We start from the raw sequence: 55,202 nt of genomic DNA, 5'->3' as shown, positions 1-55,202 counted from the left end.
CATCTTTAATCGAAAACACATTTTTCTCCCTGAGATGGACCATCAATGCATCGATATCCAACCTCGTCCTGCCAAGTGCCTTCTCCATGATTTTACCTTGTTTAATGACAATGATCGGTTCCCCTTCAAGAAGTTTTCTTGCACTTTTCGATTTAATATCCAAGTAACCAAATATCAAAGTCAACACAAGCCATCCGCTTAAGGCAAGCAGTCCGTTACGGATACTAAAATTTGCTGAAGTGATAATTGATCCGCCTATCGTCCCCATTGTAATAGCAGAAACAAAGTTGAAAAACGTCATCTGGCTGATTTCTTTTCGACCGGAAATTCTTGCTACTATGAACAAGGCAGCAAAGGCAATTATCACCCTTAATATAAGTTCAACAGCATCCATGTCCCTGCCTCCTTTAGGTTAGTATCTGCAATTAAGGGGGAATTATGTTTTCCCTTTTTAGTGGAGAAGCTGGTTTGCAGGTCTTAGGGTGCTTGAGAGGAAACGCCGCATTCTGTAATTGAATTAAGGTAATAATAGGGGGTTAGACTGGAAACACAGGGATATAAAAAAAGATTGAGGCTATAGCATAGTGATTAAGCAATAAACACCCGGTTATAAAAGGAAAACAAGTGTATAGCATGGTGATTAAACGAAAAACGAAAATCCAAGTTATCACCTGATGATTAAACGAGAAATCCCCCATTCTAAAATAAACCTTATACTATAACGGGATGGTTACGCCTTAAAGCTGCGTTACAATCCCCCTGACTCAAAAAATCCCCGCTGCAACCGCAGCGGGGCCTCTCGCCTATTTCACCTGTGTCTTATTAAGCATTTCCACCACTCCAGGGACAATCCCCTCTGCTTCTTCCCGGTTCGGATAATAAATCGTGAACCTCAGCAGCTTGCCATCAACCTCTTTAACGACAAGGTTTCTTTGGTGCTTAGCATCGTGAGCGTGAAGGAAGAAATGCGCGTTTTTATAGAACGGAAGGGAATTCTTTGTTGAGAGTTCCGACACCTTGCCAAGAGACTTTAACTGTTCCACTGAATTCTTTTTCACTGTATTGATATCACCCTTCCAGTCCAGCACTTCAACTCTTGCAAAGTAACCTGCATCTTTAGTGTTCTGAAGGATGAATCTTCTTGGTTCTTCTGCCGTGAAAATATATCCTTTTGATGGTGTCAGCACCAGCCTCACTTTTTCCGCATCATAAGAAGTCTCAACGTTTTGAACTTTATTCACCTTCAACACTTGTCCGGCCAGTATCAGATTACTCGTCAAGCCGTTTCTCTTCTTCAGCTCATCCACTGTCATTCCATACTTACGGCTGATGCTCCAGAGAGTATCCCCTGCCTGTACAAGTACGACATTAGGTATTTCGAGTTTCTGGCCGGTATAAATTTTATCAGTTTTGAGGTTATTCACATGTTTCAGTTGTCCGACTGTACTGTCATGTTTTTTGGCCAGGCTCCATAAAGTGTCGCCTTTTTTCACAGTGATTATGTTCTTCACCTCAAGCTGACCGCCGGCTAAAATAAGATTGGACGACAGGCCGTTGCGTTCCTTCAGTTCATCTACCGTCATTCCGTATCTTTGTGAAAGCCCCCAAAGGGTATCTCCCTTTTGGATAAGGTGAAAACCAGCTGCGCCGGCACTTGAAACACTGACTGAAGCAAAGGCTAAAGCAAGGATGACGGATTTAAAATACTTTTTTCTCATAGAAATGACCCCCATAATGTTCTCTCTTGATGTAATGCCTGAATTTTCCTTTTACACCTCATTAGACGGCTGGAAAAACAGGAAGTTACATTAAGATGAGCCCATTTTGAAGGTCTTAAACAATCAGGAAGTATGCCCCGAATATAAGGGAGATCACAATCACAAAGACAGCCAAAGCCACGATGGTGGCCCTGGAAGTGCGAAATGATTGATTATTGATTGCATCTATTTTTCTCATATAGCTGATGAGCGCCATGACAATCGTCAAAATGCCAAGGCCGACTGATGATAAGCCGATAATGTTCGCGAGAGCGTCACCAATGGGCGACAGGCTGGCTTGCATTGTGAAATGGAGATTGGTGACAAGGAAGCCGACACCGATAATCGCTATGGCTGTACGGATCCAAGCCAGGAATGTCCTTTCACTTGCCAGGTGCTGCTGAATGTATTTACTGTCAGTTGTTCCTTCGTTCTGCAGGCTGTCATTTTCTCTCTTTTTCATACCCAATCACCTCAGGATACTAAAACTGTCATATTAATTGATATTCTTAAGCAGTAAGATGACTCCTGCTAGGAGCCAGACAAGTATACCTGGTCATATGGGAGGAATGAACTTCCTCCATGACCGGGTATCTTTTGGCTGGTATCCTCAGGTGCCGCTGCTGCAATGTACAGTTCGTTCTTTTTTCATTTTATCACCTTCATTATACACGGAGCACTTTGAACTCCCCGCCGCCAAACAGTGTTTTGACGTAGTCAATTTTGGATTCATCAAAATAAACCTTATCTTTTTCATGTACGAGAAATTGAATGCCGTCAATTTCCGTTACTTCATCATTTTCTAAAGCTGACTCCTCCAGAGTCAGACGCAGTTTTGGGCCTCCTCAGCCAATGCCCATCGAAAGACGGATAAAGGGTTTTCTGCCTTCGCTGATTTCTTCTTTCACTTGAGCCTTGATGACATCGACTGCCGGTTGAGTTACCTTGACCATGAAATTCCCTCCTTCAATGATCTAAAGAGGCAAATCAAGCTGAAGCCTGGTTTGCCTCTATTATTATATTTTACCCTGTAATAACAATGCTCACACGTATGGAGAATTATAAGATATCCATCCAGATTTTAATGGCTGTACCCAGGATCAAGAAGGCCAGAATATATTGCAAGATCTTTGTATTGACCTTTTTACCTGCCATCGCCCCTAGTGGTGATGCAATCAAGCTGGCAACAACCATGATTAAAGCAGGGACGAAATCCACCTGTCCTGTCGTGATTTTCCCGACTGTGGCACCGATTGATGAAATGAAAGTGATGGCGAGTGATGAAGCAATCGTCATACGGGTCGGGATCTTCAATACGACCAGCATGATGGGCACAAGCAGGAATGCTCCTGCAGCACCGACAATTCCTGCACCAACACCGACGATCAATGCCAATGAAGCAGCGAGCCATTTATTGAAGGTCACTTGATCAAGCGGAATATCATCGATTCCCTTTTTGGGAATGAACATCATCACAGCTGCAATCAATGCGAGTATACCGTATACCAAGTTGATGCCGCCTTCTGACATCATTTTGGATCCATAGCCCCCGACGAAACTTCCGATAAGGATTGCTCCGCCCATGTATACAATCAAGGCCTTGTTCAAATATCCGCCTTTACGGTACGCCCAGACGCCCCCTATTGTAGCGAAGAATACCTGAACGGCACTGATGCCGGAAACTTCATGGGCGCTGAATGCAGCAAGCCCAAACAATGGCGGGATGTATAAAAGCATTGGGTACTTGATGATGGAACCTCCGATTCCAAGCATCCCTGATATATAAGATCCTATAAATCCGATTAGAAAGATGACTACTAAAAAACCAATGTCCATTTCTTATTCCCTCCTTATAAAAATATAAGTGCCCTGATCAGCGGCGTATGGACTGGACCTGCTCCGTATGAGATAAAGGAAACACAACGAACGTAGTGAGTTGATGTTGACTTATCGCAAGGAGGGGCAGGGAAGTACGGTAGCCGCTAGGGCACTGCAGCTAGACACCTTTTAACTTAATTCATATCATCATTTTTAAAGGGAACCATATTCAGGTCCCCTAGTATTCTTTAGCCTTTTTTGATCCAGAACTTGAAGACATCATTTTCTTCTTCATGCTGTACAAGTTCATGGCCGCCTGATTTTGCCCAGGCTGTCAGATCATTTTTAGCGCCTTTGTCAGTGGCATGCACTTCAAGGACGTCCCCTGATTGCAAGTCATTCATTGCCTTTTTCGTTTTTACGATCGGCATTGGGCAAGCCAAGCCTTTTGCATCTAATACTTTTGCTGATTCCATAATAATAGCCTCCTGAATATTAGGTTTTTTGTGGTTGAGCCGTATTCGTCTTATCTCACTGCACAGCGGTTTGGTCCGATTTCCATTTCACGCTGCTCATCATTATCAGGTGTGATTTTACCCATATTAGTTTTGCGGATTTCCTGATATGCATTTGGCTGAGGAGGAAGGTTTTCGGTAACAAGTGATCTGAATTCCGCCTCGTCCGCAATATTCAAGCCATGGTTTTGTGCATATAGCGTACCAAGTTTCTCTGATACACTTCCGTCTTCGTTCAGTTCATCAATAATCATGAAATGTGCCGGCAGGACGATTAAATCATTTGAAAGTTCTTTATACCGTGTGTATAGCGTTTCCCGCAGATCACCTACCCAATCTTCAGCTAGTCCTGCAAGGTCGGGCCTTCCGATTGAATCGATGAAAAGGATATCACCAGTCATCAGGTATTGTTCGTCAACCACAAACGATGTGGATCCAATTGTGTGTCCTGGTGAGTACAATGCATGAATGTTGATTTTGGTGTTGCCGATCGTTACTTCATTGCCGTCTTCCAATGCTGCGTATTCAAATGTAACCTCTTCAGCATCTTTCGGAGGCAGCCAATAAGCTGCGCCTGTTTTCTCAGCAATGATGCGTCCTCCGGAAATGTGGTCGGCATGGAGATGAGTATCAAATACATGAGTGATCTTAGCGTTCAGGCTGTCGGCAAAATCAGTATAAACCTCAGCCATTCTTGTTGAATCGATGATCGCTGCTTCGCCGTTGGAAACGACCATGTATGACAGGCAGCCTTTGCCGATACGAACGAATTGGTAAAGTTCGCCGCCATCTTTCAAGTCGCCTACTTTGACGGGCTCAAGGTGTTCACTCCATGCTTTCATGCCGCCTTCAAGATAGGATACATCCAAGCCTTCGTCGGAAAGCATTTCTGCTACCATCACTGAAGACCCTTCTTTGGCACATACAACCAGAATATCCTTGTCTTTTGGAAGTTCATCCAAGATTTCTTCTACTCCGTCCAACAGGTCGAAGTAAGGAACATTCTGATAGTCGAACTTATGTCCTTCAATCTTCCAATCTTGGAATGCGTCTTCATTACGTACATCAAGGATGAATAGTTCTTCGTTATTGAATACTTTTTTCGTTACTTCTTTTGCGTTCATAGCTTTAACAGTCATTTTCTAAGTTACCCCCTAAGGTATTATTTTTCGTAAAAAAATTTGGTTGTTAAATAGTTGGTTTCCGCTTCAGGCTGCACGACTCCGCGGGGCGGGCGGTGAGCCTCCTCAGCTTCGCTTGCGGGGTCTCACCTGTCCCGCTGCTCCCGCAGGAGGTCATGCAACCTGAAGCGGAAACCAATCGGAAATTAAAAGAACCAACTATCACAATTATGGGAAAAATTCAATGAACCAGATTGTGTTGGGTTGAAAATATCGTAAATCTCTAAAGTATTAGTTAGTATTCGATTCAGACGCACCGTTCCACTGGCTCATGCCAGGGATGACATTGATGACGTTGTTGAATCCATTTTCGGCAAGTTTTTGTGCAGCGAGGTCGCTTCTGCTTCCTGTGCGGCATACCACATAGATTTCGTCTTCTTTGTTCAGTTCATCCATGCGTGAGTCCAATTCACCTAATGGAATGGAAACTGCATTCGGAATGTGATTGAATACATATTCAGCTGATTCACGGACATCCAGGACAACAATACTTTCTTCCAATTTAGCTGCAAGCTGATCGTTGTCTGCTGTATGCGGATGCTTTTTCTCGATGGCTTCCTCTCCGGATGCTTTTCTCAAGTAATGCTTCAGGATATCTCCCTCTTCAATCGTCCCAAGGTATTGATGGCCGGATTTCTCAGCCCAGGCTTTGATATCTGCCTTTGATCCTTTATCTGTCGCTTCGACTTCAAGCACCTGTCCTGCTTCCAGGGTCGTGATGGCTTTCTTTGTTTTGACGATTGGCATTGGACACGCAAGGCCCTTTGCATCTAATGAATGATTTACAGTGATGTTTTCCATATTATTACCTCCATGTTTATACTCTATAGGGTATATTACTGTTTAAAAAAATTACTCTGTTTCGCCTTCCCAAGCAAGCATGCCGCCAGTCATGTTTGTTACGTTGAATCCTTGGCTTTCAAGGAACTGGCAAGCGCGGCCGCTTCTTCCGCCTGAACGGCAAACCATGATGTATTCCTTGGATTTATCCAGTTCATTCATGCGAAATTCAACTAATCCTAACGGGATATTTACTGCGCCGGGGATTTTCCCTTGAGCTACTTCATCCGTTTCCCGGACATCAATGATATTTGCAGATGTTCCTTCATTCACGATTAATTCAACTTCGTTTGGTGTAATTTCTTTCATCTTGTTCATCCTCCTTATGGTGAGCTCTTTTCCTTGAATGGGTTGCTGGGGAAAAGAGCATATAAATTGATGGTCACTTTTAAGTGCAGCTCCAGTGCCCTAGCGGCTAGCGTACTTCCCAGCTCCTCCTTCCGATAAGTCAATATCAACTCACTTTGTTCGTTGTGTTTACTTTATCTCATGGGGAACCGGTCCAGACCGTACGCCGCTGAACAGGGCACTTGCGCTTTTCTTAATTTATTTCCAGGAACTCACTCCGCCCTTGACGTTTGCAATTTTGCTGAACCCTTTTTTTCTTAATAGCTTAGCGGCTTTGTTGCTTCGCGTGCCGCTCTGGCAGATCAGCACAACTTCTTTGTCAGAAGTAAGTTCGCTGGTTCTTTGCGGTAGTTCATATAAAGGAATATTCTTGAATCCCTCAATCTTTCTCTTGTTAAACTCACCCTTTGTCCGGACATCGATGAACATTTTATCTCCATCATTCAGTTCGTTTTTCAGGTCAGCTGTAGTGATGTGCCTTACTCCTCTTGCAGGGGTAAGACGCATGATGATGATCAAAATTAAAATTCCGACAAGGATATACCTCAAGTATTCTTCCAAGTTAAATGGCCCCCTTACTAGATGAACAGATTCACGTTACCGTCTTCTGCATCAGCTAAATATGCCGCTACTCCGGCATATTCGATATTATCCAATAACTCATCTTTTTGCAAACCAAGAAGGTCCATTGTCATAGTACACGAAACCAGCTTTACATCTTGTTCCTGAGCCATTTCAATAAGTGCAGGCAAAGACATGGCATTGTGCTTCTTCATAACGCCCTTGATCATCTTAGGCCCCATTCCTGCAAAGTGCATTTTGGACAGCCCCATCTTATCTGCGCCTCTAGGCATCATCTTGCCGAACATCTTTTCCATGAAGCCTTTTTTCACTTCGATGTTCTCATCTTTACGAAGGGCATTCAATCCCCAGAAAGTGTGAAAGATTGTTACTTCATGGTCATACGCAGCTGCTCCATTCGCAATAATGTAGGCAGCCATTGCTTTATCATAGTCTCCGCTGAATAATACAATCGTTGTTTTTTTCTTCTCTGACATTTTTAGTATCCTCCTTATATGTTTACATGTACCCGCATGGGTATAAACATTTTTAAAAAAATTTACCCTTTTTTAATCCAAAATGTAAATACATCATTTTCTTCTTTATAGTCGATCAATTCATGTCCGCCTGATTTAGCCCAGGCAGTCAGGTCATTTTTAGCTCCTTTATCTGTAGCAAGGACTTCGAGTACTTGACCTGATTCCAATTCATTGATGGCTTTCTTTGTTTTAACGATCGGCATCGGACACGCCAACCCTTTTGCGTCTAATACTTTATCTGCGTTCATTTACTATTCCTCCTAAAGAATTCTTTTGTTTGTAATTACCCATAGGGGTATACTAACAGGTGAAAAAAAGGCTGTCAACCCTATAACTTTATCTGCTTTTAACTAGTAAATTGACAGCTTCTTTAATCATATCGTCTGTCTTCTCGCCCCGTTTTTCAGCTTCGAGGACACATTCCACCAGGTTCGAGCTGACGATGACGCCGACCGTCCGGTCCACAGCAGAACGTACAGCTGACAGCTGAGTAGTGACTTCCTTACAGTCTTTGCCTTCTTCCATCATCTTCAGGACGCCTCTCAACTGACCTTCCATCCGTTTCACACGGTTCTTGACCTGATCATTATATTCCATAACAATACCCCTTTCCGTTATTCTGTTTTGGTGGAGATTGTTGTTCAGTCAAAGTGAATCCTGCTACCTCGTACCCTTTTCGTTTTAGGATCCTGATGCTCATGTTCTTTTCAAGCTTAGTTGATGCGACAACATGAATCCGAATGCCGGAAAGTTCGTGCCAGTTCCGGTTCATATAGGCAACCGGCAGATTAAGTGCTTGAGGTATGGGATTGTGGGATGACTGGTTGTAATCTCTTACATCTAAAATCTGTATGGAATCTGTCTCAGCAGGAGCAGCATCGTACTGTTTAACTCCTGCAACAGGAATATATCTTTTATATAGTGCCGTCAACAATGAAGCAGCTATAATAATCAATAATAACATTACTTGACCACCCTATTCAATTTATAGCCATTGGCTTGCTCACAAAACCCATTATATACCCTATAGGGTATAAAGTCAACAGCCTTTTTAAACTTTTTTAGAATGCTGTTTGTTGCTGAGCCCACTATACCATCTGGGGTTTAGGGCGGCAATTGTTTTGCTTAAACGAAAGGATGAATCCGGCAGGGATCCATCCTTTCTCCTCCATGCTTATACGCTTTTTTTCATGCAGGCCATGAGCCTGTCTTCAATGTCTTGTGCGAATTCCTTCATCTTGTCATCATTCAGCATGGAAATAAGCGAAGTGGGTTTTGGCATTCCGATTTTGGTTTGTCCCTCATCTTGATACACGACCATTTTACATGGAAGGAAATAACCGGCCATCACATTTTCGTTTAGCACCCTTTGTGCTTCTTTAGGATTGCAGACTTCCAGCACCTTGAATTCTTTTTCAAAGTCCAGGCCCTTTTCATTGAGTTTATCCTTGATGTCAAATGTCCAGAGAACGCCAAACTGGTCTTCCTTTAAACTGCTTTCCAGGCTGGTAACGGCTTCTTCAATACTTTTATCAGTGGTAAGAGTGTAATCAAACATATAGATCTCCCTCTCTCTTAGTTTTTTTCTTTGTTAGTTAATATTGTTGTAATAAGATGTTGTGGGTTCATTTACTATTAAGAAAACACCACTCCAATTAAGAAACTGGAGAGGCTGGTTAATCAACATCCATTAATTCCAGTGTGAATCTGTTTTGTGTTTAGTAAGAAAAATGATACGTCTAGTTTACAACGGACATTTATTCCCTCCGATATGTTGACTGGAGCGGAAGGTGTTCGACCTCCTGCGGGACTAGCGGGACTCGTCTAGTTCCAGCGGCCAACGACTAGCGGATTTCAGGCTCCTTCCTTGCGATTAGTCATCATCGAATCGCTCTGCTCTCCGTGGTTCCTATATCTCATGCAGGAGCCCTCCAATCATCCGTACGTCGTTGAACGGCCGCTTCCACCTTTGGTAGGTGAGACCCCGGAAGCGAAGCTGAGGAGGCCAATCCAGCTTCAGCGCCTAGCCCCTCGGGGTCATAAGCCAATCCGTCAAGAAGGTTAAAGAACAAACTTCCCGCCGGCTCGACTTATGCCTGTCGGGGCTGATCAAGGCGCTTCCACTTTTTAATTCACCGCCCGCCCCGCGGAGTCGCACACCTGGAGTGGAAGTCAACTTTACCCTTTGTAAAAACAACCATACTCTTTAACAGAGTCTTTTTTCTACCTAACAGCACAACGGTTTGGACCGGTTTCCATTTCATTCTGTTTCTCTTCTGCTGGATTTTCTTTGCCCATATTCGTTTTCCGGATATCCTCATAAGAATTGGGCTGCGGAGGCAGGTTTTCCGTGACAGTTTTTTTGAACTCTTCTTCATTTTCGATATTCAATCCGTGGTTTTCTTTGTAAAGGGTACCCAATTTTGCAGATACACTGCCATCTTCATTCATTTCATCGATTCCCATATAGTGTGCGGGCAGCACGATTAATTCATCTGCCAGCTGTTTATATCGGTCGTAAAGGGTGGTCCGCAGGTCGCCTACCCAGTCCTCTGCCTTTCCTGCAAGGTCCGGACGCCCGATAGAATCGATGAATAGGATATCGCCTGTCAATAGATACTGATCATCTATTATATAGGAAGTGCTCCCGCTGGTATGCCCGGGGGAGTATAAAGCGGAAATTTTTGAGTAACCAATCTCATATTCATCTCCATCTTCCACCTTTTTGTAATGAAATTGCAAGTCTTCCGCATCCTTAGGAGGAAGGTAATACTCGGCATCCGTCCTGCCGGCCAATTCAGGGCCTCCGGAGATATGATCCGCATGAAGGTGGGTATCCAGAGCATGGGTCAATTTCACATTATTTTCTGCCAGCACCTCCCGATAGGGTTTTGTCAGCCTGGCAGCATCAATGACCGCCGCTTCTCCATTCGATTGGATCAGGTAAGATAAGCATCCTTTTCCGATACGAACAAATTGGTGCAGCGTACCGCCTTCCTTCAAATCGCCGATTTTAATTGGTTCAAGGTGTTCACTCCAGGCGCTCATACCGCCTTCCACTGAATAAACATTATTGTAGCCGGCATCTGAAATGGTTTCAGCTGCTTTTTTTGATGAGTTCCCTTTGGCGCATATTACATGGATGGCCTGATCTTTTGGCAGCTTGTCCAGAAAAGGATCCATCCCCTTCTCCTTAATTTCCGTAAACGGGATATTGATGATATCCACATTCCTCCCTTCGACCTTCCAGTCATCGAAGGCTTCTGTATTTCTAACGTCTACGATGAATACTTTTTTATTGCTTAAAACTTTACTTGTTAAGTCTTTTGCTGAAATGGTTTGTACAGCCATCTTTCACCCCTCCTTATGTCCTTGATATTCCCTTACCCCTATATGTATTTCTTACACTCAATTCAGTCGTTTAAATCATTCGAGGTTATTTTGTGTATTCTCCAGAAAACCATACAGAGTAGAAAAAGCGAAAGGCAATGACTGCCTTTCGCTTTTTCCTATTCTTTCATAATGATGACGATCTTACCGCGGGCATGGTGTGTCTCACTTATAGCATGGGCTTCTTGAAGTGCTTCTTCACTGAATTTCAGCGTTGTACCGATAACCGGTTTGAGGTTTCCAGCAGAATACGCATCCGAAAGCTTTTTCAATTGCTCCCCGTTAGGATCAAGCCATAGAAAACCTGCTTTCACTCCAAATTTTTTGGCTTCCTCTTCATCAGGAGGTGAAACGATGGAAACGAGCTTTCCGTTTTCTTTTAATACCTTATAACTGTTAGTTTGCACATCACCGCCGATGGAATCCAGTACAAAGTCGACTTCTTTGAGTACATCGCTGAACTCTTCTTTTTTATAGTTGATGACTCTGTCTGCACCTAGAGACTGTAAAAAATCAATGTTTTTGTCGCTTGCAGTGGTCACTACTTTTGCTCCAAGACTTTTGGCAATCTGGATGGCATAAATTCCAACTCCGCCTGCGCCGGCATGGATAAGGACTTTGTCACCTTGCTTTACTTCTCCAAATTCCACAACGCACTGCCAAGCGGTCAATCCTGCCAGCGGGATCGCTGCCGCTTCGGCGTAGCTCATTTTATCCGGCATTTTCGCAAGAAGGTTTGAATCTACAGCAGTGTATTCAGCATAAGTCCCTCTGTTTGTGGTCGCAGGGCGGGCAAAGACCCGGTCACCACTCTTAAACTCAGTGACATTCTTTCCTGTTTCTTTAATAATGCCCGCAGCATCCCAACCAAGAATGATAGGGAAATCAAATGGAAGCTTTTCCTGTAAGTGGCCTTCCCGCAGCTTCCAATCGATTGGGTTGATGGACGTTGCATGGACTTCCAACAAAACCTGCTCACTCCCAATTTCCGGAATATCCATGTCCGTTTCTTTCAGGACTTCCTTTCCGCCATATTGATTGATGACAATGGCTTTCATTCGTATCCCCTCCTTGAAAATTATCCTGTCTGTATAGGTTTCCTCGAAGGGTATAGGGATAAACATTGCAGGGAACTTTTAAATTTCTACTTTTTCAAGTAGCTGTTTTTGTCTCTTTTTCAGGCGTTTTCTTAGTTTTTCTACTGAGCCATCTTTGCTCTCCACTTTAAGGTGTCCGGTTTCTTCCAGCCAATCACGGAGATCGATGATGTCCCCGAATTTCTTTTGGATTCTCTTGTATGGTTTTGATTTGGACTTATAATCTTTAGAGTTCAATTTATCAAGATAGCTGTAAATGTAACGCAGTTTTTTAGCTTTTTTCCTGACTTCATGGAGAGCATCTATGCCTTTTGGTGTGGCCTTGCCTTTGTCACTTATCACTTCATGGTAGTTGCCGACACGCTTATGATAGTCTTCTTCATGTTTTTTGAGTTCTGACTGAATATCTAAAGTCAGGATGTAATCCTTTAATTCCTTTTTCAAAAATGAATGAAATAATGAGGAGAAATGATCATCTATAATGTCAGGGAGCTTCTTCTTCAGCTTTTCACGCTGTCTGTCCCTCTTTAGTTTTGCAGACTTTGAGAAAGCGGAATAGACACTTTCATTCGAACCGTTTTCTGTCTCTTTCTGGAACGCTTCGATGAAAACATCTTCCTCCCTTACCTTTCCCAGTGCATCATGTGCATTCTTCAACCTCCGATACAAAGGATGGTTTTTGGCAACCCCTATGAATTGAAGAAGTGTCCGCAGCCTCCTTCCTTTCGTCCTTGCTTTGTGAACATTCTCTGTGTCAATGGATTTTACCGCGCCGTCACAGAATGTTTTATATTCCCGGTACACTTTCATAAGGATTTCGGACCATTTTTTCACTACTGCCTCATTTCCCGTCTGGATGCAGTCATCACAGACGAGGGTGCTCTTTATCTTTAAGAGGTTATGGTTGCTTCCGCATATTAGACAAGAAGGTGCCGTTTTTTGCAAAATTCCAATTTCTCCTTCTGCATGCAGCCCTATCTCCATTCCCGCTTCCCAATTTAGTTGTTGAAGATAGTCTGACGGGATGGCCAGGCGGCTGCCATTATCAAGCCTGGCCTGAATACCCTGGCCTCCACTCTCTTTTCTTGAGAAGTAAAGAATCTGGTTTTCTTTATCTATTTTAAAAATAATATTTTCGTCTAAATTCATCGATTTTTGGGCCTCTTCCGGAATGACGACTCGTCCATTTTCATCCAAGATCCTGGTTACAGAGATGATTTTCATATCCGCACTCCCTTTCCAGTTTGTGATTAGATATTTTCCCTGAATGCTTTAGTGAAAAACAATGATGCCCGTGAATTTCTTCAGGTTTAGAACTGGCAAGGTGATATTGAAAACTCAGCATGGAAAATACCATCACAATCGACTACAACAGCGTTTTTGGTCGGTTATCATTCCAGATAGTTATGATACTGGCCACAATACTGAAGATGGTGCCCACTTAGGAGGAAAAATCGCAATCCGATGGTCCATTACTATAAAAATGGACCACATATTAGGGCAGTCACAATATATTGAACGGAAATCGGCATAATGGACCTTTAACATCTCCAAACAACCTCTTGGTTCATCAACTTACTGAAGGTATCCCGTAATAATGTACAGCTGCTTCAATAATTCAAGTCCTCAAACAAAAAAGCACTTCAGCCGGCAACCGGCTAAGTGCTTTTTATAAATTAATTTGGATCAACTTCATCATAGGAAAGTTGCGTTACCTGCGTGTAATCACCTTGTTCGATTTCCTTATCGGATGCCTCTTTATTCAGGCCTTCACCATCGTCCATTCCTGGTGCAATCGTAGCTTCCCCGGGCTGTTTCTTTTTATCAGTGGGCACTTGCAATCATCTCCTTATCTTCATACAATGTCCTGCCGCACTGTGAAGTATTCAGATCATGACTAAAAAGGGCTGTAAAAACCGATACACCCTCTTAACCCGTTTGCAAGTTCCCATCTTTGCTGGACCATTTTTCAAGATTGCTATAGATTTCTTCACTCAGAATTTTATAACCAGCCGCTGTTAAATGTATTCCATCATCACTTATGAATTCAAAAAGATCGCCTGCTTTTTTCAGGGCTGATCTCACATCGATTTTAAGAACATTATATTCTTCAGCCAATTTGTTCAAGTTGCGGTTGTATAATCCATGCCAATAATCTATGCCCCCAACTTCACTGATCCAGTGGCTGATGGCCGGGCTGTATCTTTCCGAAATATTCTTATAATAACGAACAGGGTCCAATGGCGGAAGGGTGGCTATAACAGGTGTGATATCATTTTGCTTAATATTTGAGATCATCGTTTTGAGGTTCTCCAAGTACTGGTTCATCGGCACAATCGCCTCATGTTTTCCCCAGGGGTTTTGGGCTACTTCATCCCACTTGAAATTACAGTCATTGCCGCCGATTTCAATGATGACATAGTTCGGCTTTTCTTCAATCACGTCTTTTGCAAGTCTTGACAACAGGAGCTGGGAATTGTCGTTAAACACTCCTTTATTTAGCACAGATACCTCTTGATTGCTTTCTGAAAATAATTGTTGAAGTATTTGCGGATAGTTATTTTTTATAATTCTCAAGCGTCCTTTTACAAAGGAAACCCCTCGGGTCAAGCTGTCACCGAAGCAGACTATTTTCACATTCGACACCTCTTATACTGGTAAAATAAGTTTTTATTATTTTACCATAAAAAACCTTCGGGAACTTCGCTATATGCTCACAGCATTGGAGTTTGAATAGCATTGTGAAAAATCAGCCGATGACCTTCAGGTGTTGTTTGTCATATGGGTGCAAATCACAATCAATTATAGACTGAAATGAGGCTGGGTCAAAAGCTTTTCAGTAACCAAAACAACCGAACTATTTTTAGAACTGCTAACACAGCATTCTAGAATAGTTCGGCTTTTTGAATTTAATTAGATCTAAAGTGAAATGAGCATTCGACTTTGGACGCTAATAAAATTGTTATGTCCCAGCCTCATTCTGATATTCTGTCTCATCTGAATTTGCTGTCTGGCGCGATCTCGTCTGCAAACTCGATCATTGCGGCTTGAAGTGTACTCATATTCCTGTTTTTCATCAGTCCGCCATAGGGAACTGACGAGGTGTTATTCATTCGTCTTCTATTCATCCCATAGGCAGCTGCACTCATCACAAGGCTGATGATAGAACTCCAGAACATCCTGCTGTTCCTCTTTTTCCTTCGTCCAAACATATTAAGAAGAGAAGATCTTTTACGATTGGTGAAAAGAGTAGACAACAAATTATCCAAGCGAAACACCTCTTCGTCCAGAATCTGAAAGCGCGTTGCACACCTTCAGATATTATTGTCTGCTTACACTTTTTGTAATATGACTGGAAAATTCTCTAGGTTAGACCTTAATATAAAAATTCGGCTTTTCCGAATAAGCCTTGTGATAATTAAACATTGAAAACAAGGTCTGCTTTCTTCCTTGGAGAGACTGCCTTTAGATAGAAATCCTCGGCTTTCCAATACCTGCTTTTGAATTTTTCGCGATTTCTCTGGGTTTCTTCGCTCTCTCTGAGAAACCTTTCTTCCTGGGGACAGTCCAGGAATACCATATAATCAAAAAAACTTCTCCATTCCTGCCTCTGCAGGAATACACCTTCCACGATGATTAGACACTCTTCTGGAAGCTGTATGGACCTGACATCATGAGAATCCGATCCAGGGTCATAGAAGCTGAGGGCGATTTCTTTTGACAGCAAAAGCTTTTCCAAAAGATTCTGTCTGATGTCATGCAGATCCCATTGAAGGAAGTAGTATTCAAACCATTCATCCCGGCCGGTATTATACCTTCTTTTTCTTTCGACGATATAATCATCAATATGGAAAACGGCGTGGGCTATCCCCTCTTCCTTTAAATGTTTGCATAAAGAATGGGTCAATGTTGTTTTTCCCGAGCGGCTCAGACCATCAATCCCCAAAATAAACCGGTTCCCTCTCTTCTTCCCTTTGACTAGTTTCAGCAAGGCATGTGAATGAACTTGCAACACTTTACCTCCTCCTGCTTAATGATATTTTAAAGATTATATCACAACAAAAACAGAATATTCCGTTTTTGTGAAAATTTCTGATATAATTTCCTGGATAAATATTCTTTCTAAATAGGAGAAAACCATTTGGAAAAATTTCTTGAGGGCAAGTCAGTATATTTAAGATAATTACATAAGGAAGACTATAACAAAATTTCAAAAGCTCTTTCTTATCCTGAACTCAGGAAAATGCCGGGTTTGCAAAAGTTCCCGACCCTGCAAAAGATTGAAAAGGCATATGAAGCATTTGCCATTGGCAGATGACCGTATCGAACCTGTCATTGTGCTGCCTGAAAACCATGAAGTGGTGGGAGATTTGGCACTGAATGAAATAGATCATCCTAATAGAAGGCTGTTTTCGCATATATTGTTGCTTTCGGAAAAATCCCAGGTGCCGGATTTTTCCCCTGTATTCAAAGGTTTTCTCTTGAAAAAGAACGAGCAGCTCCTTTCTTTCCTGCTCACCGGGGTATTTACGACGATATACCAGGATATTAGTTGAAATTTATAGTGAATAGCAACAAAGTTTACGAAAAGAGCCTAATAGAAATGCCAATATTCATATTGCCCTCCATCATCCTGATCATTTTGGTAAAGGGTATGGTACAGAGGCACTAAAATTGGTTCTCGAACATGGATTCATGACATTGAATTTACATAGAATAGGTTTAGGTGTTTATTCATACAATTCGAGAGCCAAAAGGTCCTACGAAAAACTTGGTTTCAAACAGGAAGGGATCATCCGTGGAGAAATGTTCTATGAAGGGAACTTTCATGACAACATTATAATGGGAGAATTAAGTGAAGAATTCAAAAAAGGTAATAAAAGATTTGGAGCAAAAGGATTAACCCTAATTATTTGCCATGCATTACCTGAATCGTTATCCTATAAAAAAGGCGGTGGAAAAATGGGTAATCCAGAAGAATTGACTGAAATCACGATCATTCAAAAGGACACACCAAACAAGATCAGGGAAGCATATATCGGCAAATTTGAAGATCCTGTTATGTTCGGTGTACATGGAGGAGTCAAGAAATTTTATGGTGTCGAACCTGAAGTTGAGTATCCATCGACACTTGACCATATTGTGGCTGCTGCAGGCGGCTGACTGGTCGGTACCCTTTCAGGCGCGCTGGAGGCGCGTAAAATTCCGACTTCACCCGATTTGGTGTCTGCCAACATCCAAGGAGTTATCGAAGCACCGGAGGGTGTTTTAAAAATCACCAAAATTAATTGCCGTTATAACTTAAAAGTTCCCCAGGGTAAAAAAGCTGCGGCTGAACGTGCCCTTTCTGTGTTTGAGAGAGGATGCCCTGTAGCCCAGACCCTCAAAGGGGCGATTGATTTTGATCACACGTGGGAAATTGAAGAATATTAATAGCTGTCTTCGCACATATTGTTGCTTTCGGAAAATCCCAGCTGCAGGATTTCCCGCTTGTATTCAAAGGTTCCACTCTAAAAAAAAACGACTCTTCAACAGGTTTTTGCGATGATTTACCAGGATGTTATTTGGCATTAGGATTAAACTGCAAGGAAGTTTACGAGTAGATCCTATTAAAAAGAGGCCAGGGGGTTCCCTGCCTCTTCCTTTATAGTATCAGATTAAAGATCGCGGCAATCTGTTCCTTGTTTTCTTCAATGCCGAATTTTTTGCAAAGTACGTGGTGGATTCTTTTAAACTCTTCTATAAGGATGCAAAGTGATTTTCTGATTGATTCCTCCTCAGGGCTGCAATGAGTTTTTTCCAGGAACACTTCCTGCCAAGCCTCCAGCCTGCTTCTGCTCCCACCGAGTTTTGCCCAGTAACCTGGATTATTAGGCTGCTTCCCGCTTTCCATGAACCACCCGCTTGTCAGGATAAATCGAAGTGAATCTATCGAGCTCATGGCGTAAAGAAATTCTCCTCTTTTCATTCCTCGGTATACCTCATGGGAATGCGCGAAGAACTTGCTTCTCCAAATTTCAAACTCATCAATGCTTGACGCATATTGAAGCTCATTGGACTTTCTCTGTAGCTCATGCAAAAAATGATCCTCATCGTGGATGATTTCAATTTCTTTCAGCCAAACTGAAGGTTTCAGATCCTTCTGTGTGTAATAGAAAGAATCGACTTTAATGAACTCCTTGAAATGGGCCACACTGTGGGAGGAGACAGGGGAATCTTCATAAAAAATAACTTCCCCCCAGTTATGCGCTCTATTCTTTTTATTAGACCGGTATAGTTCGAACACTTCACTCTTCACAACAATCCGCAGGTCGATATCGGAGTATAAGTCAGTGCTCCCTGTTCCGATCGAGCCTCCATAGAATAAGCCGGTTACATTTCTGTCATGTAACAGATCTCTTTCGATTTCCTCTTTTATCTGTTTGCGGCCCTTAGGCAGCTTAAGGTCCCTTTTTTCATGCTTTGAATTGAATCCCGCACATCCCAATCCTCTCCTCTACCACTATTTATTCTTCCAAAAGTTTAAATTCATCAATTATTCTTCGTGCAGTTTCATCAGCGCTCAAATTTGTATTGTTTATCCGTAAGTAGTTCTCCGTTTTGATTTCATTCTCAAAGGAGTTCAACCTCATTGTCTCCATGGTGCCTAGAAGATGGGCTTCAGACTGTTGGACATTTCGTTTGGTTGGTTTGTGGTCCAGCCGGTTAGGGGTCAGATTTCTCCTTAATCGTTCATTTAAATCGGCTTCTAGTTCCACAAAGTAAATGTCTGCTCCCTCCGCGTTGAAAATCGAACACATTTTTTCAACAAATGCCCAGTCTTCCTTCATATTAAAAGCCCAGACAAAGGTGGTAATCAATCCTTTCTGTCCTGTTTTTGCAAAAGATTTGAAAATCTCTTCTCGAAAGTGATGGGTAAGCCTCCACATTTCCGGAGTGAAATCGAACAATGGCTGCAAGAGATCGATCGTCATGTGGTTATGCAGTAATTTCATTCCGGTTTGTTTAGCCAGTGATTGGCCGACCGTCATTTTGCCGACTGCCTGCGGCCCGAATATCAGTATGAATTTCAAGATTGTATTCCCCCATCTGCTTCTGCGAGTTTCTATAGGTCATTTTGGGTTATTAAACCCTGGAAAGTGCTTCTTATCATAAGGCTGTTTTCGTATATATTGTTGCTTTTGGAAAAATCCCAGGTGCCGGATTTTTCCCCTGTATTTAAAGGTTTTACTCTCGACAAGAGAACGAGCAGCTCTTTTCTTTCCTGCTTACCCTGGATTTTTACATCGATTTACCAGGATATTAGTTGAAATTTATATTGAATTGCAACAAAGTCTACGAAAAGAGACTTTCATAAAAGCCCCTTTATATAGAACAAGAGAGGGTTTCATACCCCTCTCTACAAGTTTTCCAGAAATAACCTTATTACATCTGCCCCGCCAATCAAGGTGCCGACAGTGCTTCCGAGATTGGCCAGAACGACAATCAAAAGCACCCTGGTTACCTTGTTGTTCCAAAATCCTTTAACACTAAGAACATCTTCCGGAAGGGTTTCAAAGTCTTTTACACTCGGCCTGCGGAAGTATGCTTGTACAAATCCGGCAAACCATCCGGCGGCAAGGAGCGGGTTCAAGGATGTAATCGGTGCAGCCACAAATGCTGTAACTATAGCCAGCGGGTGGCCGAGGCCGATGGCTGCCCCTAAAGCAGAAAATGACCCATTCCAGAGTACCCAGCTGATGGTTTGCTGCCATCCGGCTGTAGGATTGCTGATAAACGTATAAGCAATGACAGCGAGGATCAGTACAGGTATCGCCCAGCCAATGATCTTTGGCGCTTTTGACTTTGGAGGACGCTGATTCAAACGGGCAAGGTCGTGCTCTTTGTAAATCTCCTCTTTAATGCCTGGTACGTGGGCCGCGCCTAAAACCGCAACTATTTTTTTTCCTGGCGCATCTTTTATTTTTTGTGATAAGTATTGATCACGTTCATCAATCAATGGTTTCTTAAGTCGCGGGAAATGCTCTGTGAAATCATTCAGCATCGCATCAAGCATATCCTGTGATTTTATCCGCTCCAGTTCTTCTTCAGAGATGGTTTCATTACTGAAAATGCTGTAAATGATCTGCATCATTAACTTTGCTTTTCCAATGAATCCTACCTGATTCCAAATCCGGGCAAAGGTGATTTGAATATTCCGGTCAGCCAGCACAAGATCAGCGCCTGCTTCTTTTGCTGATTGGATTCCCTGGATCATTTCCTGGCCGGCATTTATGCCAAACTGCTTGGCCATCCTTTTTTGGAATGATGAGATGGTAAGGTTCATTAACAACAATGATGCCTTCCCTTCCTTAATGACCTTGAATATATCCATTTCCTTCCACTTGTTTCCCTCCATCACCGACTGATAACGGGGTTCATCCAATTCCACACACACAGCATCCGGCTGTTCTCTTTCGATGACTTCCTTCACCTGTTCTGCACTTTTCTTTGAAACATGGGCCGTTCCGATCAAGATGAATTCTTTTCCATTCAAATGGAGCCGGGTGATGTTCTGCTCGATTTCAATTTCTGTATCAATAGACATAGTTTCCCTTCCTTTTATCCACAATGACTTTAATAGAAGATATATGTATAGTTTACCATTTTTCAGTAAGAAAGTGGTCACCAGTTCAGCAAACTTCCGAATTCAAAATTACCCGAGTCCCTTTTTTCTTTAAAAGGTATAGATATGCCTTTAATGACAAAATGTAAAGGGGAAGCACTATAAAATGCACGATTACAAAAAGGATGGATGCAAATGACTCAGGGCAAAGCTATAAGTTCTGCAGAACTGGCAACCCTATGGATGACTTACCAGCAGAAAACGATGATACTGAGAATACTTGAATATCTCATAGTAGCCGCAGATGATGAGGATGCAAAGGTAATTCTTCAGGACACCCATACAAAAGTCAAAGGCTATTTAGAGCGGATTAAGGGTATCTTAAAGGACGAAGGAGCAGTAATCCCAGTTGGTTTCACTGAAGAAGATGTGTATACAGGAGTTCCCAAACTATTCGATAATCATTTTGATATCATGTTCCTCCGTTTGCTCAAATCGATCAGTATGGGACTGCACACATTGCACCTCAGCATGTCTTATCGAAAAGATATCATCCTCTTTTACAAGGAGCTGGCAGGCTTTACACAAAGCGTCTATGATAAATGTGTAGACTACCTGCAGCAGAGAGATGTTCTGCCAAGTGCACCGTCTGTTACGATGCCGACAAAAGTGGAGTTTGCTGAAAGCCCGAATTACATGTCCGGATTCAATTTATTTTCTGAGAAAAGGGCATTGAATACAGTGGAGGTTTCTTTTTTACATTTTGCAATTGAAACAAATGTTTTCGGTATGCAGCTGATGACCGGCTTTGCACAGGCCGCCAATGAGCCTGAAGTCAAGAAATACTTTGTGAAAGGCAAGGAGTTATCAAAAAAAATAATCAGCGATTTCTCACAGTTATTGATTCAAAGTGACATCCAGCCGCCATCCACATGGGGAGCAAAGGCAACCAACTCTAAGGTTGCTCCGTTTTCCGATAAGCTGATGATGTATTGTACCAGCCTATTTTGTAACTTCGGACTTGGAAGCAATGCCATCGGGACTGCATTCAGTTTAAGAAGCGACCTGCCACTTGCGTTGGTGGAAAAAGCAAAAGATATCCTTACGTACGGCCAGGACGGCGGAAAAATCATGGCGAAAAACGGATGGCTTGAGCAGCCTCCCGGCATGGAAGACCGAAATAAGCTGATTAAATAAGAAGCAATAATCCGGGGAAGGCTTGAAGCTGCCATACCCCCGGACTTTTTTATGCCAGCCTGCCTTTGAATTCGATCATCTTTTCCATGAATTCATTGAATTCCCCAATATTCATCTGCTGGGCGGAATCAGAGAGTGCCACCGCTGGGTCCGGGTGCACTTCAGCCATGACGGCATCCGCCCCAATTGCCAATGCAGCTTTTGCTGCCGGCAGTAACAAGTCTTTTCTCCCTGTTGAATGTGTCACATCGACCACTACTGGTAAATGTGTTTCTTTTTTCAGAATGGGTACTGCGGAAATGTCCAGGGTGTTCCGTGTTGCTTTTTCGTATGTCCGGATACCCCGTTCGCAAAGGATGATGGCTTTGTTTCCTTCCGAATAGATGTATTCAGCAGCATGAATGAATTCCTCTATCGTAGCAGATAATCCACGTTTCAGTAATACCGGCTTATTGACCCTTCCGGCAGCTTTTAGGAGTTCAAAATTCTGCATGTTCCTGGCTCCGATTTGTATAACATCTACGTAATCCAATGCTTTTTCCACGTCTTCTGGAGAGAGGATCTCACTGACCACAGAAAGCCCTTCTTCGTCTGCGGCCTTTCGTAAAATTTTCAGGCCCTCCAGACCAAGGCCCTGGAAATCATAAGGAGATGTACGCGGCTTGAATGCCCCTCCCCGTATTAAGGTCAGTCCCTGGTCTTTCATCGCTTTCGCCACAGCTTTGACTTGTTCATAGCTTTCCACTGCGCAAGGACCCATGATGAAATTCTGAACGCCACTGCCGATCACCGTCCCATTAATATTGATGACAGTGTCCTCAGGATGATCTTTACGCGAAACCAACAGTGCTTTACGGTGGTCATCTTCCTGAAGTTCAAGGCTCGCCTTAAAGATTTCTTTGAAGATATGAACGATTGTGGAGGATTCAAATGGTCCATTGTGATGTTTAAGCAGCATATCCAGTGATTCACGCTCCCTTACCGGATCGAAGCGGTTGACACCTGCCTTTTTGTTCCGGCCGATTTCTTTGACGATCTCCGCCCGTTCATTCAATAATTCCAGAAGCTGAAGGTTGATATCATCGATTTTGTGACGCAATTCCTTGATTCCTGCTTTTGTAACACTCATTTTTCATTCCTCCAATTTGTTTTTGAATAAAGCTCTTTTCTTTCCTGTTTACAGGGGTTTTTCGACGATTTACCAGGATATTATTTGAAATTTAAATTGAATAGCAACAAAGGTTACAAAAAGAGCCTTGAGTAATTAAAAAGCCCTGCCGATTAAACGACAGGGACGAATGACTCGCGGTACCACCCTCATTGCGGACAAATAGTCCGCCACTTTAAATTGATAACGGCCATTGACCGTCTTTTCCTTCTTATAGCAGTCCGCTTTATTAAGGAAAAGAAGCTCCGGGATTGTAATTCATGCTTATCTATGACTGATTTGCACCGCCATCAGTTCTCTGGACAGGGAGATAAAGCACTACTGTGATCCTTTCATTGCCTTATATTTAGTTGTTCCATAAAGTGTACCCTCAAATAAAAAAGCCCCCACTGATAGTATAATCAGCAGGGACGAATCATCGCGGTACCACCCATGTTGTGAAGAAACATCTTCACCACTTTACATTGTTAACGATCGATTGACCGTCCTTCCCTTCATAAAGCAGCGCCTTACTACGAGAAAGAAGCTCCGGGATTGTAATTCATCCTTTATCTTTGGCTGATTTGCACACCCATCAGCTCTCTAAGACAGGGAGAAAAAGGACTACTGGGTTCCCATCAATGCTTGATATGGAATATTGATTAGTTCGAAAATTCTTGCTTTCCGGTATTATATGGCGCCTCCACCTTCAATGTCAATACTTTTTCAAGAAAAAGATTTCCTGTTGTGCAGGTCCATGTGCAAAAGTTATCCGTTTAAAGACTGCTCCTGCAGTGATGTATGCGCTTCCTGAATTTGCACAAACTATAGAAAAAAAGGAGCCATTTTAGTGAGAAATCTAACCGTATTATTGATAAAGTTTGCTGCCGGCATGGTTGTGTTTTATATCAGCCTGGATTTGTATTTTGAAGCGAGTCTTGCCCATATTTTTTCATTCAGCCTCCTTTTAACGATTGTTTCTTATTTTGGAGGAGACCAAATTCTCTTGCCGCGGATAGGAAACCGCAACGCGCTGGTCACAGATTTCTTTCTGACTTATTTAATTGTTTGGATATTCGGAGGGATTCTGTTTGACAGCTATCTCCAAGTGGCATGGGGAAGCATTATATCTGCGCTGTTGTTCACAGGAGCAGAAGTGTTTGTTCATTCCTACATCCTAAAATATAACTCCCAGGACCTAAGGGATACCAAGCAGTCGTTCAATAATCAAAGATTTGCCTACGAATTTGCAGAAGATCAGGATCCTGCACCTGATAAGGAATGAATTGCTGCAGAGGGTGGTTCCTTTCCCGAAAGTGCTTTTCATCGGGATTCCATCACCCTCTGAATACGATTCCGAGAATCCAAAGGCAGGAAATCTGAACCCTGCTCAGTCTTTATAACCTGATGACTTCTGCAAAGTTTCAGTGACCGGCAACTTTCTGTCCAATTTTACAAGACAGGCCCGCCATAGTCCTATCTTCCAGAGGACACATACCCGTTTCTTCTCCCGAAATCTATGAGAGCAGCATAAGGGTCTCCTTCTATCCCAAGTAATTAGCAAAACGCAGGTTCTGTTTTCAAGCCGTCATTTTTAAGATCCATTACTTCTTCTTTCAAATTCGGATATCTCTGCTGGATTTCATGCTCAATAATCATGTGCAGCCATGCATTTTGTTTCCGCACAGGGACCATCTGGCCAAATAATTCGAAATCAAAATCCACTTCCATAAAAATTTGCTTTCACTACTCTGTTTCCTCGTATACTGATCTCCTTGAGAGTAAAATCCTTTTTGAGGCTGTAAAGCTCTTCAAGCCTGATCCAAAACTGTTTAAAGTCATTGACTTCCATGATAATATCTATATCCGATTCATGGGTATCTATTCCAATCGGTATCGTTCCGCATACCGTTGGATGGTACTCTATCATATCTTTTAAAATTCCCAGGGAGTCAATTGTTTTCCATGCACACTGCTGTTTTGCAGTCCCCGTTTTCATCATAGCTATTAATTCATTCATTCACTTTTCATCCTTTGTCCTATTAGGCATAGATCTTAATTTTTAAATGGCTGTTTTCCCATATGTTTTTCAATTGTATTCCAATTATTACTCTCTATATCCTGCTTAACAAGGCTTTTTCGGCTAAATACCAGAATATTAATTGAAATTTATAGTGAATAGCAACAAAGTTTTGAGTCGTATTGGTAAGAAATTGGTTTTGAAGTATTTTATAATTGTGGTAAAATTACACTTTAATCTAAATGGATTGAGCCGGAGACCAAGAGCCCGGTTAACAGCAAAGAATATTCATTTTTGAATTATTTAAATTTTTTTACAATTTAATGGATGAAGTAATCATTTTCACAAATTTTTAATACTTATGTATTGATAAGACAATTCATTCAGTATTATAATTAAATCAATCTTTTTCACGAGGTGGTTAAATGGAAAGTCACAGGAGTAAAAAAATTTCGAAGCTTTATCGAAGGATCGTTACTTCTGATGAGACGAAAGCTTTGCTGATCTACAATGGGCTGGACAGCAATACGAAGGAAGAACTGCAACAGTTGATGAAAGAGATTGACACCGAGCATACGAAGAGTATACTGAACAAAATCAGCTGAAAATAGCACTTACTTTTTTTATCAAACTTATATAACAAACAAGACAAGCCTGGGCATCCGTCCAGGCTTGTTCCATTTTAGTATTGTTCGGATTATTTTGTACCAGGAGTATGTCAAGAAATGAGGACAGACACATTGATATTTGCATGAAGCAGCAATGGTTTTGCGAATGAACCTCATATATTCAGGATTTCTTTGATGTCTTCTTCTGTGAGTGTAGTGCCCCTTCGCTCCTGCGAGTCAATCAGTTCCTCGACTAAATGTCTCTTCTTTTCCTGCAGTTCATTCATTTTTTCTTCAATGGTTCCGCTGGCGACAAGCTTGATGACCTGTACAGTGTTTTTCTGGCCCATCCGGTGTGCCCGGTCGGCAGCCTGTTCTTCCACAGCGGGGTTCCACCACGTATCATACAACACAACGGTATCGGCGCTATGCAGGTTCAGCCCCGTTCCTCCAGCTTTCAAAGAAATCAGGAAGATATCCCTCTCCCCCTCATTGAACCGGCTGCATAACTGAATTCGTTCTTCAGAAGGGGTTGCTCCATCAAGGTAAAAAAACGGAAGTCCTTCTCCAGCTAATTCTCTCCCTATGAAGCCCAGCATTTTTGTGAACTGGGAAAAGATCAGAACCCTTCTGCCGGATAGGTTGGACTCTCGAATGATCTCCATCAGCTGATGCAGTTTTGCCGATTCTCCTTTGTATCCATCCACGAAGAGCCCGGGATGGCAGCAAATCTGTCTCAACCTGGTGATGCCGGCAAGAATTTTGATTTTATTTTTCTTTAATGTGTCCTTATCCAGATGTTTCAACGTATCATGTTTCAGCTTGGAAAGGTAAGCGGCATACAGTTTTTTCTGTTCTGGAAGCAGTTCGACAGACTCGCGGGTTTCGAGCTTGGCCGGCAGCTCTGATAGGACGTCCTCTTTTACCCTGCGGAGCATGAAAGGCTGGATCCTGCGCGCAATGGTTTTCCTGGTCAACTGGCTGTAGTCTTTTAAACCGAGGAACAACTGCGGAAAAACCACATGGTAGATAGACCAGAGTTCTTCGATTGAATTTTCGATCGGTGTTCCCGTCAATGCGAACCGATTATCAGCTTGAATTTTCTTCACTGCCCTGGCTGTTTGTGTAACAGGATTTTTGAAGTATTGGGCCTCATCGAAAAACACTACAGAAAAAGCTTGTTTTTCATACCACTGTATGTCCCTCCTCAGCAAAGGGTAAGTTGTGATGAGAACATCCAGGTCTTCGATTTCCTTCTGAAGTTTCTGCCTTTTCACCTTACCTCCATCCATGACAGCTGCCTGAATGGAGGGTGCGAACTTCTTGAATTCAGCAAGCCAGTTATAGGATAGTGATGAGGGACAGACAACGAGAGCTGGCTGGCCGTGTTTCCGGATGTCAGGCAGAATGGATTCAATGAACGTGATGCTCTGGAGTGTTTTGCCCAGCCCCATGTCATCCGCCAAAACGCCGCCAAATCCGTAGTGGGCGAGTGTCTTCATCCAATAGTAGCCTTGTTTCTGATAATCTCTGAGGATCGGAGACAGGTCTTCCGGAACAGGAAAAGACAAGCTTCCCGGCTTTTTCAGTCCATCTATGAATTCGCGAAATGACTTCTCGATTTTGAAACCGTCGTTTGATTCGACATGGTCAAGCATTTCCAGGCACTGATTCATCGGCAGGGAAATCCCTTTGGCAAAGTCGATATGGTCCGCTTGCGAATTCCTCAGAAAACGTTGAATCTCTTGGACTTCTTTCGTTTCAAGGGATAGAAGCGACCCGCTTTGCAGGCGGTAAAATTTTCGCTTTTCTTCCAGTGCCTGCAGAAGTTCATAAATTTCCCTTTCCGGAATGCCGTCCATCTCAAATTTGAATTCAAGCCAGTTCATCCGTTCCCTCTTCACTTTGACACGGATATGCGGACGCGATGGACCGCGGTGAATTCTGTTCCTCACTGCAGTAGTGGCATAAATGCCCGCCAGCTTTTTAAGCTTCGGCACCATGTAATAAAGAAACTCATATTCCAATTCTTCGTTATGCAGGATATAGCCGCCTTCTGTTTTGGCGAAGGCACTCTCCTCCATGATCGCAAGAATTTCTTTTTCTTTTTGTGTATCCCTCACCAGGAGATTGCCTGTTGGGATCTCTTTCTCTTCCAAAGGGTTGATGGTGATAGTGTCGTATTGGAATTCAATACCGGCCAGCAGCCGGTTTTTTACCCTGTCTAGATAGAGTTTGGCTGATAAAGGTGTCTTCATGTACTTTTCCCTCAATGAGCCGGAAATCTCCACCTTCCCCATTCGTTTTAAATCCACTGCGATTTTTCCAAGGAAGTAGCGTATTTTTTGGGGCTTAATTGGAATTTGATTTTTCCCTGAGTGTTCAAGCATACTTTTGATTTCTGTTAATCTTTCGCAGTCTTCGGCCTGCAATTGATAAAGCCTGCCTTCACTTAAAACAGATTGATAAGGAAGAAAGACCGTCATCCATTGAAGGCCCTTCACCTTCAGAACGTATCCGCCCTGCTCGGCATCATCAAAGGTGAATTTAAGCGGAAGCGGGTCTTTGGATTCCTCCAGCCCGTTAAAAAGGTGGCCGGCATCGTCCAGCAGAACGTTTTGCGCCTTCAGCAATAACGGGAGCAGCCGCTTCCACGAGGCAGGGGGAATGAGCAAAAGGTGTCTGTCCTGCTGCTGTGGGATGCGCAGATAAATCTTCTCGTCATGTAAGACACTAATCAGCTGGTTCATCACTTTGTCGGTATCGTTTGTGAAACAATGATAATCAGGATCATATGTAAGCGTATCAGCAATCGTATCGCTTCTTCCCGCCTTTACATTCCCTAAAAATGTTCGGACATCTGCCACTTTTCTCCGGTTCAGCATGAGTTCCGTACCGAAAAGGGATTTCCCTTCAGGTGTGTTAACGGGTTTGATGATGAATTCCACTTCAAGGACTGTTCTTGTTTCAAAATGCCGCTGTTGGCCGCTTGATTTCCTTGGTTTTTTATCAAAGAGGTCCAGGAAGCCTTCTGCCAAATCCCCGCTAGTGCCCTGCTGCCTTTCTTTCAAAGCAAGAAGAACGGCGGCAACATGCTGGCACTCCAGCGAAAAGGATGCCAGTTTCGGGCAGGAGCACTCTGTCTGCAGCTCTCCTTGTCCCTCATTTCTTATGATCACCTCAAAATCTTCAAGGCCTTTTACAACAGCCTTACAGTAATTGGGGGTATGTTCTTCTATCTCAACTGCATTATTCTTAAAATACTCCTCGCCTCTTTTGAAGGAGACACTTCCGCATTTTGCCGTGATGTTTGCCGTATTCAGCTTGATGTTCATATGATTTTCTCCTTCCTGCGAGGTTTTGTGCTATCAGCATTTTAACATATTTTGAAATGGAAGTTCCTTTACTCTATTTTTTTGAAAAAATATAATGTTAAGAGTTTGTAAATAGTATTGGGTGTCTGTTGAAAGTGAACTCGGTTTAATATAACATATCGATATCGGGTTTCGATATTGATTTCCGAAATCAGCATCCTGGGAGGCGGTTCTCTTGGAGGATAAAGTGTTGAGAAAGTTATTTCTCGGTTTTATCCATATCCACATTTTACATCATGCAAAAGAACATCCTGTATATGGGACCTGGATGGTCGAGGAGCTGAAGGAGCATGGCTACAATATCAGTTCCGGCACCCTCTACCCCATCCTGCATTCGATGGAGTCAGACGGCCTTTTGATCAAAGAAGATAAAAAGGTCGAGGGCAAAATCAGGAAATATTATACGACTACAGAAAAAGGCATGGTGATCCTGGAGGAAGCCAGGAAGAAAGCCTATGAGTTATTCAAGGAAATAAAAGACTAAAAAGAAGGTGATGAAATGAAGAACCAAACAAGGCTGGGTGCCCTTTTAGAAATCCTCATGATCTCCACCCGGCTGGGATTGACCTCATTCGGAGGCCCTGTAGCCCACCTGGGTTATTTTCATACGGGGTATATCCGCCGGAAAAAATGGATGGATGAGAAGAGTTACGCAGATTTGGTGGCGTTGTGCCAGTTCCTTCCCGGACCCGCAAGCAGCCAGGTCGGAATCGGGATCGGTGCAATGCGGGCCGGTGCAATCGGCGGGATTGTATCCTTCATCGGGTTCACCCTCCCATCCGTCATTGCTTTGATCCTATTTGCTTTGCTTTTGAATCAGCTTGATGTATCAAATGCAGGCTGGATTCACGGCTTGAAAATCGTGGCCGTCGCCGTCGTGGCACACGCCATACTAGGGATGTCCCAAAAGCTGACACCTGACTTGTCCAGAAAAGCGCTTGCCCTTCTCGCTTTGGTGGTGACATTGCTATGGCAGACCGCCGTTACACAGGTCGGCATTATTCTAATAGCAGCACTCGCAGGTTTTATTTTATTTAAAAATCATGCTGAGTCTGAAGATGCGGAAATATGCGTCCCGATTTCCAAAACCTTTGCAACCGTTTGTTTAGTGTTATTCTTCAGTCTGCTGGTCCTGCTGCCGCTCCTGAGAGAAGCTACGGCACTTAATTGGATTGCCATGTTTGATAGTTTTTATCGTTCCGGTTCATTGGTATTCGGCGGCGGCCATGTCGTCCTGCCATTACTTGAGCGCGAATTTGTCCCGACCGGCTGGCTGAGTGAGGAAGCGTTCCTCGCCGGTTATGGTGCAGCACAGGCCGTTCCAGGTCCTCTCTTTACATTTGCCGCTTATCTTGGTGCAGTGATGAGCGGATGGCAAGGCGGACTATTAGCAACGGCCGCCATTTTCCTGCCTGCCTTTCTGTTAATCTATGGGACCCTGCCGTTTTGGGATTCCCTGCGCAGGAACCCGAAAATCAAAGGAGCTTTGATGGGTGTGAATGCGGCTGTGATCGGTATTTTGATTTCAGCGTTTTACCATCCGATTTGGACGAGCTCGATATTGGCGCCGATTGACTTTGCCTTTGCCGCTGTCCTGTTCAGTATGCTGGTGTATTGGAAGCTTCCCCCTTGGGTGGTTGTGCTGACAGGTGCTGCCGGTGGATGGCTGATTGGACTGGTTTAAAGACGTAGACTGCCTTTTGGTGGTCTTTTTTATTGTGGGAATAAAAGCTGTTTTCCATCACTGACAGAACTAAATGATTGAATAGTGAGGAATAGTGGTCCTATTCCATCGCTGATAAAAATAGAACAGAGAGTAGTGATGGAATGGCCATTGTGCCAATAAATCGGTTATTTTCGTTGATTGAACTTTAAAAAGCTGGTTTGCCTTTTTAAAAAATAGCTAGATTTTTCTTTGACAGATACCAAAGAGAAATTATTTGTAAATATTGGTTACGTAAAGTTGATTGGAGCGAAAGGCGGGGGATCTCCTGCGGGACTAGCGGGACAGGTGAGACCCCGCAGGCAAAGCCGAGGAGGCTCAACGCCCGCCCCGCGGAGTCCCCCGCCTGTAGCGGAAATCAACATTCTAATCTCCAATCGTGAAACTTTATAACAGAATATCTTTGTTTCCTCCTAAAGCTTTTTCGTCAAAGGAAAGTACACACAATCCTTGATGGTCTCGCTGTCGGTCAGAACCATCAACAGGCGGTCGATCCCGAAGCCCCAGCCTGAAATCGGCGGCATTCCGTACTCCATAGCCGTCAAGTAGTCTTTATCCATTTCCATTGCTTCAGCATCACCACTGCTTTTCAAGCTGGCCTGTTCTTCCAGCCTGCTTCTTTGTTCAACAGGATCAACAAGCTCTGAATAGGCATTGATGATTTCAGCCCCGTTCACCACTAATTGGAACCGGTCTGTAAGGGTTGGATCCTCGTCGTTCGCCCTTGCCAGAGGAGACAAATCGATCGGATGCTGGATAAGGAATGTCGGCTTGATCATCAGTGATCTGGAGGTCTTTTTGTACAAAAGATCAATGAAATTTCCTCTCCCCATTGTCTCAAGGTCATCGCTCTTAAGATCTATTTTCCTTCTCCTCGTTTCCTGAAGCAGCTCTTTGACATCGGGATAAAGGTCGATATCGATTTCTGTATTTTTTAAAATCAGATCCCGGAAGGAAACGATCTCCCATTCTTCCGAGAAATCTATCGATTGTCCTTGCAGGGTAATCGTTGTCGTGCCGAAGGTTTCTTCTAGGACATACAATACCATTTGCCGCATCAGTTTCATGGTATCTTCATAATTCCAGTAGGCAGCATACCCCTCAACCATAGTGAACTCTTGAAGATGCTGCGGGCTGATACCTTCATTTCTGAAGCATTTCGCTACTTCAAATATCTTTGTAAAACCACCGACTATCAGCCTTTTCAAATAGGTTTCGGGAGCAATCCGGAGATTCAGTTCAGTATCCAGCGCGTTATGGAATGTTTTGAACGGCTTAGCCAGCGCACCAGAAGAGGTATGCTGCAAAATTGGTGTTTCAACTTCTATAAACTGTTCTCCTTCAAAAAACCGGCGGATGGAACGGGTCATCTGAGATCTGGCCAGCAGCCTGTTTTGAGTTTCTTTCGTCATGATGGTATCGAGATATCGCTGCCTGTACCGCAGTTCAACGTCGTTCAAACCGTGCCATTTTTCAGGCAGGGGCCTCAATGCCTTTCCAAGGAATTCATAGCTTACGATCCTGAGTGTTTTTTCACCGGTTTTGGTTGAATACATCTTTCCTGATACCCCGAGAAAATCGCCGATATCAACGGACTGATGAAATTGGTCAAAAAGCTCTTCTCCAATTTCCTGCTTTTTCAAAAGAAGCTGCAAGGTTCCCTGCACCTCGGAAATCGTGATGAATGTCAATTTGCTGAAGTTTCGGATAGCCGTGATCCTGCCGGCTGTACGGACATCTTCCGTCCCATCTTCCAGTGCGGCTGCTTCGTGCAGCTGATGAGTTGTGGAGAATTTCTCAGGGTACACTTGTGCCCCCTGTGCTCTTAAAGCACTCAATTTTTCCATTCGACGCTCCATTTGTTCACTGCACATAATTCAATTCCATCCCTTTCATTTGTTTTTATAAAAATCTTGCCAAGAACAAAAGCGCAAGCTCCTTGATCAGCTCCGACAGGCATAAGTCGAGCCGGCGGGAAGGTTGTTCTTTAACCATCTTGACGGCTTGGCTTATGATCCCGATATCCACAAATCAGGAATTTTATAGTTTTCTATACAATAAAAAAACTCCCACCCCCAAGATCCGGAAATCTTGAGGGCGAGAGTTGTTCACTTCGCGGTACCACCTCAGTTTGTCGATATGTCACCATACCAACCTCTTCGAGTACGCCAATGGATATTGGTTATACTCTATCTCTGTAACGGGAGATCCCGTCGCACCATCACCAGGAATGATCCCGGATCCATACGAGGCTCAGAGTCTTTTTTCATCAGGAATATTATTATCCCTTTCCACCTGCCGGGACTCTCTGTGAATAATGATTCCAGATTACTCTTCTCTTCAACGCCGTTAATGCCGTTATTGAATAATTATCGTTATTCTAAAGTAATAAAATGGGTATGTCAATAGATTGTTGTATTTTTCTGATTTTTCTTCCGTAAAAGGTACGTCTTTCATTTCTTACCGCCCACACGGTAATGCAGCCAGACAGCTCCTTTGTTTCCAAGAGGCTTTGATTGAAGCAGTTCCAAAGAGGCGGCACCCTCAACAGAGAGTAAATCTTCACAATCGAATGTGGTCGGAGTTGTGCGTCCGCCAATGACGAGCGGCGCCAGGACAAGGCTGATCTCATCGATAACCCCTGCACGCAGGAAGGCGCCGTTGATGGATCCGCCTCCGCTCAAGCCAATGGTCCGGAATCCCATTTCGTATAAATGATGCAATGCCAGTCTGATATCGATGTGGTTTCCTCTGCCGGCCAGTATGTACGTAATCTTCTTTTCTCTTAATTGTTCAATATAGGAGCCTGGAACATCTTCACGTGTGACGACAACGAGATCTTTGGTCTGCTGCCAGTTAATCCTGCCTCTTCCGTCAAAAACGATATAAGATTTTGATTTTTTCGGCACATAAATCGGCTTCTCAAGTTCAACCCAGTGACTTCCCCAGACCATCAGGCTTTCGCTGCCCGACAGCATGGCGTCGCAATCCAGATCATCATACAAGCGATGGGTAATGGTATTGGCGTCCCCGTCGATTCCTGCTGCTGTCCACTCCATTACGTTACGGTCAGGGGAAGTGGTGATTCTGCCATCAACAGAGGAAAAAACATTTACTATCACTTTTGGTTTTTTCAAAGATACACCCCTTTTTGGTATTGGTAAATGTCAGTTTGTCATTCAATGGAATACTTTTACTCTTGGCCAGATAGCCGGCCAGTCCTTTGTAAGGATACGTTCTTCATAGATCATCGTGAGTTCTTTGGATGCTTTTGTATGCGGCGACGGCCTGATTTCCATGTTCAGGACATCGTCTAATCCATGTGGTGCCGAAAGAATGAGCTTCTCCTGTTCATCTAGCTTGATTCCCAGCCCAGTTGCGGTTTCAGGAAATTTTGATATGGCATCTTCTGTGGATGTGTATGGTGGAATATTGTTGATGATGTGCATTCTGGCTTCATTTTTCACTGACCAGGGAATCCCTGGGAGAACTTCTCTAAGCTTCTCTTCAATTCCTTTTTCATAAGCTTCATCGATGTTGGAAGTGTCATAATATACGACATCGACATCCGGAATCTCGGTTCGGTGAAAATAGCCATGTAAGGAGTCCCAGATTTTGGAGCGTACAAACCCGGCGCAAATCCACCAGTCCGGCAATTGAACGGATTTCGCCGCTTTCAGGATTCTCATCATTTGTTCATCTTCACTGATGGTTTTTAAAACGTCTTCTTTAGTCTTCATGTTTTCATCCCCCCTCAAATAAGAACATACATTCCCATTGTAACATAATTTCTTGAAAAGGGTAAATTTACCTGAAAAAAGAGCGGAACCTACTTCCGCTCTTTTGCCCCTGATTCCTTTCCCAGGGCTATTATGGATTGATTGATCCGCCAAATGTAGTACATATTGTGAATCAGATCGATATGGCTTTTCCGTCTGCTTGGTGCAAGAGATTCAATCTTTACCCTCTCTTCATCGAGTGTCCAGAAACCGGAATTGTTCTCCCTTTCTTTAATTAAATCCTGCAGAAGCTCAATATTTTCAGAGAGCTTGGCCTCGACGTTCTTAAACACGTCAGTTAATTCATCTGACAAAGAAGCAGCTTTGTGTCGATGTGAAGAGGCAAGCAGATGCTTCGCATAATAATTGATGGCAGTCACAATCATCATCCAGCGGCTTATACCGGATTTCCTCGCTGAATCAGGCCTCTGTAGAAGGGATTGGGCCTCATCTTTTATTACTTGAAGTTTTTGGTCCAGTTCAAATGCCTGGTCGGTCAGTTCTTCAGCCTGGTCTTCAATAAACGAAGATAAGTAATCAGTAGTGTAGTTTTTCAGTTCATCGAGAAAATCATCAAAGGTTTCTGTTACTTTCCCTTTCGTTTTTTTCGGAAGAACATATGCAGAAACGAGCAGTGCAATGAGTGCCCCTGCGATGGTATCGATCACCCTGGCCCCGATCAAAGCTGCACTTATTCCGCCGAGAAGAAGGTCATACATGAAGGCGATAAGCATCGTTATAAAAAAACTCATCCATGTATAGGATACAGGAAAGACGTAAAACATCATGAAGATGACGAGGAACAGTAATATGACTTCCAATAAGGGGTGACCGCTGACGACCTTTGCGGCTGCAAACCCAAATCCTGCACCGATGACAGTGCCGAGTGAGCGCTGAAAGCCTTTTACATAGGTCCTGCCTACTGATTCCGTGCCAATTTGAATGATAAAGGTGGTAAGCAGGACCCAATATGGCTGCAGGGGCGAGATGATATTTCCAACGATAATCGCTAAAACGCCGGCAACCAGGCCTTGAATGGCTTTCCGTGTTGCTGGTTTGATGGTTCCGGAATCATCCTTATCCTCACTTTTTTCCAGTTGCTTTTCTTCATCAGGCTCGTTTTCTTTTTCATTTACATCAGCTATTGGCGGAGAGTTCAGTAATTGCTGGATGGTTACCGCAGAATTCACGACATGATTAGCTATCGATTCAATTCTCCGGAGCGGATATACCCATCTTTCAGGCTTTTCTTCTGCATTCAGAATCTCGGTCAGAAGTAAACGGAGGGCTTGCACTGATTTTTCTGCATCTTGAAGGACGGATGGTGAATAGCTCTTTGAAAGCACTTCTGCATCTCTCAATGAGCGGATTACCCACACAACCAGTACTTGTACATGCTTATGTTCAAAAGCACCCAGCTCCCTCAGCTTCTCTACAGAGCCTGTAAGCGTCTGGATGAGCATTTCTGTGTCAAAAATATACAATCTCAGCTGTGAGGAAGAGATGCCCGGCCACAGCTTTGTTAAATCCTCTTCTTTAATCTCGCTTGCAACCAATCTGGAATACTCATTTAATCTGAGTACATTCTTATAAAGCAGCTTTTTCTTCTTATCACTGTTTCCAGGTTCCTCAATCCATTGTATCAAAAGGTTCAATGTCAGGTTGGATTGAATATGAAATGATCTCATACCTCTTCTCAAACTCTGGGCGGACCCTTTGAAGATCACAAAGTTATAGAGAAAAGCATACCCTGAGCCGCATGCTATCCCAATATAGAACCACGTCAGATGGGCCGCATCCAAATTCAGGATGGATGAAAAATAAGTCGACATGAATCCTGCCATTCCCATTGAAAAATATCGGATTTGAAAGCGGGAAAAGTAAAAGGCACAGAAGATGATTGTGACCATCAAGGCGTTGAGAAAAATAGCGTAAGGAGCGAAGAGGGAACCAAGCGTTATCCCCAGAGCAGCACTAAGTGCTATCATGAAAGTGGTAATCTTCTTTTTGGAAACCGTGTCATCCATGACCAGCATGATGCCGAATAGGCCGACCATCCCTGCAACGATGGCCGGTGTAATTGTCCCGTAATCAGCAGCATTCAATACCCAGATCATCGTAAAGACTGCGGAAATGATGCTTATGGTTGTCTTACCGGCTGTCTGGAATCTTTTTCGCCCCGGATCCGAGGCTAGAAATCGGCCAACCCAGACCGGGTGTTTATGAATTTGTTTCATTATGTATCAAACCTTTACAAAATGCCGTCTATTATACTCACTTATAGTACCCTTTCTTTCTGCTGTGTAACCTTGAGTACAAGAGTTTTTAAAGTCTACCATACCAGGCGGCGAAAAATACAGCAAATTGATTGATAACCAGTTCCCTTTTATAATGCCGGTACTCTCAATTCCATCTCCGTGCTAGTGGAATTGGTCCCCGGTGACTCACCTTGATGTCCGTTACGGAAAAAGGGACCTGATGTTTCTGCTGTTTTGATTCATAACTCCTTTTCCAACTCTATTTCATCTCTTATGGGAATCCCGTCTGCACTTATCAATGGGATTTCCGGTTTGTGTCTCCTCGCTTTTTCTACAGCATTTCTATAGAAGTTTGAAAGATGATATCCACGTTTTTGATAAAAACCGATAGCTGGCAGGTTATCGTTCGTGGTAACGAGCTTCACTGACCGGCACCCCTTTTCCAATGCAATGGCTTCTACTTTCTGAATCAGAGCTGTGCCGATTCCTTTTCCTTCGATGATACTGTCCAATGAGATGATTTCACACTCCTCCCCTCTGGTTACATACGTAATCAATCCTATGATCTCCCCCTTTCCATTCAGGACAGAGTAACCGTCCAACTTGCTGCAATCATAGATTCCACTGGAAATCACCATCTCGGGACTTCCCCAATGGGTTGTGAAAAACGATTCGACTTTTATTGCTGAAAGTTTGTTCATTTCGTAAATTTGCATACTAAACTACCTTCCTAAAAAAATTCATAAAGCCCCTGGTCAAAGTAACAGTATTCTTCTTCTGATAGTTTATAGCGAGTGTATCCTTGATAAAAAGCATCAAGATAGACATTGTTTTCTTTGAAACGCCCTATAGCCAGTGCTTCATCATATCTTGGGTCGCCGACTGTCATGCCTGCTGCATCAATGAACATATACACCTTCCTATCCTTAACCAACACATTATCTGTCGTACAGTCGCCATGTATGAGTGTTTGAGAAACAGGCTGCGGAAGGTTTTCTTTCAACTCTTCCAGAAGCTCTGCTGTCCCATCCGCTTCTCCTATAGCCAAATAACCCTGTGCCCTGATTAACTGCAGCTGAAGCCAATCATTATTGAATGCTTCTGTATTATTCGTTTGATGAAAATGCTGAAGGAATTCCCCGAAGCTTCTTATGAGCTGCACTTCATCCTCCAATGACCGTGCATTTTCCAGCGCCTTTCGCAAGGTAGTACCCTCTTCAAAAGACATAAGGAGATGACTGGCCACATCTTCTTCAAAAAAACCAAAATATTTTGGCAGGCTAACACCTTGTTGGATTTTCAGTGCCTCTGCTTCTGCCTTGAGCCAATCACGATACTTTGGCTTAAAGGAGCTCTTTAATATGCAGCATTGCTGCACGCTCACGAGTTTCCGGACTATTGACGTGCATCCTTGTTCAGCCAAAAGCTCCTCTCTTAATATCTTTCCAATTAATCTTTCTGTTTCCTGCTGTATAAGTCGATTCATCTTTAGACCTCCGGATTAATTCTCTGCAGCTTACTAATTCTACAAAAGTCGAAATTCCCCTTTTTTTGCACCCTGAATTGACAAGCATCTTGATTTGACATCACTATCCATAATGCTTATACTGTTCCGAGTAAATGGTCGTTATAGCAACAGACAATTGGAGGATTACAGTGAACGTACAATTTCAAGACTATATCAGCATCAGGATTCATAAGACCGATCTGAATCTTACCAGCTATATCAAGTCAAAACTTGAGGTTTTTAACCTTGCACCTGAACAGAATCTGGTGATGATGCTTCTTTGGGAAAAAGACGGCATTACACAGAATCATCTGTCTGAAAAGCTGGGAAAAGATAAGACAAATATTGCAAGAATGGTATCAAGCCTCGAGAAAAAGGGGTTCATTAAACGGATGAGCTGCCGGAAAGACCGTCGTTCCCTGGAGCTTTACCTTACTGAAAAAGGCAGGGAGTTAGGGTGTCAGGTTGTCCCGGTTGCTGAAGAGTTCAACCGGATTGTCTGCAAGGGAATCACCCCATCTGAAATTGATGAATTGGAAAGACTGTTAACCAAAATCAATACCAATGTTCTAAGAGAGCTGTAAGGTACTCTCTGTCCTGAAAGAAAGTTGCTATAACAACCTGAAGAATGACACAACGGAGGTTTTTTCATCATGGAAAAAGTATTATTTATCAAAGCCAATTGCAGGCCGATTGATCAATCTGTCAGCGTGAAGCTGTACCACACATTTTTAGACCAATACAAGGAAACGCATCCTGAAGACGAAATCATTGAACTGGATTTATTTGAGGAAAACCTTCCTTACTACGATAACAAGATGATCAACGGCATGTTCAAGCTTTCCAAGGGGATGGAGTTGACTTCGGAGGAGCATACGGCAACAGAAACGGTCAACAAGTATCTGAACCAATTCCTTCAAGCAGACAAAGTGGTCTTTGCATTTCCTCTCTGGAATTTTTCTGTGCCGGCTGTTTTGCATACGTATCTGGACTATCTGGCGCAAGCAGGCAAAACCTTCCGCTATACTCCTGAAGGTCCGGTAGGTCTGCTTGGCGGCAAGAAAGCAGTCTTGCTGAACGCCCGTGGCGGAGTCTATTCTGAAGGCCCTGCTCAGCGTTCAGAAATGTCAGTGCATTATGTTGAAACAATGCTTGGTTTCTGGGGAGTAAATGACATTGAAAAAGTGATCATTGAAGGACATAACCAGTACCCTGAACAAGCCGATGAAATTGTAGAAGAAGGCTTGGCGAAGGCGTCTGCCATTGCAGGTCAATAGTCATTCAAATATAAAAATGGATGCCAATTCTTTTGGCATCCATTTTTATTTCCAGATCCCCCGAGAGGGTATGTATGGCCAAGGATCCGGCTATAACGATTTTTGGATCCTTAGCATCTCCTGAGCCATATTATCCATCCGGTTCAGTACGTCTTCATTTGTAATCTTATTCGATTCATCCCAGCAGGAATTGTGTACGAATACATTTCTTGTCGGCAGAGTCCCCTTCAAGAAAGAGATGATCGGCTTCAGATGGTACTCCGGCACAAGATAATGTTTCTCAGATCCAGCAGTTGCCACCATCCCCACCACTTTACCATCAAAGGCTTCCTGCGGGATGTGATCGAAAAGATTTTTCAGTACACCCGAGATGGAAGCTTGATAGATCGGTGTCCCGATAACAAGCATATCGGCAGAAAGGATTGTCTTCACGACATTCTGGGTATCTTCGTTATACTTTTCCAAAGGAAAGCCCTTGACGAGTTCAACCTCAAAGTCCCTGAGGTCGAGCAAAATCGTATCCAGCTCATCGTCATGTCCTCTTGCCATGTTCAATGTTTCTTTTACTGCAAGGGCGGTTTTTGAACCAGCCAATGCACCTGATATTCCAACAAGCTTCATAACTGCCTACCTCCCAAAGAATACATGTTGCTGTATGATAAACATTCAAATAATTTTCACTATTCTACATTAACACATAACAGGCAGATTTTCGTCAATTCTGCTTTCGTTTCGGAAAGTCGCTGATCATCTTCAAATGAATCGAGAAAAAAACAATTAAAAAAGCAGCTGCCGTCAGTGTGTCATTTTGTATGATGAAATCAATGAGGAAAGCGATCAGGATTGGCAATGGCAGCGAGAACACCGCCATTTTCCATAGATATTGATACTTCAAATTCCTTTTGAACATTTTCGCAGTCACCACTAATACAAAGGCGGTAATGGATATCCCCGCAAGCAAGGCAAAAGCGGCAAAAAACGGGCCAAGAATAAGATACTGAAGGACGAATAGACCTTCAATTTTTTCATTCCCCTTCATTAGCACACCGATGAAGCCTGGCAGGTTGATAAGAATGACCAGTGAAAACAAATATAATAAAGTTTGTGTCAAATTCGTTTTGTTCAAGAAAATTCGCGCCTGTTTCTTCGGAAGACGCAGTGCGTTCATATAAATCTGAATCAATTTCATCCTAAACCCTCACCATTCCATCCTATGCATAGATTGCTAGTTCGTTTTCAATATGTTCTTCTATTTTCTTCAGGCATTCCTCTGCCGTTTTGGCAAAGATCCGTTTTCCATTCACAATGGCATATGGACGTTTGGCACACATTCCGCAAAAGGAAAGGCAAGTATTTTCGAGTACGGATACTTCCGGATATTTGGACTCAAGAATCTCTTCCAGATCGATTGAGTTGATCAAACTGCCGTCACATATCTCGACCACTACTATACCCATCATAGGCTCCCTCCTTATCATGATGATCTTACTATCTATAGTGTTTCAGGGATGTATCATCCGCCTTCATTCCAGCTTAAAGTCCCATTATAACAAAAATGGAAGCAGACTGTTTGTACAAAACCGACAATTTTTAAAACCCTGCCCTTATAGAATGGAATAGGCAGGGTTTCGTATTATCGGGATGAAAGATTTTCGTAATCTTTTTCGTCAGTCAGCCACTTCACACAATTGGTTAATTCCTTCCGTTTGCCCGGAGGAGCCTCTCTTTTTGGGTATCCCAAGTAAAGGAAGCCAAGTATTTCCCCTTTGTCCGTCAGACCAAAAAGATCTTTCATTTTCGGGTGGTAAGCCGGTTTGCCAGTTCGCCAAATACCTGCCAACCCAAGTCCATGGGCAGCCAGAAGCATATTTTGTATGGCGGCGTACACTGCCCCATACTCTTCTACATCAATCACTTTAGGATTATCCTCTGTTGGTTGGACTGCCACGGTAATGACAAGCGGAGCCCTGAATGGTTTTTCCAAAGTCTTTTCCAATTTCTTTTGGCTGGTTTCAGATGATGGCTCATCCATGCTCTCGGCTGCAATTTCAGCCAGGATCCTTCCCAGCGGACGTCTTCCTTCTCCTCTCAGCACAAAGAAGCGCCAGGGTTCTGTCCTGAAATGGCTCGGTGCCCAGTTCCCCGCCTCAAGGATCTGATTAATGACATCTTCCGGCACTGGTTCTTCCTTCACCAATCCCATGCTTCTTCGCGACTTGATTGCTTCCAATAAATCCATTCACACACCTCCAACATTCCCAGTCTGTTATTTATATCTATTAGTAAACCTTATTGCTATTTAATATATATTTCAAATATTATACTTGTAATCCGAAAAAATACCCCCGGTTAGCAAGAAAGAAAAGAACTACTCTCCCTTTTTTGAATAAGAAACCTTGGAATACAGGGGGAAAATCCGGCTCTTGTTTTTTTAAAAAAAGCAACATTTTAAACGAATACAGCTTTTCTAAAAGATTGTTGTTTTTATAAGGCGTTTCATTATCCTCTCTTTTTAGGTAGGAGGATTGGAGCGGAAGGCGTACGATCACATGCGGGACTAGCGGGACTCGTCTAGTTCCAGCGGCCAACGACTAGCGGATTTAAGTCTCCTTCCTTACGATAAGTCATCATCGAATCGCTCTGCTCTCCGTGATTCCTACATCTCATGCAGGAACCCTCCAATCCGTACGTCGTTGAACGGCCGCCGCTTCCACCTTTGGTAGGTGAAAACCCCGCAGGCGCAGCCGAGGAGGCCAATCCAGCTCCAGCGGACAGCGACTAGCGGATTTCGGTCTCTCTCCTTGCGATAAGTCATCATCGACTCGCTAGCTCGTCGTGATTCCTATATCTCATGCGAGAGCCCTCCAATCTGTACAGCGCTGATCGTCCGCTTCCGCCTTTTAGTTCACCGCCCGCCCCGCGGAGTCGTCCGCCTGGAGCGGAAATCCATTACTTCTTATAAGCAACAATCTTTGCGAAAAGAACCTTTATATATGAAGCATGCCTATCTTATATCATAATAACGGATTCATCCCTCTATTTTACCTGCAAAAACCAGCCATTCAAATAAACATGGCTGGTTCAAAAAATTACTCTTCCACCGGGAACCATCCTGGTGTATTAATGACGGCATTCCAGAGATAATCCGGGATAACCAGTTTCTCCTGATCTTTTTTGGAAAGGGTTGTGGCAATCTCGTTCTCTCTGCCTTCTTCAACTTTTTGCACCCAATCCGGTTCCATGATCAATTCACGACCTAGTGCCAGCAGAGGAACACCAGCCTGTATCGCTTTGGCTGCTTCATCAGGTGTGTGGATTCCACCCACACCGATAAGCGGAGTGCGGCCGCCAATTGTATCAAGAAGGTATTGAATTCTTGTTCTATCCGCTTCTGCGCCGCGCCTCGGCTCAGACCAAAAGTCCATTAGGGAAACATGGAGATAATCCAGGTCCAGATCGGCCAGATTGTCTGTCAGCACAAGTGTTTCATCCATTGTGATCCCTGGTGTTTCCGGTTCTTCCGGAGAAAAACGATAACCGATGATGAAGGAATCTTCCGCATGCTGAGCAGCCGTTTTTTTCACTTCCTCGACAACAGCCAGAGGGAAATTAAGGCGTTTTTCAAGGCTGCCTCCCCACTTATCGTCTCGGCGGTTGGAATGAGGGGAAAAGAACTGCTGAATTAGATAGCCGTTTGCCCCATGGATCTCAACACCGTCAAACCCTGCTTCAATGGCGCGGCGGGTCGCCTCACCAAAGGCTTGGATGATTTCTTCTATTTCCTTCTCTTCCAATGCCCTTGGGGTATGTTCGCTTCCCTCTGCCTGCACGGCACTTGCACTGACGATGTCACCATTCGGTACAAGTTCCGGAGGACAGGCTCTTCCTCCATGGAAAATTTGCAGGATGGCTTTTGTGCCCTGTTCTTTTAAAGCATCTGCAAGTCTCTTAAGGCTTGGAATCATATCGTCATGATCTGCACCGAACTCCCCAGGAAAGCCTTTTCCATTTGGAGTCACATAGGTACAGGCAGTGATAGCCATTCCAACGCCTTTTGACCGGCGGATGTAGTAATTGATTTCATCGTCACTAACGGTGCCATCGTCATGGGAAGCGAAGTTAGTCATCGGCGCCAGCACGACCCGGTTTTTCAGTTGAATTCCATTTTTAAATTGGAAAGGTTCCACTATTGGTTTAAAGGTTTCATTCATTTCAAAGCACTCCTATTCACTTCAATGTTTGACTGTCCTATTGTTTACTTTTATTTACTTAACATGAGGAAAAATTAATCTGTTTCGGGTAACTCCAGCTATTGTCTCTTTTTCTTTAGTTGGCTTCTTTTCATATTTCTTCAACTCGTCCGTCAGCTCATTGAACCATTCCTCATCACGAGTCAGAAGAGCCAGATCAATGAGTTCCATTATATATTCTTTTGTAAACTTATTTAAAGACTGCAGAGGCGTAACCGACCGAAGCAGGGTTTCAATAGATCTTCCGGCAATGGATCCTTCTTCTGCCTGAACGACTTTGAGCCTGGCTGTTTTTCGGTCTTTATTAACTGATTCGATATAGCCGATAACAAGCTCGCCTTCCACTGATTTAGCCTTCACCCAATCACCTTTAAGAATATTTTGTTCATTCATTTCTTCACCCTCTTATTAAGTGTAATTAGAAAAGTTACAGTTAGATTAAAAGAAAAGCTTAAATGGCCCTGCACCTAAGCATGTAAAGATTATATACCTCAAATTTCTTACTGTAATCATATAACTTACAGTTTCTGAAGTCAAACATTCGTGTTCATTGTTTGTTTTATTTGTTCCAATACAGATTGTATGGTCGTTTTATCCAGATATTCCGCAAAAATCTCGTCGGCATCCGCAAAGATCCCATTGACGACCTGCTGGATATTGGTTGATATCATACAGGATTCCTCGCGTTCACCCTTGCACCAGGCCGGCTTGATTGCCCCGAAGGATACAGAACGGTAAACCTGCCCGAGGGTAATGTCCCTTGGCTCAGCAGCGAGTGTATAGCCGCCGCCGGTCCCTTCTTTTGTCCTGACAAAACCAGCTTCCCGCAGGGCGCTCATGATTTTCCTAACCCTTACTGGATTGGTCGCAACATTCTGGGCAATTGCCTGGCTGCTTGCCATATGGTCAGGCACGTACGCTAAGTAGACAAGACTGTGAACGGCAATTGTAAACTCACTATTCACTTCTATCACATCCTCCAGACAACATACTGTAATCATAATATTTACAGTTTGGTTTGTCAATGGAAGTGATTTTGGCTGTGCTGGCGTTTTGGATGAGAGACTATTTTGATTGGGTTTTTAGAGGTTTTGGTTTTCTATGCACCTTTTTGTCTTGGTTTCCTTTCCGTTTTAGACTCTAGAAACTCTCTAAACCCCTTTAATCTAGGTTTCCTCATCGTCTGGACTCTAGTGGCTTTCTACACGCCTTTTGGACTTAAGTTTCTCTTCCTTTTGGACTCTAGAGGCCTTAGCATATATTTATACACAGCACATTTCTTGATTTCAGAGGCAATTCAAGTGAAAATTCTGTAGAGTGAAAACTTCATGATAGAAAGGAAGAGTTTAAATGGAATCATTGAAAGGCAAATCAGCGCTCATCACCGGTGCAGGCCGTGGAATCGGGCGCGCTGCAGCAATTGCTTTGGCTAAAGAAGGAGTCAACATTGGACTGGTTGGATTGACCATGGGGAATTTGGAGAAGGTTGCAGAGGAACTTTCACAGTTTGATGTCCAGGTTTCCGCTGCGACGGCCGATGTCTCTGATTTGGAATCAGTCAATCATGCAGTGGACCATATTAAAAGTGATCTTGGTACAATTGATATTCTCATTAACAACGCGGGTACGGCAAAATTCGGCGGATTCCTTGATTTAGACCCTGAAGAATGGGAGAAAATCATCCGTGTCAATTTGATGGGTGTCTATAATGCAACAAGAGCTGTCCTTCCGGAGATGATTGAAAGGAAAACGGGAGATATCATCAATGTATCCTCTACTGCCGGGCAAAAAGGAGCCCCTGTCACGAGTGCCTACAGTGCATCCAAGTTCGGAGTCCTCGGTCTGACAGAATCCCTAATGCAAGAGGTTCGAAAGCATAACATCCGAGTGACGGCTTTGACACCGAGTACGGTTGTGACTGACCTGGCCCATGAAAACAATCTCCTGTCAGGCAATACAGAGAATGCGATGCAGCCTGAAGACCTTGCCGAATTGATTGTTTCCACACTTAAATTCAACCGAAGGGTCTTTATTAAATCTTCAGGAATGTGGACCACAAACCCATAACCCATTAATCCCCTCGGAATGTTTTCCGGGGGATTCTCAATCATCAATTACAATCTCTGTTATTTCTTCTTCTCCGTCCGGCTGTTGATCATCTTGGTTGTCGTCCGATGATACTTCCTCTTCCTCCTCTTCTTCCTTTCTTTTTTTGAAACCGGTCATTCCTTCCAAGAAGTCTTCTGCAAGATCTTCAGGTATCATTCCTTTCCCATAGGTCGCTCCAATGTTCAAAAAACCGCTGAGATTTTTCACGCCAAGGTGAGGAATAGTATTATTCATTTCATATTTATCAATCATCATCCGTTCAATCGTGATATCCTGATAGACTACTTGACTTTCGTTTGAATCAGATGGCTGTGCTGTTTGGTTTTTCAAGTTCACCAATTCCTCGGTAATTGACTCAATTCTGTTCTTCTCTCTTAACAATTCTTCTTTTAAGAACATCACTTCTTTTTCTAGCGTTTGCAGTTGTGCATACTGATTGTCCCATTTTCGGATGTGTTGAGCGACCTCGAAAGAGATCATGCTTTTCACCTGTTTTAACAGGTCCTTGTGCAAGTCCTGGCTTTCGTGTGCTGACTTTCGTTCGGCAGACCTTTTCACTCCGGAAGTTTGATTGTTCAACATAGAATGAAGCCTGCCCTCGATTGCCTTGAAGCGCTTCATTGTGACATCGAGAGAATTGATTCTTTTTACTTCCGATTCCAAACTGTGGATTCTTTGGGGGATATCGTCATGTTTGCTGTTTCCTGTGAATATTCCTCTTATAGGCATTTTATCACCACACAAAAATTATTTGTTTTCAGGAGGAGCATAATGAACAAGACCCGTATCAATCTTTCCTTTACCAGTATCAATTCATTGGGTAATGCATGTTCGGTGTCACTGAGCAGGATTTGCAGCCGCAATAAAAATGTTGTCAATAAACGCAATGAAGGTTTCGGTGAGGAAAACGGCGACCATGTTAAGGTATTCAATGGCAGCCATTGGGTAGATGACCGGGATTTAACGGATGCAGATTCCAAAAAGTTCAATCAATATTGACTCTTTCTTCTGCAGCATATTTCATTGGATAGGTCAGCACCAGCAGCCCGTGGTTATAACGTGCTCTTATTTGACTGCCATCGGTGGGTTCCGGCAGATCGAATGTCCGTTGGAATTCGCCGTAGTTTCTCTCATTTTTGAACGTTGAGTCAGGCCTGAAAGGAAGCCGGAGCATCCCTTTTATCGACATCCTCTGTCCGCTTACCGTCAATTGGATATCCTGCTTATCAACCCCGGGAACTTCAATCATGATGACAACCTGGGCATCCACAGTGAAGATATCAACCGGAGGATATTCAATAGCGGCATTTTGCTGCTGCTGGTTGTGAGGTTTGTGTTGCTGCGAATCGCTTGCGAACTCATTCATAAAGTTCTTTGCTGTATCTTGATCAAAGACGTTGTTCCAAAAATCGCCAACCTGGTATTTCTGAGCAATGTCCATCCACTGCTTCAATTTTTCAAAATCCAAGACTTTCCCTCCTTCTCTTCATAAATGGCAGAACCCTTAATATATTTGTAAAAAGGGGGTAACCATCTTGGCGGGCAGCTCTATTAATATTAATATTTATTTGTTGAAGATTAATTCCTTTGAAAATGCTTCTGCAGTGAATATTGGACAAAATCTATTGGCTGAATGGCATAATTCCGATAAGAAAAATCAAGGCTATGGACAAAACTTCGGAGATGAAAGCGCGTTTATGGGAACCAGGAGCTTTGTGGATGATAAAGATCAAATCGACTCACCATCCTCCTTTCAATCACTGCCTACAAAATTATAAAGGGGTGTATTTATGTTCACTAGTCCTGTTGTCATCAATATGGTCGGCATCAAGGCAAATGCCATCGACCGCGGATCGTTCATCAGTCTGGGGCCCACACAGCAGATAGATGTATTTCTCTCTATAAAGTTAAACTATGGGTATGGGGAAGAAACTGGAGACGGTGTTTTCTTCAATGTACCGTTGAGTATTGTAAATGACCAGGATGTCAGTGACAGCAACTCAGTTAAAAACAGTTTATTGTAGTGTTTGATACCTGGTCTGAAACCGCAATCTTCAATAGGAAGTGACAGATACTTAATAAAATATGCTGGGACAAAACCTTATAAAAGGCTCTCTTTGCAAAGTTTTAAAAAATTTTGGGACGGGTAAAAAATGGTTTTCTGCTCAGGTGCAATCCGTCTGCGTTCAGGAAAAGCGGTAAAAAACCCTGATAATCTGAATAAACCGCATGACGTCAAGTGTATAACCTTGACGCCATGCGGTTTTAATTTCGTTTATTTCTACTTAGATCAATTTGTTTTGCCCCAGCCTTTTTTTATCCCTCTGCTGCCATCGCGTCCGCTTTCGTCTCATGGATTGTTCCGAACGGGTGTTCCGGTGGTGCGTAAATAGCATAAACCTTCATAGGCGTACTTCCTGTATTCGTGATGTTATGCCAGGTCCCTGCGGGTATCATGACGGCATAATCGGCAAAAGCCTGCTCCTGGAAAGTGAGATTGTTTTGTGTTGCTCCCATTTGTACAAGACCTTGTCCTTCTTCTATTCGAATGAATTGGTCAGTTTCCGGATGTACCTCCAGCCCTATATCGTCACCAACATCGATGCTCATCAAGGTCACTTGCATGTGCTCCCCTGTCCATAGTGCGGTACGGTAAGTATCATTTTCCGTTGTTGCTTTTTCGATATCGACCACATAGGGCTTTCCGCCATTATCCTGTATCCTGCCGGCTGATTCCGCCATTAGGTGTTGAAGACGTAGGGCATTCTCCCTCTGAGCAGTAAAGGCGTGTAGAATGGTGTTTCGGATATAGTCGTCCTGCAGGATATAGTATTGATTCCGATACTCCTCCGAATTTTCAAACTCTGCTTGAAAGGCTTTTTCTATTCCGTTTGTGTAGCCCTCATACTCTATTTTCTCGATATCATAATGCGGTTGGACTCCTGAGCGCTGTTGGTGAAGTATGGTGAACTGATTCAACTGTGATCTCTTATTCTGTAATGAATCAGACAGAATTCTTTGGTGCAATTGATTAGGTGCTTCCTGGATCAGGTTAGTATACAAGTCGATGACTTCAGCGTTTTTCTTTATGATCAAAGTGAAATCTTCAGCTGTGTAATCATCTATCCTCTGGCTGTTTTCTCCATCTTGAAATGGGGTGAAATTGTACATGTATGTCCAGCTCCTTCCAAGGTTTTACAGATTATCTTATGCCTTTTGGGCTGAAATGTACGTATTCAAGCTATATAGTTTCTAACAAAGGAATGGATGAAAATCCGGACATAAAATCAGGCAGCTCATTTCCCTTAATGAACTGCCATCACTTTATCTCTTTTTCTTTTTCGAGAGATCCACAGCCGCCTTCTTGCTTACAGACTCAAGGCTGACATGGACTGATACCCTATTTGTATCGTCGTATTGTATACTTAGCACCTTGGCTTTCCTGCCCTTGATTTTAAATTCTTCACCTTCCGCCGGCACATGCTGCCTCAGTTGATGCAGCAGAAGATTTCTGTTTTCATAATAATAGACAATATACATGATATCCCCCTGCTTCATATAGGATGAAATTCCTCTTCACCACTATATGAACCAAAAGTGGAATAGATAACGAAAGGCAATAAAACATTCTTTGGAACTTTTTATTTTATCAATATCTCCCTGATATCCTTCCATCCATACACCAGTTCGGGAATTCTTTTACCGGCTATTTCAGTTTCGATGGTGTCTATGATTCTTGCGCCGAGGAATTCATAAAAGTACCTTGAGGGATTTTCCTGTAGAACGACAACAGTCACAGCAAAGATCTTTTGTTTAACAAGCTCTTTCACAACTGGTTCAAGAAGCCCCTTTCCCACCCCTCTGCGTTGGTTTTCTTCATTGACATAAATAGCGTAAAGCTCTCCTTCATATGCAGGATATTTATTAGAACGCTGAGTGCCGGCACTGGCAAATCCGCAGATTCCTTCACTTTCAGCTACATAAACAGTTGCTCCTTGAGAAAGGATTTCCTTCCATTTATGTTCCCTGGACTCATATGTCATTGAATCCAGAAACACATCCGGTACAATTCCTCGATAGGTTGTATTCCAGGTATCAACCTGTACCTTTGCAATTCCCAATGCATCTGCAGTGAAGGCTTTTCTGACTTTCATGAATATTTCCCCCTAAAGATTTTCAAAATTAGTGTTAAAAATGCTGTTTTCACATTTATTGCTGCCTCCGAAAAAATTCCAAGAGCCGGTTTACCATGTTCAGTGAGCTTTGTTTCCCAAAAATAAAGAGATGCTCTTTTCTATCCTGTTTACTGAGGATTTTGCGGTGAATTGCCAGGATATAGTTGAAATTTATTCTAATCAGCAGCAAAAATTACGAAAAAACAAAAAAAGACGCACCCCTAAGTGGCGCGTAAACTATGAATTTAAGCTTTCCAATGCTTGTCTAACACTTTGATAGGAGTTAACACCCACAGCCCCGACACCAATTGATACTGCCGTATATGCGAGCTTAGGTGAAATCCCTGTGGAAATCACTTGAATTCCAAGGAGCTTCAGCATGGATACTGCGTTATGAATACTTCTCGCAGCCAGCTCATCAATTTCACAAACTCCGGAGAAATCCATGATCAAATAGTTGATCTTTAAGTTATTGACTTTCGGCAGGACGGAATCAATAAGATGATTGGCCCTGTGTTCATCAAGCCTTCCGACCAGTGGGACAACAGCCATATTTTCAGTGAGCGGCACGATGGGGAAGGAAATGATATCGATTTCTTCTTCGAAGCCTTCCTTCACTTTCGCATTGTATTCTTCGAACGCTATCACCGTCTTTTCCAGGCTGACATCGAGCATTCTGTTAATTTTTTTTAAGACAAGGGTGTACTCTTCGGTTGAAAGTTGATAATGATAAGCCCATCGTGAAACAAAATCTGTAAAGATTTCCCTCGTCGGAGGGTACCGCAGGATGATTTCCGATATCTTTTTGTTGGCAGATACTTGTGCATAAGCATTCTGCTTACTCCATTCAATCAGTTCTTCTGGAATGTCCATGTTTTCTGTTTGAAGTGAAAGACTAAGAAATTCCAACAGATCCTGATACATGTTGATCGCCCGTCCAACCTCCACATCCGAAAGGGATAAGTTCATTTTGAGGATGACTGAATCCACAATATCATTGGCGATCTGAGTGTTTTCAGCTTTGAGAAATGCAGCAAGTTTGTAAATCGTAGTTTTCAATGCAGCTGCCCCTTTGGTTTTTTATTTGTTATAACAAATTTACCACAGCTTGTTTAAGGAAGGAACACATTTTATGATTCATTTTTGTGATGCCGGCTTCCCTAAGCAGAGATCTTTCCCGTGCTTCATTATTACTTTTAACTGGTTGTTACAGCTCAGGACGGGTTTCAAATCCGGATATCCTTCACTGGCAATTCCCAAAGATCTCCCCGCTGGAGGACAAACACACAATCTCATTTCTCCAATACCATAATAGGAATCTTTCTTTAAAAGGAGATATGCCCAATGTTTTACCATGTAAAAGAATTGCAATATCAAGCAAAGCCGGATCGTCCTGACCCCTTGTTTGCCAAACAGCTGCAGGAAGTCCTTGGCGGTCAATTCGGTGAAATATCCGTTGCCCTTCAATACTTATTCCAAGGGTGGAGTGTCAGAGGGAACGGTAAATATAAAGACTTATTGATGGATACAGGTGCAGAAGAACTTGCACATATCGAAATGCTTGCGACCATGATCGCAAGACTGCTGGAAGGAGCACCTGTAGGAGATCTTGAAGTTGCCGCCAAAGATCCGATTATTGGCGCGATACTCGGAGGAATGAACCCTCAGCATGCGATTGTTTCGGGATTAGGCGCCATGCCGGCGGATAGTGTCGGAAACAGATGGACAGCTGATTACATCATTGCTAGCGGCAACCTGCTGGCTGACTTCAGGGCCAACTTGAATGCTGAATCACAGGGCCGCCTTCAAGTGGTTCGGCTTTACGAGTCTACAACGGACCGCGGGGTCAAGGATATGCTCTCATGGCTGATTGCAAGGGATACCATGCATCAAAATCAGTGGATAGCGGCAATCAAAGAGCTGGAGGCGAAGGAAAATGTCGTCGTGCCGAGCACTTTTCCTAGGGAGTTGGAAAAGCAGGAAGTTTCCTATACCCTCTTCAATCTTTCCAGAGGAAACAAAAGCGCTTCGGGAAGATGGGCGAATGGACCGAGCATGGATGGTCTAGGTACCTTCAATTACGTTGAAAATCCTGTTCCGCTTGGCCAGAAGCCTGCCCTGAGCCCGGCTCCTTCCTATATCCATGACACCCTCCCTTCTGTTTTGAAAAGTGATGTCATGCCTCCGCCGAATATGTGTTAAAGGGAAGTGCGGATAATTACCCGATCCCTGCGGCAGCAGGCAAAAAAACGGGCAATGGTTTCTTTAGAGGCTTTTGCCCTTACAATCTCAAATATTAAACATATACTATTCCATCTCTATGAAAGGAGGTGGCCTACATGAGTGGCACTGGAGGTTATGGAGCAGGTTTTGCTCTGATTGTCGTGTTGTTTATCCTTTTAGTGATCGTTGGTTCTGCTTACGTTGGCGGAGGTTCTGGCGGTTACGGCGGCGGCTGCGGCGGCGGTTATGGATATGGAGGCGGCTGGGGCTGGTAATGTAAATTCTTTGGACATAAATAAAAGGCAGGTCAACTGACACCTGCCTTTTTGATATGGATTTTTGCTCCTGTACTTCAGCTGTATACCTTGTATTAATCACCTTCTTCAAAATGAATGCGATGTAGATGCAGGCCGGAGGTAAGGCAGCTTGAAACGTCCTATCATGAATGGATTTTTAAAAAAGGGTGCCGGCCAGGAGGATAAATACATATATTAGTGTCCATATTGTCTTGGATAGAAAGCTGGAATGCATAGCCAGCCCTTCCTTTAACCTCTCTCCTGCTGCTGTTGAACATATAAACCCAAAGATCATGAGGATGAATTAGATCGGCTTAAGAATTTCCGGTGAACCTAATTGCTGTCCAAAATTCAAATTCATATGTGGAAAGTAAAAGATCAGCATGTGAAGATTGTATTTTACTACCCATTTCATGGCAGTTCCCTTTTATATTGGACGGTTTCAATTAGTATAAAGTTCTGTAAAAGGACTTCTTCATCCAAAAAACAAGTCTAATATATTTGAAGATGATGAGGAATTTTTATTATAAAACTCTGAATAACCACACCCCTTACAGTACACCACAATAAACTGGTTGTTCTGGATATCGAACATTTTTGAAAGGCCGGTCCCTGTCATAGCGACTTCTTTCTTTGCGGCATCGGTGCTTCCACACTTTATGCATCCTGGATTTTCCAAATGTTACCCCTCCCTTTTCCTAGTTTACTTTATATACGGATTGTATTGGAGAAAGTTCCTGATTATTTAGGAAACCATGAAACAATTCAAGTGAATGTACAGTTATATAGATGAAGGATTAGTTAAGCATCAGAGGAGGATTATGATGGGGAGACAAAGAGATTTTCGAAGCATCCGATTAATCATTGCAGGAGTTATGGCTTCCTCCCTTTTTCTAGGCGGCTGCCGCTTGGAAACAGGGACAAACAACGAAGTGAAAATAAGCAGTGATGAAACGGGAAGCCAGGCTTCTGCTGAAACAACCGGCGGCATGGTAACAATGGAAATTTACAACCAATTGGATAAAGGTATGAGCTATGAGGAAGTCAAAGCAATTATTGGATCAGAAGGAAAACCGATGACAGAACCTGGAGATTTAAATGCTGCCTATATATGGGACGGCGAAAATAATGCCTTTTTAAGTGTTCAGTTCAAAAAGGACAAACTATCAACTAAAACCCAGGTTGGGTTAAAATAAATAACGGCTACTTGAGCTGCCTGCTTATGGTGCTTGTTTTTATTCACAACAACAAGGGTATAACTAAATCATCGGCGACCCCCGCAAACAAGATATTCATTTCGAATCATCTAGAGAAAGGACCGGTGAAATTGCATGAAAACACGCATCACTAAGCTTACCTATGATGAAATCGATAAATTACTTGAACCAGCAGATAATGATATGTTGAACGATATTAACTGGAAGTTTGTTTCTGAAGAAGAAATTGAAAACCTTTTACAAACCCCTTGACGGTCTTCGTTCAAGGGGGATTTTTCTGTAATGGCTTTTTGCGGCCGGATAAATGTGCTTTTGGGGTTATTGCTTTGGCAATAGCACTTAGAACGAGATTGCTCTGCGGGTGCACTTCAAATCGGTTCTTTTAGAAAGGCTGTAACAGCAAAATATTGGTATATTATTCTGCACCATATTGCTTTTCGTCTTATTATCTTCTCCCCGCTCAGCGATTACCTGCTCCAATAAAATTCCCTTGCATACGCCCGCCTGCCGCCTATTTCGCTTCTTCATCAACATTTTCAATAGGAATACTGCTGACAGCAGCCCTGAAATCAAACATAAATTTGAAAGGGCAGGCTTTTCTTCCTGCCAATGAACCGTTTTAATAAAAGCGAAGGGTAATGAACAAGATGAATATAAGCCGGAGTTTTTAATTGGAATACCGTGTAAAAAAATGGTTTTTTCGACTTAATTCGGTTCGACATGAACATGTACATCATAAATATCATGTGTTCCCTTCAAATAATCTTCAACCCTGGTGGAAATATCATGTGCACCACTTATGTCCAGAGTGGAGCTGACTAGAATGACCACATCCACTACTGTATTGTTTCCATAAGATCTGGCCCTGATGTCTTTCACACCTTTGACACCGTAGACGTCCAATACAGAATCGTGATACGTCTTTAATTTTTTTTCATCGTAGCCATCCGTTAAATAATGGGTGGACTCACGGAAAATGTCCCAGGCTGTTTTGCAAATTAAGAAACCGACAACAGCAGCTGCCACGGGATCCAGCCAAGTCAGGTTGAATTGTGAGCCTATTATGCCAACCGCTGTTCCGATACTTACCCACGCGTCGGAAAGATTATCTTTGGCTGCCGCCATCACTGCATGGCTGTTGATCCGTTCAGCGATTTTTTTGTTATAACGATAGACAAAAAACATGGCTGCGGCGCTGAAAATGCCTGTCCATGCTGAAATCATGTCAGGTGCATGTTGTTTCCCTTCAATTACAGTTGTCACTGCCCCTATCAGGACCTGTATTCCCACGGCCATCATAATAAAGGAAGCTACGAGGGAGGCGATCGTTTCTGCCTTCCAATGACCGTAAGGATGGTCATTGTCCGCTGGTTTCTGCGACCACTTCAAGC

At 43.1% G+C, this 55,202-nt stretch carries 67 protein-coding genes, 2 pseudogenes and 3 other annotated features (2 of these 72 only partly in view); of the genes and pseudogenes, 19 read left to right on the top strand and 50 right to left on the bottom strand.

The features are described 5' to 3' along the window. From D3H55_RS09500 to D3H55_RS09490, 3 genes are all read right to left on the bottom strand, one after another. Positions 1 to 394: the 5' portion of a YetF domain-containing protein gene (locus D3H55_RS09500; protein ID WP_119546671.1), read on the bottom strand. Its footprint begins 305 nt before the window's first position; 394 of the gene's 699 nt are visible here — the first part of the coding sequence; its start codon is at positions 392 to 394; the stop codon falls past the left edge of the window. A 409-nt stretch (positions 395 to 803) separates the two neighbouring features. Then, complete coding sequence (locus D3H55_RS09495; RefSeq protein WP_168413020.1) at positions 804 to 1,718, bottom strand: LysM peptidoglycan-binding domain-containing protein; 915 nt, start codon at positions 1,716 to 1,718, stop codon at positions 804 to 806. 115 nt (positions 1,719 to 1,833) lie between these two features. Beyond that, complete coding sequence (locus tag D3H55_RS09490; protein WP_119546669.1) at positions 1,834 to 2,220, bottom strand: YidH family protein; 387 nt, start codon at positions 2,218 to 2,220, stop codon at positions 1,834 to 1,836. Between the two features lie 97 nt (positions 2,221 to 2,317). On the opposite strand from D3H55_RS09490, the gene D3H55_RS09485 reads away from it, so the two are divergent. Beyond that, a complete protein-coding gene (locus D3H55_RS09485) occupies positions 2,318 to 2,563 on the top strand; it encodes a hypothetical protein (protein ID WP_119546668.1) in 246 nt (81 codons plus the stop codon). 253 nt (positions 2,564 to 2,816) lie between these two features. On the opposite strand, the gene D3H55_RS09480 is transcribed toward D3H55_RS09485, so the two are convergent. The 18 genes from D3H55_RS09480 to D3H55_RS09400 all read right to left on the bottom strand — a co-directional run bounded on the left by D3H55_RS09480 (position 2,817) and on the right by D3H55_RS09400 (position 16,058). Next, the gene (locus D3H55_RS09480) at positions 2,817 to 3,593 is read right to left on the bottom strand and encodes a sulfite exporter TauE/SafE family protein (protein WP_119546667.1); all 777 of its coding nucleotides are present in this window, start codon (positions 3,591 to 3,593) and stop codon (positions 2,817 to 2,819) included. Positions 3,594 to 3,823: 230 nt separating this feature from the next. Next, the gene (locus tag D3H55_RS09475; protein WP_119546666.1) at positions 3,824 to 4,051 is read right to left on the bottom strand and encodes a sulfurtransferase TusA family protein; all 228 of its coding nucleotides are present in this window, start codon (positions 4,049 to 4,051) and stop codon (positions 3,824 to 3,826) included. A gap of 50 nt (positions 4,052 to 4,101) precedes the next feature. Then, positions 4,102 to 5,229, bottom strand: coding sequence for an MBL fold metallo-hydrolase (locus D3H55_RS09470; protein WP_119546665.1), 1,128 nt, complete (start codon positions 5,227 to 5,229; stop codon positions 4,102 to 4,104). Between the two features lie 273 nt (positions 5,230 to 5,502). Further along, positions 5,503 to 6,072: a sulfurtransferase TusA family protein gene (locus D3H55_RS09465; protein WP_119546664.1), complete on the bottom strand. Its 570-nt coding sequence runs from the start codon at positions 6,070 to 6,072 to the stop codon at positions 5,503 to 5,505. Positions 6,073 to 6,123: 51 nt separating this feature from the next. Further along, positions 6,124 to 6,420: a rhodanese-like domain-containing protein gene (locus D3H55_RS09460; RefSeq protein WP_119546663.1), complete on the bottom strand. Its 297-nt coding sequence runs from the start codon at positions 6,418 to 6,420 to the stop codon at positions 6,124 to 6,126. A 237-nt stretch (positions 6,421 to 6,657) separates the two neighbouring features. Then, positions 6,658 to 6,966: a rhodanese-like domain-containing protein gene (locus tag D3H55_RS09455; RefSeq protein ID WP_119546691.1), complete on the bottom strand. Its 309-nt coding sequence runs from the start codon at positions 6,964 to 6,966 to the stop codon at positions 6,658 to 6,660. Between the two features lie 71 nt (positions 6,967 to 7,037). Next, positions 7,038 to 7,517 (bottom strand): DsrE/DsrF/DrsH-like family protein, encoded by a 480-nt coding sequence (locus D3H55_RS09450; protein WP_119546662.1) that lies wholly within the window; start codon positions 7,515 to 7,517, stop codon positions 7,038 to 7,040. A 62-nt stretch (positions 7,518 to 7,579) separates the two neighbouring features. After that, positions 7,580 to 7,807 carry a sulfurtransferase TusA family protein gene (locus D3H55_RS09445; protein WP_119546661.1) on the bottom strand — a complete coding sequence of 76 codons (228 nt, stop codon included), beginning with the start codon at positions 7,805 to 7,807 and terminating at the stop codon, positions 7,580 to 7,582. Between the two features lie 88 nt (positions 7,808 to 7,895). Beyond that, positions 7,896 to 8,156 carry a metal-sensitive transcriptional regulator gene (locus tag D3H55_RS09440; RefSeq protein ID WP_119546660.1) on the bottom strand — a complete coding sequence of 87 codons (261 nt, stop codon included), beginning with the start codon at positions 8,154 to 8,156 and terminating at the stop codon, positions 7,896 to 7,898. Next, on the bottom strand, positions 8,146 to 8,523 hold the full coding sequence (locus tag D3H55_RS09435; protein WP_119546659.1) for a rhodanese-like domain-containing protein: 378 nt from the start codon (positions 8,521 to 8,523) through the stop codon (positions 8,146 to 8,148). The genes D3H55_RS09440 and D3H55_RS09435 overlap by 11 nt, the downstream gene beginning before the upstream one ends. A 210-nt stretch (positions 8,524 to 8,733) precedes the next feature. Next, positions 8,734 to 9,117 carry a DUF302 domain-containing protein gene (locus D3H55_RS09430; RefSeq protein WP_119546658.1) on the bottom strand — a complete coding sequence of 128 codons (384 nt, stop codon included), beginning with the start codon at positions 9,115 to 9,117 and terminating at the stop codon, positions 8,734 to 8,736. Between the two features lie 665 nt (positions 9,118 to 9,782). Further along, on the bottom strand, positions 9,783 to 10,910 hold the full coding sequence (locus D3H55_RS09425) for an MBL fold metallo-hydrolase (protein ID WP_119546657.1): 1,128 nt from the start codon (positions 10,908 to 10,910) through the stop codon (positions 9,783 to 9,785). 158 nt (positions 10,911 to 11,068) lie between these two features. Beyond that, positions 11,069 to 12,007, bottom strand: a complete 939-nt coding sequence (locus D3H55_RS09420; protein ID WP_119546656.1) for an NADP-dependent oxidoreductase — start codon at positions 12,005 to 12,007, stop codon at positions 11,069 to 11,071. A gap of 78 nt (positions 12,008 to 12,085) precedes the next feature. Next, entirely contained in the window at positions 12,086 to 13,270 is a 1,185-nt protein-coding gene (locus D3H55_RS09415) for a CHAD domain-containing protein (RefSeq protein ID WP_119546655.1), read from the bottom strand. Between the two features lie 452 nt (positions 13,271 to 13,722). Next, on the bottom strand, positions 13,723 to 13,881 hold the full coding sequence (locus D3H55_RS24165) for a hypothetical protein (protein ID WP_168413013.1): 159 nt from the start codon (positions 13,879 to 13,881) through the stop codon (positions 13,723 to 13,725). A gap of 94 nt (positions 13,882 to 13,975) precedes the next feature. Continuing rightward, positions 13,976 to 14,683 carry an SGNH/GDSL hydrolase family protein gene (locus tag D3H55_RS09410; protein ID WP_119546654.1) on the bottom strand — a complete coding sequence of 236 codons (708 nt, stop codon included), beginning with the start codon at positions 14,681 to 14,683 and terminating at the stop codon, positions 13,976 to 13,978. A gap of 356 nt (positions 14,684 to 15,039) precedes the next feature. Next, on the bottom strand, positions 15,040 to 15,315 hold the full coding sequence (locus D3H55_RS09405; RefSeq protein ID WP_136035671.1) for a hypothetical protein: 276 nt from the start codon (positions 15,313 to 15,315) through the stop codon (positions 15,040 to 15,042). A gap of 149 nt (positions 15,316 to 15,464) precedes the next feature. Next, the gene (locus tag D3H55_RS09400) at positions 15,465 to 16,058 is read right to left on the bottom strand and encodes a kinase (RefSeq protein WP_420808739.1); all 594 of its coding nucleotides are present in this window, start codon (positions 16,056 to 16,058) and stop codon (positions 15,465 to 15,467) included. A gap of 280 nt (positions 16,059 to 16,338) precedes the next feature. Between D3H55_RS09400 and D3H55_RS09395 the strand changes: the two genes are divergently transcribed. From D3H55_RS09395 to D3H55_RS09380, 3 genes and pseudogenes are all read left to right on the top strand, one after another. Next, positions 16,339 to 16,602, top strand: a complete 264-nt coding sequence (locus D3H55_RS09395) for a hypothetical protein (RefSeq protein ID WP_136035669.1) — start codon at positions 16,339 to 16,341, stop codon at positions 16,600 to 16,602. Between the two features lie 46 nt (positions 16,603 to 16,648). After that, positions 16,649 to 17,209: pseudogene (locus D3H55_RS24900) on the top strand (GNAT family N-acetyltransferase); the annotation flags it as partial. Beyond that, positions 17,210 to 17,479: an OsmC family protein gene (locus tag D3H55_RS09380; RefSeq protein ID WP_119546650.1), complete on the top strand. Its 270-nt coding sequence runs from the start codon at positions 17,210 to 17,212 to the stop codon at positions 17,477 to 17,479. It begins immediately after the preceding pseudogene. Positions 17,480 to 17,690: 211 nt separating this feature from the next. On the opposite strand, the gene D3H55_RS09375 is transcribed toward D3H55_RS09380, so the two are convergent. The 3 genes from D3H55_RS09375 to D3H55_RS09365 all read right to left on the bottom strand — a co-directional run bounded on the left by D3H55_RS09375 (position 17,691) and on the right by D3H55_RS09365 (position 20,633). Beyond that, positions 17,691 to 18,533 (bottom strand): aminoglycoside 6-adenylyltransferase, encoded by an 843-nt coding sequence (locus tag D3H55_RS09375; protein ID WP_119546649.1) that lies wholly within the window; start codon positions 18,531 to 18,533, stop codon positions 17,691 to 17,693. Positions 18,534 to 18,552: 19 nt separating this feature from the next. Further along, positions 18,553 to 19,119 carry a DEAD/DEAH box helicase family protein gene (locus D3H55_RS09370; protein ID WP_119546648.1) on the bottom strand — a complete coding sequence of 189 codons (567 nt, stop codon included), beginning with the start codon at positions 19,117 to 19,119 and terminating at the stop codon, positions 18,553 to 18,555. Positions 19,120 to 19,445: 326 nt separating this feature from the next. Next, the gene (locus D3H55_RS09365; RefSeq protein WP_119546647.1) at positions 19,446 to 20,633 is read right to left on the bottom strand and encodes a TraB/GumN family protein; all 1,188 of its coding nucleotides are present in this window, start codon (positions 20,631 to 20,633) and stop codon (positions 19,446 to 19,448) included. 213 nt (positions 20,634 to 20,846) lie between these two features. Between D3H55_RS09365 and D3H55_RS09360 the strand changes: the two genes are divergently transcribed. Next, complete coding sequence (locus D3H55_RS09360; RefSeq protein WP_119546646.1) at positions 20,847 to 21,848, top strand: DUF3231 family protein; 1,002 nt, start codon at positions 20,847 to 20,849, stop codon at positions 21,846 to 21,848. Positions 21,849 to 21,897: 49 nt separating this feature from the next. On the opposite strand, the gene D3H55_RS09355 is transcribed toward D3H55_RS09360, so the two are convergent. After that, positions 21,898 to 22,977: a bifunctional 3-deoxy-7-phosphoheptulonate synthase/chorismate mutase gene (locus D3H55_RS09355; protein WP_119546645.1), complete on the bottom strand. Its 1,080-nt coding sequence runs from the start codon at positions 22,975 to 22,977 to the stop codon at positions 21,898 to 21,900. Between the two features lie 158 nt (positions 22,978 to 23,135). Beyond that, positions 23,136 to 23,361: a binding site (T-box leader), on the bottom strand. A 58-nt stretch (positions 23,362 to 23,419) separates the two neighbouring features. Beyond that, positions 23,420 to 23,646 (bottom strand) — a binding site (T-box leader). Between the two features lie 199 nt (positions 23,647 to 23,845). Between D3H55_RS09355 and D3H55_RS09350 the strand changes: the two genes are divergently transcribed. Then, positions 23,846 to 24,280 carry a YndM family protein gene (locus tag D3H55_RS09350; protein WP_119546644.1) on the top strand — a complete coding sequence of 145 codons (435 nt, stop codon included), beginning with the start codon at positions 23,846 to 23,848 and terminating at the stop codon, positions 24,278 to 24,280. Between the two features lie 272 nt (positions 24,281 to 24,552). On the opposite strand, the gene D3H55_RS25220 is transcribed toward D3H55_RS09350, so the two are convergent. Next, positions 24,553 to 24,726: a DUF4269 domain-containing protein gene (locus D3H55_RS25220; RefSeq protein WP_276310222.1), complete on the bottom strand. Its 174-nt coding sequence runs from the start codon at positions 24,724 to 24,726 to the stop codon at positions 24,553 to 24,555. Next, a complete protein-coding gene (locus tag D3H55_RS25215; protein WP_276310221.1) occupies positions 24,710 to 25,015 on the bottom strand; it encodes a DUF4269 domain-containing protein in 306 nt (101 codons plus the stop codon). The genes D3H55_RS25220 and D3H55_RS25215 overlap by 17 nt, the downstream gene beginning before the upstream one ends. Positions 25,016 to 25,440: 425 nt before the next feature. Here D3H55_RS25215 and D3H55_RS09340 point away from each other — a divergent pair, with 425 nt between their 5' ends. Beyond that, complete coding sequence (locus D3H55_RS09340) at positions 25,441 to 25,620, top strand: hypothetical protein (RefSeq protein ID WP_119546643.1); 180 nt, start codon at positions 25,441 to 25,443, stop codon at positions 25,618 to 25,620. Between the two features lie 176 nt (positions 25,621 to 25,796). Here D3H55_RS09340 and D3H55_RS09335 read toward each other — a convergent pair whose 3' ends face one another. Beyond that, positions 25,797 to 28,958, bottom strand: coding sequence for a DEAD/DEAH box helicase (locus D3H55_RS09335; protein WP_119546642.1), 3,162 nt, complete (start codon positions 28,956 to 28,958; stop codon positions 25,797 to 25,799). Positions 28,959 to 29,172: 214 nt separating this feature from the next. Here D3H55_RS09335 and D3H55_RS09330 point away from each other — a divergent pair, with 214 nt between their 5' ends. Further along, positions 29,173 to 29,481 (top strand): PadR family transcriptional regulator, encoded by a 309-nt coding sequence (locus tag D3H55_RS09330; protein WP_119546641.1) that lies wholly within the window; start codon positions 29,173 to 29,175, stop codon positions 29,479 to 29,481. A gap of 15 nt (positions 29,482 to 29,496) precedes the next feature. Beyond that, a complete protein-coding gene (chrA, locus tag D3H55_RS09325) occupies positions 29,497 to 30,681 on the top strand; it encodes a chromate efflux transporter (protein WP_119546640.1) in 1,185 nt (394 codons plus the stop codon). Positions 30,682 to 31,133: 452 nt separating this feature from the next. Here chrA and lysS read toward each other — a convergent pair whose 3' ends face one another. From lysS to D3H55_RS09290, 6 genes are all read right to left on the bottom strand, one after another. Next, the gene (gene lysS / locus D3H55_RS09315; protein ID WP_240628531.1) at positions 31,134 to 32,579 is read right to left on the bottom strand and encodes a lysine--tRNA ligase; all 1,446 of its coding nucleotides are present in this window, start codon (positions 32,577 to 32,579) and stop codon (positions 31,134 to 31,136) included. A gap of 231 nt (positions 32,580 to 32,810) precedes the next feature. Beyond that, positions 32,811 to 33,073: a binding site (T-box leader), on the bottom strand. A gap of 100 nt (positions 33,074 to 33,173) precedes the next feature. Next, on the bottom strand, positions 33,174 to 33,857 hold the full coding sequence (locus D3H55_RS09310; protein ID WP_168413018.1) for a RibD family protein: 684 nt from the start codon (positions 33,855 to 33,857) through the stop codon (positions 33,174 to 33,176). Between the two features lie 42 nt (positions 33,858 to 33,899). Then, entirely contained in the window at positions 33,900 to 34,460 is a 561-nt protein-coding gene (locus D3H55_RS09305; RefSeq protein WP_119546637.1) for a nucleotidyltransferase family protein, read from the bottom strand. 89 nt (positions 34,461 to 34,549) lie between these two features. Beyond that, a complete protein-coding gene (locus D3H55_RS09300; RefSeq protein WP_119546636.1) occupies positions 34,550 to 36,736 on the bottom strand; it encodes an FUSC family protein in 2,187 nt (728 codons plus the stop codon). Between the two features lie 260 nt (positions 36,737 to 36,996). Continuing rightward, positions 36,997 to 37,473: a GNAT family N-acetyltransferase gene (locus D3H55_RS09295; protein WP_119546635.1), complete on the bottom strand. Its 477-nt coding sequence runs from the start codon at positions 37,471 to 37,473 to the stop codon at positions 36,997 to 36,999. Between the two features lie 14 nt (positions 37,474 to 37,487). Next, positions 37,488 to 38,243 carry an aminoglycoside phosphotransferase family protein gene (locus tag D3H55_RS09290; RefSeq protein WP_119546634.1) on the bottom strand — a complete coding sequence of 252 codons (756 nt, stop codon included), beginning with the start codon at positions 38,241 to 38,243 and terminating at the stop codon, positions 37,488 to 37,490. Positions 38,244 to 38,413: 170 nt separating this feature from the next. Here D3H55_RS09290 and D3H55_RS09285 point away from each other — a divergent pair, with 170 nt between their 5' ends. Both D3H55_RS09285 and D3H55_RS09280 read left to right on the top strand, forming a co-directional pair. Next, positions 38,414 to 38,848 carry a MarR family winged helix-turn-helix transcriptional regulator gene (locus D3H55_RS09285; RefSeq protein ID WP_119546633.1) on the top strand — a complete coding sequence of 145 codons (435 nt, stop codon included), beginning with the start codon at positions 38,414 to 38,416 and terminating at the stop codon, positions 38,846 to 38,848. A gap of 69 nt (positions 38,849 to 38,917) precedes the next feature. Further along, positions 38,918 to 39,541: an FMN-dependent NADH-azoreductase gene (locus tag D3H55_RS09280; protein ID WP_119546632.1), complete on the top strand. Its 624-nt coding sequence runs from the start codon at positions 38,918 to 38,920 to the stop codon at positions 39,539 to 39,541. A 90-nt stretch (positions 39,542 to 39,631) separates the two neighbouring features. Here D3H55_RS09280 and D3H55_RS09275 read toward each other — a convergent pair whose 3' ends face one another. The 8 genes from D3H55_RS09275 to D3H55_RS09240 form a co-directional block, all read right to left on the bottom strand. Next, positions 39,632 to 40,162, bottom strand: coding sequence for an NADPH-dependent FMN reductase (locus tag D3H55_RS09275; protein ID WP_119546631.1), 531 nt, complete (start codon positions 40,160 to 40,162; stop codon positions 39,632 to 39,634). A 94-nt stretch (positions 40,163 to 40,256) separates the two neighbouring features. Next, positions 40,257 to 40,730 (bottom strand): DUF1189 family protein, encoded by a 474-nt coding sequence (locus tag D3H55_RS09270; RefSeq protein WP_119546630.1) that lies wholly within the window; start codon positions 40,728 to 40,730, stop codon positions 40,257 to 40,259. A 22-nt stretch (positions 40,731 to 40,752) separates the two neighbouring features. Next, complete coding sequence (locus D3H55_RS09265) at positions 40,753 to 40,998, bottom strand: YuzB family protein (protein ID WP_119546629.1); 246 nt, start codon at positions 40,996 to 40,998, stop codon at positions 40,753 to 40,755. Positions 40,999 to 41,174: 176 nt separating this feature from the next. After that, positions 41,175 to 41,780: a nitroreductase family protein gene (locus tag D3H55_RS09260; RefSeq protein ID WP_119546628.1), complete on the bottom strand. Its 606-nt coding sequence runs from the start codon at positions 41,778 to 41,780 to the stop codon at positions 41,175 to 41,177. Between the two features lie 79 nt (positions 41,781 to 41,859). Next, positions 41,860 to 42,129 carry a hypothetical protein gene (locus D3H55_RS24160; protein ID WP_119546627.1) on the bottom strand — a complete coding sequence of 90 codons (270 nt, stop codon included), beginning with the start codon at positions 42,127 to 42,129 and terminating at the stop codon, positions 41,860 to 41,862. Positions 42,130 to 42,630: 501 nt separating this feature from the next. Continuing rightward, a complete protein-coding gene (locus tag D3H55_RS09250) occupies positions 42,631 to 43,752 on the bottom strand; it encodes an NADH-dependent flavin oxidoreductase (protein WP_119546626.1) in 1,122 nt (373 codons plus the stop codon). Positions 43,753 to 43,806: 54 nt separating this feature from the next. Beyond that, positions 43,807 to 44,184 (bottom strand): IDEAL domain-containing protein, encoded by a 378-nt coding sequence (locus D3H55_RS09245; RefSeq protein WP_119546625.1) that lies wholly within the window; start codon positions 44,182 to 44,184, stop codon positions 43,807 to 43,809. 140 nt (positions 44,185 to 44,324) lie between these two features. After that, on the bottom strand, positions 44,325 to 44,756 hold the full coding sequence (locus D3H55_RS09240) for an Rrf2 family transcriptional regulator (protein WP_119546624.1): 432 nt from the start codon (positions 44,754 to 44,756) through the stop codon (positions 44,325 to 44,327). Positions 44,757 to 45,141: 385 nt separating this feature from the next. Between D3H55_RS09240 and D3H55_RS09235 the strand changes: the two genes are divergently transcribed. After that, complete coding sequence (locus D3H55_RS09235; protein ID WP_119546623.1) at positions 45,142 to 45,858, top strand: 3-ketoacyl-ACP reductase; 717 nt, start codon at positions 45,142 to 45,144, stop codon at positions 45,856 to 45,858. Between the two features lie 36 nt (positions 45,859 to 45,894). On the opposite strand, the gene D3H55_RS09230 is transcribed toward D3H55_RS09235, so the two are convergent. Next, positions 45,895 to 46,629, bottom strand: coding sequence for a hypothetical protein (locus tag D3H55_RS09230; RefSeq protein WP_119546622.1), 735 nt, complete (start codon positions 46,627 to 46,629; stop codon positions 45,895 to 45,897). Positions 46,630 to 46,671: 42 nt separating this feature from the next. Between D3H55_RS09230 and D3H55_RS09225 the strand changes: the two genes are divergently transcribed. Further along, entirely contained in the window at positions 46,672 to 46,899 is a 228-nt protein-coding gene (locus D3H55_RS09225; protein WP_119546621.1) for a hypothetical protein, read from the top strand. On the opposite strand, the gene D3H55_RS09220 is transcribed toward D3H55_RS09225, so the two are convergent. Then, a complete protein-coding gene (locus D3H55_RS09220) occupies positions 46,886 to 47,368 on the bottom strand; it encodes an Hsp20/alpha crystallin family protein (protein WP_119546620.1) in 483 nt (160 codons plus the stop codon). The genes D3H55_RS09225 and D3H55_RS09220 overlap by 14 nt on opposite strands. Before the next feature lie 67 nt (positions 47,369 to 47,435). Between D3H55_RS09220 and D3H55_RS09215 the strand changes: the two genes are divergently transcribed. Both D3H55_RS09215 and D3H55_RS09210 read left to right on the top strand, forming a co-directional pair. After that, on the top strand, positions 47,436 to 47,678 hold the full coding sequence (locus D3H55_RS09215) for a hypothetical protein (protein ID WP_119546619.1): 243 nt from the start codon (positions 47,436 to 47,438) through the stop codon (positions 47,676 to 47,678). 12 nt (positions 47,679 to 47,690) lie between these two features. After that, positions 47,691 to 47,924, top strand: a complete 234-nt coding sequence (locus D3H55_RS09210) for a hypothetical protein (RefSeq protein ID WP_119546618.1) — start codon at positions 47,691 to 47,693, stop codon at positions 47,922 to 47,924. Positions 47,925 to 48,216: 292 nt separating this feature from the next. Here D3H55_RS09210 and D3H55_RS09205 read toward each other — a convergent pair whose 3' ends face one another. From D3H55_RS09205 to D3H55_RS09190, 4 genes are all read right to left on the bottom strand, one after another. Then, positions 48,217 to 49,071 (bottom strand): cupin domain-containing protein, encoded by an 855-nt coding sequence (locus D3H55_RS09205; RefSeq protein ID WP_119546617.1) that lies wholly within the window; start codon positions 49,069 to 49,071, stop codon positions 48,217 to 48,219. 153 nt (positions 49,072 to 49,224) lie between these two features. Continuing rightward, positions 49,225 to 49,440 (bottom strand): hypothetical protein, encoded by a 216-nt coding sequence (locus D3H55_RS09200; RefSeq protein ID WP_119546689.1) that lies wholly within the window; start codon positions 49,438 to 49,440, stop codon positions 49,225 to 49,227. A gap of 101 nt (positions 49,441 to 49,541) precedes the next feature. Next, the gene (locus D3H55_RS09195) at positions 49,542 to 50,054 is read right to left on the bottom strand and encodes a GNAT family N-acetyltransferase (RefSeq protein WP_119546616.1); all 513 of its coding nucleotides are present in this window, start codon (positions 50,052 to 50,054) and stop codon (positions 49,542 to 49,544) included. A gap of 258 nt (positions 50,055 to 50,312) precedes the next feature. Further along, positions 50,313 to 51,134 (bottom strand): STAS domain-containing protein, encoded by an 822-nt coding sequence (locus D3H55_RS09190; RefSeq protein ID WP_119546615.1) that lies wholly within the window; start codon positions 51,132 to 51,134, stop codon positions 50,313 to 50,315. Positions 51,135 to 51,419: 285 nt separating this feature from the next. On the opposite strand from D3H55_RS09190, the gene D3H55_RS09185 reads away from it, so the two are divergent. Next, positions 51,420 to 52,277, top strand: a complete 858-nt coding sequence (locus D3H55_RS09185; protein ID WP_119546614.1) for a manganese catalase — start codon at positions 51,420 to 51,422, stop codon at positions 52,275 to 52,277. A gap of 137 nt (positions 52,278 to 52,414) precedes the next feature. Continuing rightward, positions 52,415 to 52,510 (top strand): annotated as a pseudogene (locus D3H55_RS24895) (YjcZ family sporulation protein); the annotation flags it as partial. 559 nt (positions 52,511 to 53,069) lie between these two features. On the opposite strand, the gene D3H55_RS09175 reads toward D3H55_RS24895, so the two are convergent. Then, positions 53,070 to 53,273 (bottom strand): zinc ribbon domain-containing protein, encoded by a 204-nt coding sequence (locus D3H55_RS09175; protein WP_119546612.1) that lies wholly within the window; start codon positions 53,271 to 53,273, stop codon positions 53,070 to 53,072. A gap of 145 nt (positions 53,274 to 53,418) precedes the next feature. On the opposite strand from D3H55_RS09175, the gene D3H55_RS09170 reads away from it, so the two are divergent. Together D3H55_RS09170 and D3H55_RS24155 are read left to right on the top strand one after the other, a co-directional pair. Continuing rightward, a complete protein-coding gene (locus D3H55_RS09170; protein WP_119546611.1) occupies positions 53,419 to 53,790 on the top strand; it encodes a hypothetical protein in 372 nt (123 codons plus the stop codon). Positions 53,791 to 53,925: 135 nt separating this feature from the next. Beyond that, the gene (locus D3H55_RS24155; protein ID WP_168413017.1) at positions 53,926 to 54,063 is read left to right on the top strand and encodes a hypothetical protein; all 138 of its coding nucleotides are present in this window, start codon (positions 53,926 to 53,928) and stop codon (positions 54,061 to 54,063) included. A gap of 453 nt (positions 54,064 to 54,516) precedes the next feature. On the opposite strand, the gene D3H55_RS09165 is transcribed toward D3H55_RS24155, so the two are convergent. Next, positions 54,517 to 55,202 carry the 3' portion of a cation diffusion facilitator family transporter gene (locus tag D3H55_RS09165; RefSeq protein ID WP_119546610.1) on the bottom strand. Its footprint extends 184 nt past the window's final position, so only the last 686 of its 870 coding nucleotides appear in the window; its start codon lies off the right edge, out of view; the stop codon is at positions 54,517 to 54,519.

It is taken from the genome of Bacillus salacetis, assembly GCF_003581585.1.
Lineage (GTDB): Bacteria > Bacillota > Bacilli > Bacillales > Bacillaceae_B > Rossellomorea > Rossellomorea salacetis.
The sequence above is the reverse complement of the archived record's forward strand: the minus strand, read 5'-3'. Positions and strand labels throughout refer to the sequence as shown.

Bases quoted from the DNA above. Each gene is read 5' to 3' on its own strand.
- D3H55_RS09340 (WP_119546643.1), top strand. From the start codon at position 25,441: ATGGAAAGTCACAGGAGTAAAAAAATTTCGAAGCTTTATCGAAGGATC.
- D3H55_RS09195 (WP_119546616.1), bottom strand. From the start codon at position 50,054: ATGAAAGTCAGAAAAGCCTTCACTGCAGATGCATTGGGAATTGCAAAG.
- D3H55_RS09460 (WP_119546663.1), bottom strand. From the start codon at position 6,420: ATGAAAGAAATTACACCAAACGAAGTTGAATTAATCGTGAATGAAGGA.
- D3H55_RS09250 (WP_119546626.1), bottom strand. From the start codon at position 43,752: ATGAATGAAACCTTTAAACCAATAGTGGAACCTTTCCAATTTAAAAAT.
- D3H55_RS09305 (WP_119546637.1), bottom strand. From the start codon at position 34,460: ATGAAGACTAAAGAAGACGTTTTAAAAACCATCAGTGAAGATGAACAA.
- D3H55_RS09290 (WP_119546634.1), bottom strand. From the start codon at position 38,243: ATGAATCGACTTATACAGCAGGAAACAGAAAGATTAATTGGAAAGATA.
- D3H55_RS09415 (WP_119546655.1), bottom strand. From the start codon at position 13,270: ATGAAAATCATCTCTGTAACCAGGATCTTGGATGAAAATGGACGAGTC.
- D3H55_RS09245 (WP_119546625.1), bottom strand. From the start codon at position 44,184: ATGAATGAACAAAATATTCTTAAAGGTGATTGGGTGAAGGCTAAATCA.
- D3H55_RS09435 (WP_119546659.1), bottom strand. From the start codon at position 8,523: ATGTTATTATTGATTATTATAGCTGCTTCATTGTTGACGGCACTATAT.
- D3H55_RS09355 (WP_119546645.1), bottom strand. From the start codon at position 22,977: ATGAGTGTTACAAAAGCAGGAATCAAGGAATTGCGTCACAAAATCGAT.
- D3H55_RS25220 (WP_276310222.1), bottom strand. From the start codon at position 24,726: ATGGAAGTGGATTTTGATTTCGAATTATTTGGCCAGATGGTCCCTGTG.
- D3H55_RS09270 (WP_119546630.1), bottom strand. From the start codon at position 40,730: ATGAAATTGATTCAGATTTATATGAACGCACTGCGTCTTCCGAAGAAA.
- D3H55_RS09335 (WP_119546642.1), bottom strand. From the start codon at position 28,958: ATGAACATCAAGCTGAATACGGCAAACATCACGGCAAAATGCGGAAGT.
- D3H55_RS09480 (WP_119546667.1), bottom strand. From the start codon at position 3,593: ATGGACATTGGTTTTTTAGTAGTCATCTTTCTAATCGGATTTATAGGA.
- D3H55_RS09455 (WP_119546691.1), bottom strand. From the start codon at position 6,966: ATGCGTCTTACCCCTGCAAGAGGAGTAAGGCACATCACTACAGCTGAC.
- D3H55_RS09170 (WP_119546611.1), top strand. From the start codon at position 53,419: ATGGGGAGACAAAGAGATTTTCGAAGCATCCGATTAATCATTGCAGGA.
- D3H55_RS09490 (WP_119546669.1), bottom strand. From the start codon at position 2,220: ATGAAAAAGAGAGAAAATGACAGCCTGCAGAACGAAGGAACAACTGAC.
- D3H55_RS09420 (WP_119546656.1), bottom strand. From the start codon at position 12,007: ATGAAAGCCATTGTCATCAATCAATATGGCGGAAAGGAAGTCCTGAAA.
- D3H55_RS09470 (WP_119546665.1), bottom strand. From the start codon at position 5,229: ATGACTGTTAAAGCTATGAACGCAAAAGAAGTAACGAAAAAAGTATTC.
- D3H55_RS09260 (WP_119546628.1), bottom strand. From the start codon at position 41,780: ATGGATTTATTGGAAGCAATCAAGTCGCGAAGAAGCATGGGATTGGTG.
- D3H55_RS09280 (WP_119546632.1), top strand. From the start codon at position 38,918: ATGGAAAAAGTATTATTTATCAAAGCCAATTGCAGGCCGATTGATCAA.
- D3H55_RS09495 (WP_168413020.1), bottom strand. From the start codon at position 1,718: ATGAGAAAAAAGTATTTTAAATCCGTCATCCTTGCTTTAGCCTTTGCT.
- D3H55_RS09210 (WP_119546618.1), top strand. From the start codon at position 47,691: ATGTTCACTAGTCCTGTTGTCATCAATATGGTCGGCATCAAGGCAAAT.
- D3H55_RS09465 (WP_119546664.1), bottom strand. From the start codon at position 6,072: ATGGAAAACATCACTGTAAATCATTCATTAGATGCAAAGGGCCTTGCG.
- D3H55_RS09235 (WP_119546623.1), top strand. From the start codon at position 45,142: ATGGAATCATTGAAAGGCAAATCAGCGCTCATCACCGGTGCAGGCCGT.
- D3H55_RS09475 (WP_119546666.1), bottom strand. From the start codon at position 4,051: ATGGAATCAGCAAAAGTATTAGATGCAAAAGGCTTGGCTTGCCCAATG.
- D3H55_RS09450 (WP_119546662.1), bottom strand. From the start codon at position 7,517: ATGTCAGAGAAGAAAAAAACAACGATTGTATTATTCAGCGGAGACTAT.
- D3H55_RS09295 (WP_119546635.1), bottom strand. From the start codon at position 37,473: ATGCAAATTTACGAAATGAACAAACTTTCAGCAATAAAAGTCGAATCG.
- D3H55_RS09365 (WP_119546647.1), bottom strand. From the start codon at position 20,633: ATGTCTATTGATACAGAAATTGAAATCGAGCAGAACATCACCCGGCTC.
- D3H55_RS09225 (WP_119546621.1), top strand. From the start codon at position 46,672: ATGAACAAGACCCGTATCAATCTTTCCTTTACCAGTATCAATTCATTG.
- D3H55_RS09300 (WP_119546636.1), bottom strand. From the start codon at position 36,736: ATGAAACAAATTCATAAACACCCGGTCTGGGTTGGCCGATTTCTAGCC.
- D3H55_RS09440 (WP_119546660.1), bottom strand. From the start codon at position 8,156: ATGGAATATAATGATCAGGTCAAGAACCGTGTGAAACGGATGGAAGGT.
- D3H55_RS09265 (WP_119546629.1), bottom strand. From the start codon at position 40,998: ATGGGTATAGTAGTGGTCGAGATATGTGACGGCAGTTTGATCAACTCA.
- lysS (WP_240628531.1), bottom strand. From the start codon at position 32,579: ATGGAGCGTCGAATGGAAAAATTGAGTGCTTTAAGAGCACAGGGGGCA.
- D3H55_RS09485 (WP_119546668.1), top strand. From the start codon at position 2,318: ATGGGAGGAATGAACTTCCTCCATGACCGGGTATCTTTTGGCTGGTAT.
- D3H55_RS09360 (WP_119546646.1), top strand. From the start codon at position 20,847: ATGACTCAGGGCAAAGCTATAAGTTCTGCAGAACTGGCAACCCTATGG.
- D3H55_RS09395 (WP_136035669.1), top strand. From the start codon at position 16,339: ATGAAGCATTTGCCATTGGCAGATGACCGTATCGAACCTGTCATTGTG.
- D3H55_RS09425 (WP_119546657.1), bottom strand. From the start codon at position 10,910: ATGGCTGTACAAACCATTTCAGCAAAAGACTTAACAAGTAAAGTTTTA.
- D3H55_RS09230 (WP_119546622.1), bottom strand. From the start codon at position 46,629: ATGCCTATAAGAGGAATATTCACAGGAAACAGCAAACATGACGATATC.
- D3H55_RS09430 (WP_119546658.1), bottom strand. From the start codon at position 9,117: ATGTTTGATTACACTCTTACCACTGATAAAAGTATTGAAGAAGCCGTT.
- D3H55_RS09205 (WP_119546617.1), bottom strand. From the start codon at position 49,071: ATGTACAATTTCACCCCATTTCAAGATGGAGAAAACAGCCAGAGGATA.
- D3H55_RS09200 (WP_119546689.1), bottom strand. From the start codon at position 49,440: ATGTATATTGTCTATTATTATGAAAACAGAAATCTTCTGCTGCATCAA.
- D3H55_RS25215 (WP_276310221.1), bottom strand. From the start codon at position 25,015: ATGAATGAATTAATAGCTATGATGAAAACGGGGACTGCAAAACAGCAG.
- D3H55_RS09275 (WP_119546631.1), bottom strand. From the start codon at position 40,162: ATGAAGCTTGTTGGAATATCAGGTGCATTGGCTGGTTCAAAAACCGCC.
- D3H55_RS09185 (WP_119546614.1), top strand. From the start codon at position 51,420: ATGTTTTACCATGTAAAAGAATTGCAATATCAAGCAAAGCCGGATCGT.
- D3H55_RS24155 (WP_168413017.1), top strand. From the start codon at position 53,926: ATGAAAACACGCATCACTAAGCTTACCTATGATGAAATCGATAAATTA.
- D3H55_RS09445 (WP_119546661.1), bottom strand. From the start codon at position 7,807: ATGAACGCAGATAAAGTATTAGACGCAAAAGGGTTGGCGTGTCCGATG.
- chrA (WP_119546640.1), top strand. From the start codon at position 29,497: ATGAAGAACCAAACAAGGCTGGGTGCCCTTTTAGAAATCCTCATGATC.